Genomic DNA, 56499 nt, shown 5'->3' with positions numbered 1-56499 from the left:
GCCGGTCCAGTTGTTGGTGCCGGCGAGCGTCAGCTCTCCGGTGCCGGTCTTCACGAAGTTACCGGTGCCGGTGATGTCCTGCCAGACCGTGCCATTGGTCGACTGGTTGTAGGTGAGCAGGCCGTTGTTGACGATATCGCCGCCCGAGATCGTGTCGGACGTGCCGGTGAGCGATGCGCCCGCCGAGATGGTGGTGGTGCCGGTCCAGTCGTTCGCGGCGTTGGTGAGGATGAAGCCCGAGCCCATGCTGCCCTGGAAGACCAGGTTCTGGCCAGCCAGGCTCTCGGTGATCGCGCCGGTCAGCGTCGCGGTGACGCCGGAGTCCGCGCGCAGCACGGCGGGGTCGTTGACCGTGTCCACCGCCGCCAGGTCGATATTGTTGGCATAGGTGCCGGTCATGCCGAACACCGCGGTCGGATCGACCATGTGGATCGTGCCGGTGCCGAAGGCGCCTGCGGTGGCGGCGCGGATCGTGCCGCCATTGACCCAGATGTCGCCGGTCAGGTCGCTGGTGCCGTCGAAGGTGATCGTGCCCGAGGGCATGCCGCGGATGCCGGCGCTGATCGACTGGCCCGGATTGGCGCTCGGGCCGGTCAGGGTCATGTCGCCCGAGACGAGGCCGAGATTCTCGAAGCCGATGAAGTTGGCCAGGCTGACCGAGACGCTCTCCCCGGCGTCGCTGAAGTCGGCGTAGAGCCAGTCATTGCCCGCGCCGCCATCGACCATGCCACTGATGGTGCCGCCGAAATAGGTGAAGCTGTCGTCGCCGTCGCCGAGGTTGACGTTGGTGATCCTGCCGCCGCTGCGGAAGATGACATTATCGACGCCCGCGCCCGACGAGGCGTCATAGTCGCCATAGACCACGCCCGACAGGTCGATCTTGCGGGTGCCGTTGCCGGTCGAGACGATGCTGCCGTACATGTACGAGCCGTTCTCGTTGGTCATCTCGACCGTGCCGTCGCCCGAAAGCAGGGCCGCGCCGGTGCCGCCGACGAGCGCGCCGCCATTACGGTTGGTGATCGTCGAGGTCACGCCGCCGGCGGTGTCGATCGAGATACCGTAGCCGCTATTGCCCTGGAGCGTGCCCGAGTTCTCGATCGTGGCTACGCCGCCCGAGATGGTCACGCCATTGGCGCCGCCGACGATGATGCCGGTGGTGTTGTCGTTGACATAGCCACCGACGTTGGTGACCGAGCCGCCCGCGGTGAAGCGGACGCCGTCGCCGGTGCTGAGGTTGGCATTGGTCTGCCAATATGCGGTGGCGTTGTCGCTGGCGGTGCCCGCGACGATGACGCCCGTGTTGGTCAGCGTCTGATAGTCGTCGCTGCCCATCACGCCATTGGCCTGGCCGGCGATGACGCCCGCGTTGGTAAGCGTGGTGCCCGCGGCCTGCAGCGTGACGCCGTTGCCCGCCGCTATGATCCGGCCGCCGGCCTGGTTGTCGACGGTGCCGCCATTGGTGATCACGCCGTCAAAGCCGCTGCCGGTCGACTTGATGAGGCCGGCATTGGTTACGCTGCCGCCGGTGTACGAGGCGACGGCATAGGCGTCATGGGCGATCAGCTGGCCGCTGGCGTTGACGGCCAGGCTTGCGTCGGCGTTGACGAGCGTCACGCCGGTGCCGGTCATCTCGAGCTTCGCGGTGCCGCCGAGCACGAGATTGCTGCCGCTCACGCTCCAGCCGCCTTCGGTCGGTGCCTGGGTGCCGGTCAGCGTGAGCGTGTCGCCGCCGTTCAGGCTGTGCTGTTCGAAGCCGGTGAGGGTGGAGAGGTCGAGCGTTGCCGGGGCGGAGACGGTTGCGGCGAACCGGTCGTTGCCGTTCCCGCCATTGATGCTGGTGAAGCTGCCGCCATACCAGTTGAGCGTGTCGTCGCCGTCGCCGAGCGCAATCGCGCCGTTGGTGGTCGAGCCAGCGTAGAGGCTGACCGTGTCGGCGTTGTTGCCGGTCAGGTAGATCGCATAGGTGCCGCCGGTGATCGTGCCGGCGTTGGCGATGTTCGCCGCGGTGGTGCCGCCCGAGGCGACGCCGTAATTGCCGCCGGTGACGGTGCCGGTGACGTTGTTGCTGAAATAGCCGCCGTTGAAGACGACGCCGTTGCCGGTGGCGTTCACCGTGAACGTGCCGGTGGTGCCGCCCGAGAGCGTGCCCGAGCCGATGAAGCCGCTATTGTTGATGTTTGCAGTGGTGGCGACCGAGATGCCCCAGCCCTGGCCGACGATCACGCCGTCCGCCTGGTTGGTGATGATGGCGCTGCCGGCCGAGAAGTAGATGCCGCGGCTGCCGCTGTCGAGGCCGACGATGGTGCCGCCATTGTCGATGCCTACGCCGGAGGCAGCGCCGACCAGGACGCCGCCAGTGCCGCCGCTGAGCAGACCGTTGGTCTGGTTGTTGAGGCTGCCGGTCGAGGTGCTGGTGAAGCGGACGCCATAGCCCTGGGTGGCGTTGCTGCCGCCGGTGAGCGTGCCGGAGTTGAAGAGCTGGTTGCTGGTGCCCGCGACGTTCAGGCCGGCATTGGTCGACGCGATGATCGTGCCGCCGCTGTTGTTGAAGTTCAGCGTGCCGGTAGCGCTGACGCCGGTCGCGCCGGTGATCGTGCCGGTATACTGGTTGATCACCGTGCCCGAGGTGAGCGACACGCCGATGCCGGTGCTCGCGGTGTAGGTGTTGGCCAGGGAGTCATAGGTTGCGGCGGCGATCAGGCCGCTGTTGTTCACCGTGCCGCCTGCGGCCAGCTTCACGCCCACGCCGCCGCCGAAGATACGGCCACCGGCATTGTTGGTGACGGTGCCGGCGCCTTCGATGCCGTTGACGCTGTAGCCGGAGATCGTGCCCGTGTTGGTCACCGAGCCGCCGCTGGCGAGATAGACGCCGTCCCAGCTGCCGGTGATCAGGCCGGTGGCATTGTTGGTCACCGTGCCGAGGCCGCTAGCGATATAGATGCCATTGGCGCGTGCGGTCGAGGTCGAGCCGAGCGACGCGCCGAGGATCTGGCCGGAATTGTTGACGGTGGTCGCCGCGAACGAGGAGATCGCGTTGGTGTCGGTGCCGCTGCCGTTCAGGAACGAGCCCTGGATCACGCCGCCGGCCTGGTTGGTGATCGTGCCGCCCATGGCCTGGATGCCGGTACCGCCGCCGGCGGTGAGCGTGCCGGTGGTGCCGCCCGAGAGCGTGCCGGTGGCGATCGTGCCGCGGTTGGTGATCGCGACCGAGCCGCCGGTCGCGATGCCGTTCGAGCGGCCGACGATCAGGCCGGCATTGTCCAGGCCGAGCGTGCCCACGCCGCCCATGCCGATGCCGTTGCCGCCGCCGGCATTGCCCTGGCCGACGATGCGGCCGGTGGCATAGTTGTTGATCGAGAGGTTGCCCGATCCGCCCTGGTTCTCGATCGCGTTGTAGAGATTGCCGGCGATCAGGCCGTAATTGTTCACGTTCAGCGCGCCGGTGGCGACGATGCCGCCCGAGCCGACATGGTTGATGCCGGCATTCTGGCCGCTGATCGACGCGGTCGAGTTGCTCGCCGAGCCGTTGTTGATCGTGCTGGTGCCGGTGGTGGCGACGACGGCGATCGCGGCGCCATAGCCGTTGTCGCCGCCGGTGCCGGTGTTGGTGATCGCGCCGAAATTGTCGACGCCGTCATTGGTGCCGCCGAGGCGCACGCCGACATACTGGCCGCCCGCGACCGAGCCGGAGAGGCCGACGCGCAGGACGTTGCCCACGCCCGCCAGCGTCACGGCGGAGACAGCCGCGCCGCTGCGCGCGCCGGTCAGCGTGACCTGGCCGCCCGTGGCCGAATCCACGGTGAGGTTGCCGGTGGTGGTGATCGCGCCGCTCAGCGAGACGGTGCCGAGCGCCTGGACGTTGCCCGCGCCGCTGATCGCGCTGGTGAAGTCGTAGTTGTCGGTGCGGTTGAACACCAGGGTGCCGCCCGCATCGACGGTGATCGCGCCGGCGATGCGGCCGCTGGCGGCGCCATCGCCGATCTGGAGGGTGCCGCCGGCGACCGTGGTGCCGCCGGTATAGGTGTTGAATCCGGTCAGCGTGACCTGGCCGCTCTCAACGCGCAGCGCGCCGTTGCCCGAGATCACCTTGCTGCTCGAGCTGGCGCCCGACTGGGCATAGGTGAGCGTGCCGTTGTTGGTGATGTTGCTGCCCGAGATCGCGCTGGTCGAGCCGCGCACGGTCACGCCCGAGTTGATCGTCGTGATGCCGGTCCAGCTGTTGCCGGTGCCGGTGAGGTTGAACAGGCTGCCGCCGATGCCGGCGAAGGTCACTGCCTGCGAGGTGCCGATCGCCTGGCCGGCGGCGTTGGTGCCGCTGCCCGAGGTGATGCTGCCGCTCAGGATGGCGTTGCCGCCGAACAGGTTCTCGAACACGGCCGGCTGGCCGTTCAGCACCGCCGGTACGTCGAGCACGAAGTTGTTCGCATAGACGCCCGAGGCGCCGAACTGGACGTTCGACGTGAGCAGGTGGACGACCGCGCTGCCGAACGCGCCGGAGCCGTCGGCGAGGACGATTCCGCCGTTCGCATTGATCGTGCCGATGCCGCTGGTGCCTTGGAACAGCAGGGTGCCGCCATTGGAATTGACGGTGATCCCGGGCACGGCCGCCGCACCGGAGAGCACCCAGGTGCCGCTGTCGAGCTTGGTGATCGTCTCGGCGCCGGTCGAGGTGGCGAGCGAGAAGCTGCCCTGCGACGCGCCGGTGCCGGTGCCGCGCAGCTGCAGCGTGTCGCTGCCGCCGCCAAGATCGACCGTGCCGAAGGTCGCCGCCGCCAGCGCGCCGCTGTTCTGCAGCGTCACGGTGCCGGCCGAGCCGGTCACCGCGTTGGTATAGCCCTGCGTGACCGCGCTCGCGTTGGTCTGGCCGGTGTAGATCGCCAGCGTATCGTTCCCGCTGCCGCCGGTGATCCGGCCGCTGGCCGAGCCGGCGAACAGATTGATCGTGCCGCCGGTGCTGCCGGTCAGCACGGTGCCGCCGGTGCCGCTGCCCGCCTGGCCGTAATTGTTGAAGGTCGTGCCGCCGTTCAGGAACACCGCATAGCCATTGGTCGCGTCGCTGCCGCCGCCGAGCGAGGCGCCCACCGCATTGGTGACGGTGCCGCCGCCGGTGGCGCTGATCGCGAAGTTCGTCCCTTCGCTGATCGTGCCGGCATTGAGGATGCTCGCGACACCGCCGACATCGACGGCATTGAGGGCCAGCGTGCCGGTGCCGACGCCGTTGACCATGCCGATGTTGACGAGTGTCAGCGCGCCGGTGGCAGCGATGCCGCCCGATGCGCCCCGGATCGAGCCCATATTGGTGATGTTGGCGGTGCCGGTGCGGATCGCCGTGGTGGTGCCGCCCTGGACATAGTTGTTCGAGCCGTCGAGCGTGCCGGTGCCGATCGTGCCCGAATTGCTGAGGCTGAGCAGGCCGCTGCCGGCATTATAGATGCCGGCGGTGCCCGCGCCGACGATCTGGCCGGCATTGGTGACCTGCACCGCGCCGCTGTTGATCAGCAGGCCCGAGCCTTCGCCGGTCGCGCCATAGATGCGGCCGGTGGCGTTGTTCTGCACGACGCTGGTGCCGCTGATCTCGACGCCGGCGAAGCGGTCGCCCTGGATCAGGCCGTCATTGACGATATAGGCGCCGTTGTTGGCGCGGGCGCCGTCCCAGCGGCCATAGAGGCTCGCGCCGGTGTGGTTGCCGAGCGAGAGCTGGTTGGTGCTGGCAAGGACGCCGTTGCCCTGCGTCGTGATCGAGCCGCCGGCGGCATAGGTGATCGTGCCATAGTTATCGACCGTGCCGCTGCCGATCGCGATAGCCGAGGAGGCGCCGGTGCCCGAGGTGATCGTGCCGCTGTTCTGGATGTTGTTGCCGGTGCCGCTCGAATAGATGACGTCGCCGGTCGCGCTCAGCTGCGCGCCCGACTGGACGAACATCAGGTCGGGGGTGGTCAGCGTGACGCCGACGCCCGCGATGTTGGTCAGCGAACCGTTGAGGATTAAGGTCGTCGCGTTGCCGCCCGCCACGGTCCAGCCCGCGCCGCCGTTGCGGCTGCCGGTCAGGGTCAGGTTGCCGCTGAGCAGGCTGTAGGCGTCGAAATTGGTGATGTTGGCGAAGTCGGTGGTGAGATCGAGCGTCTTGTTGGTCGACGAGCCCACATCCACCACGAAGGTGTCCGTGCCGGTGCCGCCGTCGATCGTGCCGCTAAAGGCGCCGCCGGCCCAGGTGAAGGTGTCGTTGCCCGAGCCGAATTCCGCGCTCTGCATCGATCCGTTCGCGCCTAGCCGGAAGTTCTGGGCGCCGGTGGAGCCGCTGCCGTCATAGTCGCCGACAAGCGCGCCGGCGAGGTTGACGGTGGTCGCGCCGCTGCCGAAGACGCCGATCAGGCCGGTCGTCTGCGAGGTGGCGTTGAGGTTGAGCGTCGAGGCGGTGGTCGCGTCGATCCTGATCGCGCCAGCGCCGCCGCCGGTGATCTGGCCGTCGCTGTTGACCGTCTGGCCCGGCGAGAAGGCGCTGCTGTCGAAGCGGATCGCCCAGCCATTGGCGGCCGAGCCACCGGTGATGTGGCCGCTGGCGTTGTTGGTGATCGTGCCGCCGCGGCCCGAGATGATCGCCGAATTGTTCGTCGCGGTGAGCGTGCCGGAATTGGTGATGTTGGTCGTCGCCGCGCCCCAGACCACGACGCTGCCGGCGGTCATCGTGCCGTTGTTGGTCACGGTGACCGTCGAGGGCCCCTGCGAATTGCGCACGCCAACGCCGCCGGCGGCGGTCGCGCTGATCGTGCCGTTGTTGACGATGGTGACATCATGGCCGGCGCCGATCGCGCTGCTGCCCTGGCTCGATACGGTGACGCCGGGTGCCACGTTCACCACCAGGTCGGTGTTGGTCCAGCCCGATCCGATCGCGTAGCTGCCATTGCCCGCCAGGATGTCGGCGTTGGCGTAGACAGTGTTGAGCCCACCGATCGCGCCGGCGGTGTTGAACAGGACGCCCGCGCTCGGGCGGGTCGAATTGCCGATCGCGGCGCCGACCGTCACCGTGTTCGTCTGCCCGGACTGCGCCGACTTCATCTGGATGCCGACGCTGCCGCCGTCGATCGTGCCGCCAGCCGTGGTCGTGACGCTGTTGGTCGTGTTGCTCGACGTGACGTTGATGCCGATGCCGGTGCCGCTGGTGGTGATCGCGGAGCCGGAGGTGACGTTAACGGCGGCGATGGCGTTGCTGGCCGAAGCGGCGATGCCGGTGCCGTTGGCAAGCGTGGTGATCGTGCCGCCCGTGGTGGTGACATTGGCGCCCGTGGCGGACAGCGCGTTGATGCCGGTGGCGAAGCCCGAGATCGTCGGAGCCTTGAGCGACAGGTCCACCGTCGCGGTGGTGGATGTCGCATAGATGCCGGTGTCGCCGCTGATGCCGGTGACGTTGCGCAGGCTGCTGACCGTGCCGAAATCGACGACGTTGATGAAGCCGGTGGCGACCAGATAGGCGCCGAAGGTCGCGGTCAGGTCGGTGGTCGAGCTGTTGTCGGTCTGGCCGAGCGCCCAGGTCAGGTTGCCGCCGCCGGCCTGCATGAACAGCGCCGCGCCGTTCTGGTCGCTGCGCAGCGAGTTGGCGCCCGTGGTGTAGAGGACCGCGCTCCGGCCGCTGGCGGCATTCTGCCGGTAGGCGCTGCCATTGGGGTTGCCGGTGGTGTTGTCGATCGTGACACCGGCCATGGCGATGCCGGTGTTCTGGGTGTTGTCCACCATCACGCCGCCATTGGTCGCGGTATCGTCGGTATAGGTGCCCGAGCCCGAGATCGTGCCGCCGCCGGCGGGGCTGGTCGACTGGGCCAGCGCCGGCGTGGCCAGCGTGATGCCGATCAGCGCGGTCGAGCCGAGCAGCGCCTTGCGCAGCAGTGCCTCACGACCCACGCGCACAGAAACCGCCTTGGACGCACGCGCGCCATTGCCACGATCGATCATTCGAAAAAGCCCCCGAAATCAAATGACCGTGCGCCTCGACTCAACGCAACGCACGGCAGACATAGGGAAATCCCTTAGTCCCAGATGGGGGTTTTGCTGTTGAACAGCCGTCTCACCGATTTGGACCATTGTCGCACGGGAGGACGACTCCCGCTTTGGGACATCAACGGGTTAGCGCGGCCCTTGCCCGGCAATCGCTGGGCGTTTCGCCGAAGCGCGCCTTGAACAGCCGGCTCAGATGCGCGGCGTCGCTGAAGCCGAGCCGCTCGGCGAGATCACCGATCCGCTCGGGGTTCTCGGGGTTGAGCAGCGCCTGGCGCGCGGCCTCCAGCCGCATGTCGCGGATATAGGCCTGCACGCCACCGCCGGCTTCGAACAGGCGGTGCAGGGTGCTGCGCGACACGCCCAGCTTGCGGCAGAGATTGTTGACGGTGAGGCTGGGCGAGCCGAGATGCGCCTGGACCTCGCTCCGGGCGCGCAGCAGCAGCGTCGCGGGATCCTCGCGGAAGCCCGGCGCCTCGGTACGGCTGGCTCCCTTCAGTGCCAGCACCAGCACGTCGAGCATCGACTTGCCCAGCCTGGGCGCGTCTTCCTCGCTGAAGCGGGGAAGGGCTTCGCGTATCTGCATCGCGTGCGAGGTGAACATCGCGATCTCGGCGGGATTGAGCACCGTGCCGTGCAGGCCGGCGACATCGAGCCCCGCCTCGATCGCCAGATGGCGCGGCACGCTGAGCGAGATGCTGCGCCCGCCGGCGGAATCATGGATCGAGGTCTGCTGGCGATCGACGATGACCGCCGAGCCGGGCATCTGCACCCAGTCCTGTGCCTGCTTGCCGACCACGCCCGCCGCCTTGCCGTCGAGGTTGACGGTCAGCGCCATCGAGTCGTTGCCCATGTCGACCAGCCGCTTGTCGCGGCGCCAGCGCTGGGCGGAGATATCGGTGAACACCAGCGCGATCTCGCCGAGCTGCGCGATGCTGCTGGAGATGCGGAACTGCTCGAGCGGCTCGGTATGATAGAGCGGCGTCATGCCCGGCCAATGGCTCAGCCACACCTCGTGGCGATCCTTGGCGTCGATCTGGGCGGTCGTGTATCGGTGCACGCGAACAGGTTGCGACGCCAAATTACACCCCCCAGTTTCTTTGTTTCCGTGGTTTCTATTCGATTCCGGACGGTTAGCGCCGCTTCCAATATAGACGGAAACATTCACGCGCACGCAGATTCTGAGGAAAGAGTCCCGATATTACGCAAATTTCATGTTGGGATTGATCTAGGTTATGAAATCGGGCCTGCGGTCGGCGTCGAGCCGTAGCGTAAGGTCCGCCCATGCGCTGCCGTGGCGCAGCATGTGGCGGGTCAGCCGCTCATAATATTGGACGAAGCGGCGGACTTCGGCGTCGGTCATCGGGCCGCCGGCCTTGCGCTCCTGCTCGATCCGCCAGTCGGCGACGATGTCGAAATCCGGCGCCTGCAGGAACACCAGCTGGTCGATCCGCGCCCATAGCGCCTGATAGGGGCCGGCGAGCCGGGCGTTGACCCAGCGGCGCCAGCGTCCGTCGGTGTCTTGGGTGCGCTCGAGATCGTTGACCGGCTCTTCAAGTTCCGCCTCGCCCTGCGGGCGGGCGCCGAGGCACCAGCCTTCGAGGATCAGCATCCCGGCCGGGCCGGGGATCTGCTCCGGCGCACCGGGCTCGTCGCGGGCCTTGTCGAAGCGGGGAAGCAGGGCGGGGCCGTGCGCCAGCGCCTCGATCGCGGCCAGGCCGGCGGCGACGTCGTGCGTGCCGGGCACGCCGCGGGTGCGCAGCAGCGGGTGGATCGTCTCGGCGAGGCGCCGGCGCGCGGCGCCGTCCAGATAGAGGTCGTCGAGCGACAGCACCGGGCAGGCGAAGCGCTGGGCCAGCGCGCGGGCGATCGTGCTCTTGCCGCTGCCCTGCGCGCCGGCGATGCCCAGCACGAAGGGGCGGCGCGTGCCGGAGCGGAGCCGTTCGGCGATCCACTCGGCGGCGGGAAGGGGCGGGGGCGCGGCCATCGGCTGCATCTGTGCTTGCGCTCTGCCAGCGCTGTCAAATAAGGCTGGTGCGGGCCGGGGCCCTTCCCGGCGGGGAAAACGATGTCCAGTCGTCCGACGATTAAGGAAGTCTCGAAGATCGCAGGCGTGTCGTTCAAGACCGTCAGCCGGGTGCTCAACAACGAGAAGCATGTCAGCGAAGAGACGCGCCGCCGCGTCGAGGAAGTCGTGGCACGGCTGAACTTCCGGCCAAGCCATGCGGCGCGCACGCTGGCCGGACGCAAGTCGTTCCAGGTCGGGCTGCTCTACGACAACCCCAGCCCCTATTACATCTATCACGTCCAGACCGGCGCGCAGCAGCGCTGCACCGAGCTGGGCTACCGGCTGCTGCTCCAGCCGATCGACAGCCAGTCGCCGGACCTGGTCTCCAACGTGCTGGCGCTGATCGACGAGACCCATCTCGACGGGCTGATCCTCTCGCCGCCGGTGACCGAGGCGACGGCGCTGCTCGACGAGCTCGACCGGCGCGGGCTGCCCTATGCGCGGATCGCGCCGGGCATCCGCCAGGACGCGGGCATGTCGACCGCGATGGACGACGTCGCCGCGGCGCGCGAGATGACCGCGCACCTGATCGGCCTCGGCCATCGCCGCATCGCGATGATCCGCGGCCTCGAGAGCCACGCTTCGTCGGCGGATCGCCTGGCGGGGTACAAGGCCGAGCTCGAGGCGCATGGCATCGCCTTCGATCCGGCGCTGGTGGTGGCGGCGGAGAACGACTTCGCCTCGGGCGCGGCTGCCGCGCGCGAGCTGCTGGCGCTCAAGGACCGGCCGACCGCGATCTTCGCCGGCAATGACGACATGGCGGCGGGCGCGCTCGCGGTGGCGCATGAGAGCGACATCGACGTGCCGGGCCAGCTGTCGATCGCCGGCTTCGACGATTCGGACCTGGCGCGCGCGGTGTGGCCGCCGCTCACCACGATCCGCCAGCCGGTGCACGAGCTCGCCGCCGCCGCCGCCGAGCTGATCCTTTCCGGGACGGCGCCGCAGCCGCGGGTGACGCTGGAGCACAAGCTGATGATACGGGCGAGCACGGGGCCGGTGTCCCGGTAACCAATTGCTGTCCCGCAGCCGGACAGGGGTTAACCAAACACGGCGCTGGCGGCAAAAGTTAAGAAGTCGTTAACTGCTGGCCATGCAACGCCAGCTCGTCCTTGAGGGCTATGCCCCCCGCCGCCATCCGTTCCGCCGCTATGTCCGCCGCGCGGTGGCCCAGCAACGCCAGCTGCGCGACGACAGCGACGTGAAGCTGTTCGCGTTGAGCTTCACCGCGTTCTTCGTCTGCTTCTTCACCTTTATTGCCTGACGGCGGCGGCACCGGCCCGGTGCCGTCCAGGTTCAGCGTCAGCCGAACCGCATCAAGGAAGCACGTCCGGCGCATGGGGCGCGTCTTCGGCCTTGTAGAGGCGGTTGGCGCACCAGGCCGAGGCGAGGCAGAGCAGCACCACGACCAGGACGCATTCGGCCACGCCGACCCCGGGGATCTTGCTCACCCCGAAGATGCTCACCGATCCGAATACCATGAAGCCCGAATTGACGATGTTGTTCGCTGCGACGGTGCGCGCGGTCTGCGACTTCTCGACGGTGGTGGTCAGGAACGCGTAGAGCGGCACCACGAACATGCCGCCCGTGGTCGCGATCGCCAGCAGCGTGCCCAGCACCGCCCAGCCGATCGGCATCGACAGGAACTCGGCGGTCTTGAGCAGCGGGCCTTCATGCACCGGCCAGAAGCGCGCGGTGACATAGAAGCAGATCACGAAGAGCATCATCGAGAGGACCGAGCGCACGGCATATTTCGCCGAGACATGGCCCTTGAGCAGCCGGTTGATGATCACCGACCCGATCGCGATGCCGACCGAGAAGATGCCCAGGAACACGCTCGCCACGTCCTTCTGGGCGTGGAACACGTTCTTGACGAGCGGCGGGAACAGTACCCCGAGCACCGCCGCGATCGTCCAGAACACGCTGATCGCGATGATCGCCAGATAGAGCCGGCGGATGTGCATCGTCGCCGAGATCAGCCGCCACGAGGCGCGGAAGATGTTGTAGTCGATCTTGAGCTTGGTCAGCGGCGGCGCGGAGGGGATGCGCAGCGAGGCGAACCAGCCGATCACCGCGACGCAGATCACCGCGATCGCCGCCGCATAGGCGCTGATCACGCCGCCGGCGATCGTGCCGCACAGGATCGCGATATAGGTGCCGGCCTCGACCATGCCGGTGCCGCCCAGCACTTCGTCTTCCTGCAGATGCTGCGGCAGGATCGCGTATTTGATCGGGCCGAAGAACGCCGAGTGCACGCCCATGCCGACGAGCGCGGCGAGCATCAGCTCGAGATGCTCGAGGAAGATCCCGGCGGCGCCGACCAGCATGATCCCGATCTCGGCGGCCTTGATGATCCGCATGATCTTCGCCTTGTCGTAGCTGTCGGCGAGCTGGCCGGCGAGCGCGGAAAAGAGGAAGAAGGGCAGGATGAAGATGCCCGTGGCGATCGCGCTGAACCGGGTCTCTTCCTCGACCGAGTTGAAGATCTGGTAGGTCGCGAAGAAGATCATCGCGTTCTTGAACAGATTGTCGTTGAACGCGCCGAGGAACTGGGTGACGAAGAGCGGCAGGAACCGGCGCTCCCGCATCAAACCGAGCGCCGCACCATGCATAAGCTAACTTTCACCTCTGGTTGCGGATTTTCCGCTGTATCTGGGGCGGGCATAGCCGAGCGGCATGCATGGCGGCAATCGGTTAATCGGTTTCCCCTCTGCTCCCCTCCCTGCAAGGGAGGGGAATTCACAGGATTACGCCCCGCACGACTCCCGCACGATCAGGTCCGTCGGCAGCCGCTCGGCGCTGGGATCGGGGGAGGGGTCGAGGATGCGGGATACCAGCTGGCGGCCGGCCTCGAACGTGTCCTGGCGGATCGTGCTGAGCGCCGGGGTGGAGAGCCGGGCGAGCAGCATGTCGTCATAGCCCATTACCGATACGTCGCCCGGCACCGACACGCCGGCGCGGCGCAGCGCGCGGATCGCGCCCAGGGCGATTAGGTCGGACGACGCGACGATGCCGTCGAAATGGACGTGCCGGCGCAGCAGCCGGCTCACCGCCGCGTCGGCCGATTCGAGCTCGAAATCGACCGGCACCACCAGCTTGGGATCGGCCGCGATCCCGGCTTCGCGCAGCGCCTCGTCATAGCCGCGCTTGCGCTGCATCGATTCCGGATCGGTGCCGCCCAGGAACAGGATCGCCTTGCGGCCAAGCCGGGCGAGGTGCGCCGTCGCGCGCCTGCCGCCGAGCTGGTTGTCCGATCCGATCGAGCAATAGAGCTGCCCGGACATCTGCGCGCCCCACACCACGAAATTGGCATTGGTCTGGGTGAGCTGGTTGAACGCGTCGTGCAGCATCGACTGGCCGAGGAAGATTACCCCGCTCGCCCGGCTGGTCGTGGTGGTGGCGACCAGGTCGTCATAATTGGCAGGCGTGGTGTGGCTCACCGTGAAGTCGCAGTCGCGGGCGCGCGCCGCCTCACCGATGCTGGCGAGCAGCTCGAGGAAGAACGGGTGTGATAGCGGCAGCGGCCGGCCGCGCATGAACGGCGTGACGATCACGATCGTCCCCTCGGCCCCCACCGGCGCGGCCGGCATATAGGGGCGGAAGGGATAATCATGGTCGCGCGCCAGCGCCCAGATCTTCTGCTTGGTACGCGCGCTGATCAGCGGATGATCGTTGAGCGCCCGCGAGACGGTCGAGATCGACACGCCGGCCAGCTTCGCCAGATCCTCCAGCGTCGTATTGTTGTTGCTACTGCTGCCCATTGTGCCCAAGCTTGAGGAAAGCCGAATACGGCCAGATTAGAACGGTGAGGGGGGAGCATTGCAAGCTGGCGACGCGGGCGCCGCGCCGCGTGTCACGCGGCTCAGCCTGTTGCAGATCTGGAACATGTGCTTCGGCCTGCTTGGCATCCAGATTGTCTGGGGCCTGCAGAACGTAAACACCAGCCGCATCTTCCAGACGCTCGGCGCCGAGCTCGACGACCTTGCGATATTGTGGATCGCGGGCCCGGCGACCGGGCTGCTCGTCCAGCCGATCATCGGCCATCTGAGCGATCGCACCCGCGGGCCGCTTGGCCGGAGGCGCCCCTATATCCTGGCCGGCGCGGTCTGCACCGCGCTGGCGCTGTTCCTGATGCCCAATGCCACCAGCCTGTGGGCGGCGAGCCTGATGCTCTGGGTGCTCACTGCATCGATCAACATCGCGATGGAGCCGTTCCGCGCGCTGGTGGCGGACCGGGTGCCCGAGAGCCAGCGCACCGCCGGCTTCGCGATGCAGGTGTTCTTCATCGGCATCGGCGCGGTATTCGCTTCCGCACTGCCCTGGATGCTGGTCCATTGGGCGGGGCTGAGCGGCCAGCCGGAGCCGCATCTGCTCCCGCAATCGGTGCGCAGCGCCTTCTATATCGGCGGGGTCTGCCTGCTGGTGGCGGTGAGCTGGACGATCGTCACCACCCCCGAATGCCCGGCGCCCGAGCGGCTGCCCGAGGAAGCGATGCCGCCGGTGACGCTGTCGCCCGAGCGCGCGGCTTCGCTGGTGCGTCACGGCATCGGCTGGATGCTGGCCGGGGCGGGGATCGCCGGGGCCGCCGCGCTCGCCGGCTGGAAGCGCGAGATCTACGTCATTGCCGGCATCTGCTTCCTGTTCGGGCTGCTCCAGGCAGTGGTGGTGCGGCTGCGGCGCCTGGGCCGCAGCTCGATCGGGATGCTCGAGATCGTCGAGGACATCCGCTCGATGCCGCCGGTGCTCAAGCGGCTGGCGGTGGTCCAGTTCTTCACCTGGTACGGCCTGTTCGCGATGTGGATCTACACCGTGCCCGCGCTGGCGCTCCGGCACTACGGCACCGCCGACCCTGCGTCCGCCGGGTACAATGAGGCAGCCGACTGGGTCGGCGTGCTCTTCGCCGGCTATAACGGCGTCGCGGCGCTGGGCGCGCTGCTGCTGCCCGGCATCGGCGAGCGGCTCGGCCGACGGCTGACGCATGCGCTGTGCCTTTGCTTCGGCGCAGCCGGACTGGTCGGCTTCCTGCTGGTCGGCGATCCGGTAGCCTTGTGGTTGCCGACGATCGGGGTGGGGCTCGCCTGGGCGGCGATCATGTCGATGCCCTATGCCATGCTCGCCGGCAGCGTGCCGCCGGGCAAGGCCGGCGTGTACATGGGCATCCACAACATGTTCCTGGTGATCCCCCAGCTTGTCGCCTCGACGATGCTCGGGCCGCTGGTCGGTCGCGTCTTCCACGGCCAGGCCGAATATGCGCTCCTCCTCGCCGCGGCAGCGCTGCTGGTCGCGGCAGGCTTCGCGCTCACGCTTCCACGCAGCGCCGATACCGGCTCCAGGTGACAGCCCTTTGCGGGCGCAAGGCGTGGCATGGCTTTGCATTGCCGTGCGAGGTTGTGCAAAATTTGCATTGATTGCAAGGCAAAATTGCACCGCGCGACTCGTTCGCGGTTGCGGAAATTCATGCGATCAGAGCCAAAATCTGATATAAAACTGTTATTTAATAACAAGATAGATGCAGAAATATTCTGCAAAATTTCTCTCTTGCGACTTTGCTCAATTTACGCAAAGTTACGCAAAGAGCTTCCCGGGCTGGGTGGCTTGCAAGTGGATGGTCCCGCCGGAGAGCGGGGTCGGCACAATGGAGGGTGTCTTGGGGGAAGCGCGGCATAGCCGGCTTGCGATCATGCGCGACAGCGCCGGGCCTTGCCCTGCGCGCGTTTCGCGCATCCGCGCCTTGAAGCACCGATTGGGAATCTGAAGCGACGCTGCGGGGCGGGGGCCCCGCGGTGCCGCGCGTGCAACAGCGCCGCAAAGGCGCGACGGAGGGAGGAAAGATGAAGCAGATCACTTTGTTGCGGGGCGGCGCCTCGCTGGCGGCCGTGGCCCTGATGGGCCTGGCCGGCATTGCCCAGGCGCAGACCGCCTCGGCACCCGAAGCTACCCAGGAAGAGGATAGCGGCGCGATCGTCGTCGTCGGCGTCCGCAAGGCGCTGGAAAGCGCGCAGACGATCAAGCGCGATTCCGACACGGTGGTCGACTCGATCACCGCGACCGATATCGGCGCCTTCCCCGACACCTCGGTGGCGGGCGCGCTCCAGCGCGTGCCGGGCATCACCACCTCGCGCCTGCAGGCGGCCGGGGACTCGACGCACCCCTCGGGCGAGCCGACCGCGGTGCTGATCCGCGGCCTCACTTTCGTCCGCACCGAGTTCAACGGGCGCGACAGCTTCTCGGCCGATGCCAATCGCGGGCTCAACTTCAACGACATCTCGCCCGAGCTGATGGCCGGCGTCGATGCCTACAAGAACCAGACGGCGGAGATGATCGAGGGCGGCCTGGCCGGCACGGTCAATCTGCGCACCCGCCTGCCGTTCGACCAGAAGGGGCTGGTCGTCGCCGGCAACGCCAAGGCGAGCTATGGCACCCGTTCGAAGGAGTGGACCGGCGAGTTCTCGGGCCTGATCTCGAACACCTGGGACACCGCGATCGGCCGCTTCGGCCTGATGGCCAATTTCGCCCGCAGCCACGTCGTGACGCGCACCGAAAACGTGATCATGGACAAGATCGACACCTATTGCTCGGCCGGCGCGACCAATGCGCAGGGCAATGGCGTGCTGACCAACGGCACCGTGAACTGCTCCGCCAACCCGTTCGGCGGCACCGGTTGGGCCTATATCCCCGATGGCATCCGCTATTCGCAGGTCGATTACGACCGCACCCGGCGCGGCATCTCGGCGGCGGCGCAGTACGAGAACAATGCGGGCAATTTCCGCATGACCGCCCAGTATAACGACAGCGAGTATCACAATGCCTGGCTCGAGCGGGCCAGCCATGTGATCCTGGACGGCAATTACTTCGGCACCCCGGCGTTCAACCCGCGCGCCACCACGGCGCTCGGCCGGGCGCCGGGCACCTCCGCCTTCGTCTTCGGGCCGGATGGCATGCTCCAGTCGGGCACGCTGACCCAGGCGCATGGCAGCTGGCGCGGCAGCTGGGACAGCACCCAGGAAGCGATCAACACCGGCTCGGCCGTTCCGGGCCAGCCCTTCGTCAACAATTGCGCGGCGCCTTCGGTCTGCTCGACGCTGCAGGACGGCCTCTATTTCCAGAACGAGGCGCGCAACTTCGATCACCGCGAGCGGACCCAGGACCTGTCGGGCAACATCCGCTGGGACGTGACCGAGAAGCTCCACGTCAATCTCGACGTGCAGCATATCTGGGCCAACACCACCAATGACGACATCCTCGTCGCGGTCGGCTCGATGGCCAATGTGCAGTACAGCACGAACAAGGACGGCACGCCCAATGTGAAGCTGCTGCCGGGCTCTAACGTGAACTATGCCGCCGGCGGCCTCTCCAACCCGCACAATTACTGGATGCCGTTCGTCCAGGCGCACATGGAGGACAATGACGCCAAGGAGACCGCGTTCCGCGGCGATATCGGCTATGACTTCGACGAGGGCGGCTGGCTGGACTCGCTGAAGGTCGGCGTCCGCTATGCCGATCGCGCCCAGACGGTGCGCTACTCGACCTTCAACTGGTCGCCGGTCGCGGCATCGTGGAACTGCAACGGTCCGGGCTTCAACATCGACAACACCACGGGCGGTGCCTATCCGAGCTGCAATGCCGGCCATCCCGCGTTCAAGGGCTATGGCCCGGGCATGTGGGAGTCGGTCACGCTCGGCGACGGCTTCTACGACGGCAGCGTCTATGACAATCCGGCGCTGGTCTACATGAACCGCGCCACGCTGATGGACCGCGCGCGGCTGGTGCAGGGCGTCAGCGGCTCGACCACCGGTTCGCCGATGGGCTGGGAGCCGATCTGCGACCGGGCCGACGCCACGGTCGAGGGCTGCTACCTCCCGTCCGAGGTGATGCACGTCAAGGAGAAGACCACCGCGGCCTATGCGATGCTGCGCTTCGGCGGCGACAATGCGAATATCGGCGGGATCAATATCCGCGGCAATATCGGCCTGCGCTATGTCCGCACCAGCATCGATTCCGACGGTAGCGTCGGCTATCCGCTGACCACCACCTTCACCAACTACCAGCCCTGCGGCTCGGCGCTGCCGGCCACCTGGATCGTCAACCCGATGTGCTTCGTCACGCCGGCGGTGGCGGCCTTCGCCAGCGGTGGCGGCACGGCGAACACCTATGAGGCCAGCTATGACAACTGGCTGCCGAGCTTCAACCTGCGGCTGGGCCTCGACGACAAGAGCTTCATCCGCTTCGGCTATTCGCGGGGCATGTCGCGGCCGGACTTCGGCCTGCTGCGCAACTTCGTCTCGATCCAGGGACCGATCCTCGACGGTTCGGCGACGTCGCCCTACCTGGTCCGCAACGGCGCGGGCACGGTCACCGGCTACAACTTCGTGTTCCGCGCGGAATCGGGCTTCCCGGCACTCAAGCCGATCACGGCCGACCAGTTCGACCTGACCTTCGAGCATTATTTCGGCCGCAGCAGCTCGTTCACGATCGACGGCTTCTACAAGAAGCTCAATTCGAGCATCTCGTACGGTGAGTTCTACCGCAGCTTCACCAACAACAACTCGACCCAGACCGTGCTGATGCGCGGCCCGCGCAATGGTGAGGATGGGGGGACGCTGAAGGGATTCGAAGTTGCCTTCCAGACCTTCTTCGATTTCCTGCCGGGCGCGCTTAGCGGGCTTGGTACCCAGCTGAACTACACGTTCGTCGACCAGTCGGGCATCAACAACTCGAACCTGGTGACGGCGGGCGCGCTGGACTCGGGCGGCACCGGCGGCTTCGGCGCGGGCCTCGACACCTCGGGCGGGCGCGGCGTGGTGATGGACTCGCACCAGCTGGCGGGCATCTCCAAGCACACGTTCAACGCGGTGATGCTCTACGAAAAGGGCCCGGTGGCGATGCGTGTCGCCTATAACTGGCGCTCGCGCTTCCTCACCGACAATCTGGACTGCTGCATCGGCCTGCCGGTGTTCCAGAAGGCAGCCGGGTTCCTCGACGGTTCGCTGCGCTTCTCGCTGGCGAAATGGGTCGAGCTGTCGGTCGAAGGATCGAACCTGCTCGGCACCACCAGCGTGTTCCAGCAGCAGATCTTCGGCGACACGAGCAAGACGCCCGGCGCCAAGCCCGTTTACCGCGACGCAAACTGGAGCCGGGTCGATCGCCGCTTCCAGTTCGGCGCCCGGTTCAAGTTCTAACTCCCCTCGGCGCCGCCGTTCCTTCATTCGGCGGCGCCATTTCTTTCGGGAGCGAATTGCATGCAGCCCAGCTCGAGCACATCCGCGGCGCCCCTGCGCGTCGTCATCGTCGGCGGCGGGACCGCGGGCTGGATGTGCGCGGCCGGGCTCGCCCGCCTGCTGCCCGACAAGGATTATGCGCTGACCCTGATCGAGTCCGACGAGATCGGCACGGTGGGTGTCGGCGAAGCGACGCTGCCGCATATCCGCGAATTCAACGCGATGCTCGGGCTCGACGAGGCCGAGTTCATGGCCGCCACCCAGGGCAGCTTCAAGCTGGGCATCGAGTTCGTCGGCTGGGACAAACCCGGCGGCCGCTATGTCCACCCCTTCGGCACCTTCGGCGAGCGCTGGGGCGGGCTCGACTTCCAGCACCACTGGCTCCGCGCCAGGGCATCGGGCAAGCCGGTCGGCGAATGGCCCGAATACAGCTTCGCCGCCGCGATGTGCCGCGAAGGCGTGTTCGACATGCCGGACCCCGACCCGCGCTCGATCCGCTCGACCTTCTCCTACGCCTATCATTTCGACGCCGGGCTCTACGCCCGGTATCTGCGCGGCTGGGCGACGCAGCGCGGCGTCCGGCGGATCGAGGGCAAGATCGTCGAGGTCTCGCGCAGTACCGAGACAGGGCTCGTCGAGAGCGTCTCGCTCGAATCCGGTGCGCGGATCGAAGGCGATCTGTTCATCGACTGCTCCGGCTTCCGCTCGCTGCTGCTCGGGCAGAATATGGGCGTGGCGTGGCAGGACTGGAGCGAATGGCTGCCCTGCGACCGCGCCATGGCGGTGCCGTGCGCCAGCGTGGCAGGCATCACGCCTTTCACGCGCTCGACGGCCCAGACCGGCGGCTGGACCTGGCGCATCCCGCTCCAGCACCGGATCGGCAATGGCTATGTCTTCGCCAGCGCCTTCTGCTCGGAAGACCGCGCGCGGGAAACCTTGCTCGGCGCGATCGACGGCACCCCGCTTGCCGAGCCCCGCGTGCTGCGCTTCCAGGCTGGGCGGCGGGAGCGTGGCTGGGAAGGCAATGTCGTCGCGGTCGGGCTGTCCTCGGGCTTCCTCGAGCCGCTGGAATCGACCAGCATCTTCCTGATCCAGGCGGCGGTGATCGACCTGGCGAAGCTGATGCCCCGGCCCGGCGGCGCGATCGATCCGCGCCTGACCGCCGAGTTCAACCGGCTGTTCGCGATCCATTACGACCGCACCCGCGACTTCCTTGTGCTCCACTACACCGCCAATGCCCGGCACGGCGAACCGCTCTGGGACCATGTGCGGAACATGGCGCTGCCGGACAGCCTGGCGCACAAGATCGATCTGTTCCGCTCCAGCGGTCGCGCGCCGGACTACAAGCTCGGCCTGTTCTCGCGCGATTCCTGGCTGGCGGTGCTGATGGGGCAGGGGATCATGCCCCAGGCCTGGGATCGTCAGGCCGACCGCGCGCCGCTCGATCAGGTGGTGGGGCGGCTTGCCGATCTGCGCGAACGCATCGCTTCCAACGCGGCGGCACTGCCGGCGCATGCTGATTTCCTCGCCGGCTATTGCCCGGCGGGTGACGTGGCGGTGGTCGCATGAGCGCTGCCTTCACCGTGATCGTCGCCGGCCGCGATGCGCCGCTGTGGCTGGCGGCGGCTGCCCTGGCGCGGGCGCTCGGGGCTTCGGGCGTTCGGGTGGAGGCGGTGGAGCTGCCGAGTGCGCTGGCGCCGGTGGATGTCTATGCGACGTTTCCGGCGCTGGAGGCGCTGCATGCCCAGCTTCGCATCGATGAGGCTGGTTTGTTGCGGGCGACGGGCGGAAGCCTGACGCTTGGGCAGAATTTTGTGGAGCTGGAGGCGGGCCAATCTCCCGAACTGCACCCCGGCGTTCGCCGGGGAACGGTTCGGGTGTCGCCGCAGCCCCAACCACCCTTCCTCCACGCCTATGGCTCCGCCGGTGCCCGGATCGGCGAGGACGAGTTCTTTCCCCATTGGGTCAAGGCGCGTGCGCATGGCCTGAACGTCCCGCTCGATGATTTCTCGCTCACCGCCGCCGCCGCGCGGCACGGGCGGCTGATGCTGCCGGATGACCAGAGCGCGGGCTATGGCCGGTGCGACTATGGCTATCACCTGCCGGCGATCCCCTATTCCCGGCTGCTGCGCGAGGCGGCGATCCACAACGGCGTCACCGTCCACACCGCCGACCGGGTAATCGCCGAGCGCCAGGGCGAGACGATCGCCGCGCTCGACCTGGGCGAGGGGCAGCGGCTGGCCGGCGACCTGTTCGTCGATACGGGCGGCGCGCTCGACGCGGACTTCCTGAGCTGGCGCGGGCATTTTCCCGCTGACCGCGTGCTGACCGCTGCCGGCCCGGCCTTTGCCAGCCTCCCGGTCTATGCCGAGAACCGCGCTGGCCCCACGGGCTGGACCGCGCTCCAACCGAGCCGCCCGGCGACCTGCGTCACCCATGCCTGGTCGAGTGCGCACGCCAGCGACGAGGAAGCGCTGGCCGCCGCGACTACAGCCTCGGGCCTGCCGCTAACCGGCGCCGTGATCCGCACGCTCGATCCCGGCCGCCCCGCGCAACCCTGGACGGGCAACCAGGTCATGCTCGGCGCGCGGTTCGATCCGGTCCACGGCCTCGACCTGCTCGGGCTGCAGGTCAGCCTGGTCCAGTTGCTTGCCGACTTCCCGGCCGGTGCCGGTTTCGCCGCCGAGCGCGACGCCTATAACCACGCCACTACCGAAGCGCTCGACCGGCTCCGCGACTTCCAGTCCGCCCATTATGCGCTGGCCCGCTATGCCGGCCCCTTCTGGGAGGGCGCGCGCGAGGTATCGCCCGATCTCGCCCATGCCATCGCGCTGTTCCGCGCCCGTGGCGAACTGGCGCCGTTCGAGGAGGAAAACCTTCCGCCGGACAGCTGGCGCGCGCTGTTCCTCGGCCACGGCGTCGAGCCCGAAAGCTGGCCGCCGGCGATCGATCGCGCCTCGCCCGAGGAAGTGAAGGCCCAGTTCCGCCGCATGCTCGGCTTCGTTCGCGAGCAGGTGCTGCGCCAGCCCATGCAGGATGCCTGGCTGGCCCGGCTCGCCGCTCCCCAATCATGACTTCCCCACAGGAAAGATTTCGGATGACCTCTCGTACCCTCGTGACCCTGCTTGCCCTTGCGCTTCCCGGCACTGCCTTCGCGGCGGACCGCGAATGCGCCCAGTCGCCGGGCAAGACGCTCGAAGTCTGCGTCTCGGTCGAAGGCGGGCAGGCGCTCTACGAAGTGAAGCGCGGCGATACGGTGGTGATCGCCCCCTCGGCGCTGGGCCTCAGCTTCGCCGGCGAGCCGCAGGCGCGCTACAGCGCGATCACCGATGCGCGCCGCTCGGCGTCGGACACCAGCTGGGAGCAGCCCTGGGGCGAGCAGCGGCTGGTGCGCGACAATCACAGCGAACTGGCGGTGACGATCGCGGGCGATACCGCGCTCAACAAGGCTATGCAGGTCACCTTCCGCATCTTCGATGACGGGGTGGGCTTCCGCTATAACTATGCCGGCATTCCGGCGGGCGAGCAGGTCGGCGTCACCGCCGATCGCACCCAGTTCAGGACCAAGGGGGCGTATCAGGCCTGGTGGTATGAGGGGCTCGGCCAGGAGCGCGACGAATATCTCTACACCCAGACCGATGCGCGCCGCATCACCCTGGCCGAGACGCCGCTGACGCTGAAGGGCGACAACGGCTTGTACCTGTCCTTCCACGAAGCGGCGCTGGTCGATTTCCCGAGCATGCTGCTCCAGGGCAATGGCGCCGGCACGCTCACCGCCTGGCTGATGCCCTGGCCCGACGGCGTCGGCGCGAAGAAGGCCGGGCCCTTCTCCACGCCCTGGCGCACGATCCTGATCGGCACCACGCCTGGCGCGCTGGCGGACAGCCGGATCGAATTGAACCTCAACGAGCCGAGCAAGCTTCCGGACATCCAGAAGTGGTTCAAGCCGGGCAAATATGTCGGCGTCTGGTGGGAGATGCATCTCAACCGCACCACCTGGGGCAGCGGCCCGACCCACGGCGCGAACAATGACAATGTGAAGCGCTACGTGGATTTCGCCGCGAAATACGGGTTCGACGGCGTGCTCGTCGAAGGCTGGAACCAGGGCTGGGACGGCGAGTGGATCGCCAATGGCGACAAGTTCAGCTTCACCAAATCCTACCCCGATTTCGACCTGCCGATGCTCTCGGCCTATGCCAGGTCGAAGGGCGTCCACCTGATCGGCCATCACGAGACCGCCGGCGCGGTGGTGAATTACGAGAACCAGCTCGAGGACGCGCTCGACCTCTATGCCAAGGTCGGCGTACCGTCGGTGAAGACCGGCTATGTCCGGCATTCGGGCGACATCCTCGATCGTGAGGGTGGCAAGGAGTGGTTCGCCGGCCAGTTCATGGTCCGGCATCACCTCAAGGTGATCGAGGCTGCGGCGAAGCGCCACATCACCATGGACACGCATGAGCCGGTCAAGGACACCGGCCTGCGCCGCACCTGGCCGAACTGGGTGAGCCGCGAAGGCGCGCGCGGGCAGGAGTTCAACGCCTGGGGCCGCCCGACCAATCCGCCCGAGCATCTGACGATCCTGCCCTTCACCCGCATGCTCGCCGGGCCGATGGACTTCACTCCGGGGATCTTCGACCTGGAACATGGCAAGACGCTGCTGACCGAGCGCAACCAGTCGACGCTCGCCGCGCAGCTGGCCGAATATGTCGTGCTCTATTCGCCGATCCACATGGCGGCCGACCTGCCCGAGAATTACGAGAAGCATCTCGATGCCTTCCAGTTCATCCGCGACGTGCCGACCGACTGGGAGACAACGAAGACGCTGGCTTCGGAGATCGGCGATTATGTCGTCGTCGCCCGCCAGCCGCGCGGGGGCGGGGACTGGTATCTCGGCGCGATCACCGACGAGACCGCGCGCACGCTGCCGGTGAAGCTCGACTTCCTGGCGCCGGGCAAGCGCTACGAGGCGCAGATCTACCGCGATGCTTCGGATGCGGACTATGTGAAGAAGCCGGTCGCCTATGCGATCGAGAAGCGCCTGGTGACGAGCGCCGACACGCTCGATCTCGCGCTGGCGCCGGGCGGCGGCCAGGCGATCCGCTTCAAGCTGGTGAAGTAGGGTAGACTTCCGTCATCCCCATATACTCCGTCATCCCCGCGCAGGCGGGGATCCAGAGCCAAGCAGGGCGTCGCTTCGTAACTCTGGATCCCCGCCTGCGCGGGGATGACGAAATGGGGGGAGCGGGGATGACGGCGGCGCGGTTCCGGTGGTAAGCGTCTGCGAATGCTGACGCTGCCCAATATCCTTACGCTCTCGCGTATCATCACGGTGCCGCTGCTCGCGGCGTTTCTCTGGTGGCCGGAATGGCGGCTGGGTTACGGCATCGCCTTCGCGATCTACTGCCTGATGGGCGTCACCGATTATTTCGACGGTTATCTCGCCCGAGCCCAGGGCACGGTGTCGAAGCTCGGCGTGTTCCTCGATCCGATCGCCGACAAGATCATGGTCGCCGCGGTGCTGCTGATCCTCGCCGGCCGCGGGGTGATCACCGACCTGCACCTGATCCCGGCGCTGGTGATCCTGGTGCGCGAGATCGCGGTGTCGGGCCTGCGCGAATTCCTGGGCGGCATCCAGGTCTCGCTTCCCGTCTCGCGGCTCGCCAAGTGGAAGACCACCCTCCAGCTGGTCTCGCTCGGCGGGCTGATCCTGGTCGGCGCGCTGCCCTATGCCTGGCTGTGGCAGGCGGCGCTGGCGGCCTTCTGGGTCTCGGCCGCGCTCACCCTGATCACCGGCTGGGATTATCTGCGCGTCGGCCTGCGGCACATGGACACGTGATGGAGCTGCTCTACTTCGCCTGGGTCCGCGAGGCCGTGGGGGTGGGGCAGGAGCAGGTCGACCCGCCCGAGGCGGTGGAGACGGTTGCCGATCTGGTCGGCTGGCTGGCCACGCGCAGCCCCGGCCACGCCGCTGCCTTTGCCGATCCGGCGAAGCTGCGCGCCGCGATCGACCAGCGCTTCGTGCCGCTGGCCACGCCGCTGAACGGCGCGAAGGAAGTCGCGCTCTTCCCCCCGGTGACCGGCGGATGATCCGCGTCTCGATCGATCCCGCGCCGATCGAGCTGGCACTGGAGCTGGCGGCGCTCGAGGAGCGCGGCGCGGGCGGCGTGGCGAGCTTCACCGGCGTGGTCCGCGGCGGCGACGGCATCACCGCGCTCGAGCTCGAACATTATCCCGGCATGACCGAGGATGCGCTCTGCACGCTGGCGGAGGCGGCGATGGACCGCTGGAACCTGCTCGGGGTGACGGTGCTGCACCGGGTCGGCCGCATGGCGGTGGGCGAGCGCATCGTCTTCATCGGCACCGCCGCCGCGCATCGCCGCGAGGCGCTGGAGGCGTGTGCATACCTGATCGACCGGCTCAAGACCGATGCGCCCTTCTGGAAGCGCGAGTGGCGGGGGGACGCGGCGAGCTGGGTCGAAGCGCGGGCGAGTGACGAGGCGGCGGCGGCCAAGTGGTAGGCGCTCGAAACTAACCGCTCCCCGGCGAAAGCCGGGGAACAGCAGGGCAGAACTAAGGTCTAGCCTCCGCCAGCACGTCCGCCAGCAGCCGGAAGTCGCGCTCGCGCGGGCTCGCCTTGCGCCACACCAGCGCGATCCGCCGCGAGGCGTTGTCCGCCTCCAGCGGCCGCGCCGCCACCTGGGTGTGGTCGAGGATGCCCGAATCCACCGCCATCTCGGGCAGCATCGTCACGCCCAGGCCATTGTCGACCATCTGCACCATGGTGTGCAACGAGGTGCCCATCATCGTCGCCTCGGCGCGCATCTCCGGCCGGTTGCAGGCCGCGAGCGCATGTTCCTTCAGGCAATGCCCGTCCTCGAGCATCAGCAGCCGCGTCTCGTCGATCTCGGCCGGGCGGATCGAGGCGCTCGGGTCCATCTCGCCCTCGCGGTACGCCACGAACAGCCGGTCGTCGAACAAGGGCGCCGTCTCCACATCGCCGCATGCATAGGGCAGGGCGAGCAGCACGCAGTCGGTGCGGCCATGGTGCAGCCCTTCACAGGCCTGGCCGCTGGTCTCCTCGCGCAGATAGAGCTTCAGGTCGGGATAGTCCCTGCGCAGCTTGGGCAGGATGCGCGGCAGCAGGAAGGGGGCGATCGTCGGGATCACGCTCATCCGCATCTCGCCCGAAAGCGGCCGTCCGGCGGCACGGGCCAAGTCGCCCAGCTCGTCCGCCTCGCGCAGCACGCGCCGCGCCTTGTCGACGATGCGCTCGCCCAGCGGCGTGAAGCGCACCACCCGCCGCGTCCGCTCGACCAGCACCACCCCGATCAGCGTTTCCAGCTCGCGAATGCCCGCCGACAGCGTCGACTGGGTAACGTAGCAGCTCTCCGCCGCCCGGCCGAAATGGCCATGGTCCTTCAATGCGACGAGATATTGGAGCTGCTTGAGCGTGGGAAGGTAGGTGGTCTGCGCCATTGATCGCCTGTGTCGATGATTGGCGTCTTATATAGTGGCATTAGCGATTATGCCAAGCAAACTCCCCTTCCTGGAAGGGAGGAGCTGGGGGTGGGTGGGTGCTCGCGATACGAAAAGGCCTGGCAATACGGCTCCGTATCGCCAGGCCCTTACCCACCGCTCGATCTCCTCCCTTCCAGGGAGGGGAGGTAGGTTACGCCGCTTCGCTCAGCTCGTCCGGCAGGCGGATCATGTAATCGAACGCCGAGAGCGCCGCGGTCGAGCCCGCGCCCATCGCGATCACGATCTGCTTGTAGGGCACGGTGGTGCAGTCGCCCGCCGCGAAGATGCCCGGCTGGCTCGTCTCGCCGCGCGCGTCGATCTCGATCTCGCCGCGGTTCGACAGCGCGATCGCGTCCTTCAGCCACTCGGTATTCGGCACCAGGCCGATCTGCACGAAGATGCCTTCCAGCTCGACCTGATGCACGGTGCCGTGGTTGCGGTCCTTGTAGGTCAGGCTGGTCAGCTTCTCGCCGTCGCCGTCCACCTGGGTGGTCAGCGCCGAGGTGATGACCTTGACGTTGGGCAGGCTGCCCAGCTTGCGCTGGAGCACCGCATCGGCACGCAGCTGGCTGTCATATTCGATCAGCGTGACGTGCGCGACGAGACCCGCCAGGTCGATCGCGGCCTCGACGCCGGAATTGCCGCCGCCGATCACCGCCACGCGCTTGCCCTTGAACAGCGGGCCGTCGCAGTGCGGGCAATAGGTCACGCCCTTGTTGCGATACTCTTCCTCGCCGGGCACGCCCATCGTCCGCCAGCGGGCACCGGTGGAAAGGATCACGGTGCGCGCCTTCAGGCTCGCGCCATTTTCCAGCACGACCTCATGCAGCCCGCCCTCATGCCGGGCCGGCACGAGCTTCGCGGCGCGCTGGTGGTTCATGATGTCGACGTCATATTCCTTGACGTGCTGCTCCAGATGCGCGGCGAGCTTCGGGCCCTCGGTGTGGCTCACCGAGATGAAGTTCTCGATGCTCATCGTGTCGAGCACCTGGCCGCCGAAACGCTCCGCCGCGATGCCGGTACGGATGCCCTTGCGCGCCGAATATATCGCAGCTGCAGCACCGGCCGGGCCGCCGCCGACCACCAGCACTTCGAAGGGCTCCTTGCCGGCGATCTTCGCGGCAGTGCGCTTCGCCGCGCCGCTGTCGATCTTGGCGACGATCTGTTCCAGCTCCATCCGGCCGCTGGCAAAGGGCTCGCCGTTCAGGAACACGGTCGGCACCGCCATCACCTTGCGGGTCTCGACTTCGGCCGGGAACAGCCCGCCGTCGATCGAGGTGTGGCGGATGCGCGGGTTGAGCACCGCCATCAGGTTCAGCGCCTGCACCACGTCCGGGCAGTTCTGGCAGGTCAGCGAGAAATAGGTCTCGAAAACATAGTCGCCGTCCAGGTTCTTCACCTGCTCGATCAGCTCCTGCGCCGCCTTGCTCGGATGGCCGCCGACCTGGAGCAGCGCGAGCACCAGCGAGGTGAACTCATGCCCCATCGGCAGGCCCGCGAAGCGCACGCCGATATCGGTGCCGGTGCGGTGGATCAGGAAGCTGGGCTTGCGGCTATCGTCATCGGTGCGGACGACCGAGACCTTGTCCGAAAGCGCGGCGATTTCGTTCAGCAGCTCCTCCAGCTCGCGCGACTTGGCATCGTCACCGAGGCTGGCGACCAGCTCGATCGGCTCCCGGATGTTCGCGAGATAGCCCTTGAGCTGCTGGGTCAGGTTTGCGTCGAGCATGGCAGAAACTCCACAGAATTCAGATACAAAACGGCCCGGGACAGAAGTTGATTGCCGTCCCGGGCCGCATGGGCGCCCGCAAGGGGGCTAACGGGCGCCTGGGGGATCAGATCTTGCCGACCAGGTCGAGCGACGGCGCGAGGGTCTCGGCGCCTTCTTCCCACTTGGCGGGGCAGACTTCGCCCGGGTGCGCGGCGATGTACTGCGCAGCCTTGATCTTGCGGAGCAGCTCGGCCGCGTTGCGGCCCACGCCCTCGCTGGTGATCTCGACCAGCTGGATCACGCCTTCCGGATCGACGACGAAGGTGCCGCGATCGGCCAGGCCCTGGCCCTCACGGAGCACGTCGAAATTGGTCGACAGGACGTGGTTCTGGTCGCCGAGCATGTAATAGTTGATCTTGCCGATCGCCGGCGAGGTGTCGTGCCAGGCCTTGTGGCTGAAGTGCGTGTCGGTCGAGACCGAGTACACCTCGACGCCCATCTTCTGGAGCTGCGGATAGATGTCCGCCAGGTCCTCGAGCTCGGTCGGGCACACGAAGGTGAAGTCCGCCGGGTAGAAGAAGAACACCGCCCACTTGCCCTTCGTATCCGCGTCGGTGACCTGGACGAACTTGCCTTCCTTATAGGCCTGCGCGGTGAACGGCTTGATGGTGCTGCCGATGAGAGCCATTGCTTGGTATTCCTCCAGAACGGGGGTTGTTGTTGCAATGGCGAGATAGGGCCGCTGCACTGCAATGTGAAATTGGAAAGCCCGTTCGGGGTGATCGGTTTAATCGATCAAAACTTATCGATTGATCGACTGGTTGCGGGTTTTGAGTTGGGAAAGCCCGATCACGGCAGCTGCGCCGATCGCAATGCCGGCGAGCATCCGCAGGGCTGTCGGCGCATCCTCGCCCAGAAGCAGCTGGGGCAGGAGGCCGCCCAGCGTGGCGCCCACTATCCCGGTGGTCACATAGTTGAAGCGGGCAAGCTGGGTGCCGGCTCGGGGCGCAAGCCCGATCACCGCGCCGAGCGCGAAGAGCAAGGTCACCAGCATGGCCTAGACCGCGCGGGCGATCGTCGAGATCAGCGTGATCACGATCATGCAACCCAGGATCAGGTCGAGCGGTCGCCGCGCGCCGAGCCAGTTGACGATCCGGCCCCAGCGCCGCTGCCATCCGGTCTCGGGAGCGCCGATGCGCCGTATCCGCCCGTGGCGGCTGTTCCTGCTGCTGTCCCACATGCGCGGGGATGTGGGGCGGAACGGCGTTAAGCTTCGAGAGGGAAGATGGGGCAGGGCGTAAGGAAGGCGTAAAGCCCAGTGTCCGTCATCCCGGCGAAAGCCGGGATCTCAGGCAGAAGCGCGGGACAGGAGCCGCACGAGATCCCGGCTTTCGCCGGGATGACGATGAGGGCCGCCGGAGTGACGGAATGAGGTTACCGCCCCACCGCCAGGTACAGATTGTACAGGCTGGTCAGCGTCAGCACGATGCCGACCATCAGCATCAGCGTCTTGGGCTCCACCCGCTTGGCGAGCAGCGCGCCGAACGGTGCCGCGATCACGCCGCCGATCAGCAGGCCCACCGTCGCCAGGGTGAAGGCGCCCCAGCCGAGCTGGGTGATGAAGGTCGCCGAGATTGTCGTGGTGACGAAGAACTCGGCGGTGTTGACCGTGCCGATCGTGGTGCGCGGGCTCGCGCCCTGGACGAGCAGGTTGCTGGTCACCACCGGCCCCCAGCCGCCGCCGCCCGCCGCATCGAGGAAGCCGCCGGCAAGGCCGAGCGGCTCGACGATCTTGGGCGACTTCTCCTTGGGCGGATAGTGCCGGCTGCGCCACAGCAGGTAGAAGCCGATGCCGGTCAGATAGGCGAGGATGAACGGCTTGGCGGTGCCGGCGTCGATGTTCGACAGCACATAGGCGCCCAGGCCGCCGCCGATCACGCCGGGCACGGCGATGCGCAGGAACAGCTTCCAGTTCACATTCTTGTGCACCGCATGGCTGATGCCCGAAACAGCAGTGGTGAAGGTCTCCACCGTGTGCACGCCGGCGGAGGCTGCCGCGGGCGGCACCCCCAGGCTCAGCAACAGGGTGTTGGAGATCACGCCAAAGGCCATGCCCAGCGCGCCGTCCACCATCTGGGCGGCAAATCCTACCGCGATGAACGGCAGCAGGAGGCTCAGGTCGATTCCAAAGATCATTCGCACCTTGAAGGTTGGGCCGGGATGGAATGGATGACGGCACCGGAACGTTCCAACAAGATACATCGGCTTTAGTGCGGCCAAGCGCAGAATGGGCCATTCTGGAATTCCGCGGGTTTAGCTATTATGTGGACACCCGATAAAAGGGGACCGGCCATGTTTCAGCGCCTGTTGGCGTATCTGGATTCGATCAAGGCGCGCGATCCCGCGCCGCGATCGCGCGCGGAAATCCTGCTCTATCCGGGCGTGTGGGCGCTCGGCTATCATCGCATCGCGCACGCATTGTTCCGCAATCGCCTCTATTTCCTCGCCCGCGTGGTCAATCACTGGTCGCGTTTCGTGACCGCGATCGACATCCATCCGGGTGCGAAGATCGGCCGCAACTTCTTCATCGACCATGGCTTTGTCGTGATCGGCGAGACGGCGGAGATCGGCGACGACGTCACCATCTACCAGTGCGTGACGCTGGGCGGCACCAGCCCGGACAATGGCGTGGCCGGCAAGCGCCACCCGACCTTGCTCGACGGCGCGATCCTGGGTTCGGGTGCGCAGGTGCTCGGGCCGATCACCGTGGGCGAGCGCGCCCGGATCGGCGCCAATGCCGTGGTCACCAAGGACGTCGCGCCCGGCGCGGTGATGGTCGGCATCCCGGCCAAGCCGACTTTGGTCGAGGCGGAGAAGTGGCAGAAGGGCTTCGTGCCCTATGGCACGCCGTGCAGCGAGCTGTTCGATCCGCAGACCCAGAAGCTGGAGATCATGCGCTGCGAGCTCGAGGCGATGCGCAAGCGGCTCGACGCCGTGCTTGCGGAGCGCCGGACCGAAGGGGAGCAGCGCGACAGCGCGTAGATGGGAACCGTAACCCCGCTCCCCCTCGGACGCCCTGGCCAGGTCGGCTTCGAGCGCCCCGAGCTCACCCGCATCCTCGATCTCTATGGCCGCATGGTCGCCGCCGGCCATTGGCGCGACTATGCGATGTCGTTCGATCTCGACGCCGCGATCTTCGCTGCCTTCCGCCGCGCCGCCGAACGTCCCGAATTCCGCATCGAGAAGCGCCCGAGCCTGCGCAACCGCCAGGGTATGTGGGCGCTGGTCAACGAAAGCGGCATGATCCTCAAGCGCGGGCATGAACTGGGCCCGGTACTGGCGCCGGTGGAACGCCGGCTGATGAAGCTGGTGGAGGAATAGGGGCCTCCGGACCATCTACCCAGCCGCCGCATATCTACCTGTTCCCCGGCGCAAGCCGGGGCCCAGGGTCTCTCTTCTGTGTCGCTTGCGACCCTGGGCCCCGGCGTTCGCCGGGGAACATTGGAGGTGGCAAGGGAGGAGGCGTGCCCTACCGCCCCACTCCCACCGGCACCGGGCTCATCCCTCCAGTCTCGCGGATCACCACCAGGGTCTCGAACGTCCGCACCCGCTCGTCGGCGGAGAAGAGCCGGCGGACCAGATCGTCATAGCTCTCCATGTCGCGCGCGATGATCCGCACCGCGAAGTCATGGTCGCCGGTGACGTTCCAGGCTTCCATCACCTCGGGCTCGCGGCGGAAGATCTCGAACATCTCGCTCACCGTGTCGGCGGTTTCGCGTTCCAGCGTCACCAGCACGATCATCGACAGCGGCCAGCCGAGCGTCTTGGGATGCACCACCGCGATCTCGCGCTCGATCACCCCGGTCTCGCGCAGCCGCCGGATGCGCCGGTAGCAGGCTGGCGCGGACAGGCCGACCTTCTCGGCCAGCGCCGCCACCGGCTGCTGCACGTCGCGCTGGAGCAGCTCGAGCAGCTTGCGGTCGAACGAATCGAGCGGTTCAATCTTCGTCATTTCTCGAGCCTAACGCGATAAACTTTATCGCATAAGCGCCAAAATAAACCGCCCTTATCGCGGCAAATCCCTATCCTGAAGCCAACATCCCCGCATATCCGAGTGTCCTGATGTCCGCTTTCGCTGCCCCGCGGCCCGCTTCGCCGCGCATCGATCTTGTCGCGCTGTCCGCGTTGTTCGTGTCGCTGCTGTCGGTGACGATGGGCGCGACTTTCGCCAAGAAGCTGTTCCCGCTGGTCGGCCCCGAAGGCGCCACCGCACTGCGCCTGATCGTCGCGGCGGTGATCCTCTCGGCGATCTTTCGTCCCTGGCGGATCCGGCTCGACGCCGGCTGGCGCTCGCTGCTCGGCTACGGTCTCGTGCTCGGGGTGATGAACCTCAGCTTCTACAAGGCGCTGTCCTACATCCCGCTCGGCATCGCCATCGCCGTCGAGTTCACCGGCCCGCTCGCGGTCGCGGTGCTCACCTCGCGTCGTCGGATCGACTTCCTGTGGATCGGCCTCGCGGTGTTCGGCCTCGCGCTGCTGCTGCCGATCTGGAAGGGCGCCGCGCATCTCGACTGGCGCGGCGTTGCCCTGGCGCTCGTCGCCGGTGCCTGCTGGGCGGCGTACATCCTCACCGGCCGTCATGCCGGCGCCGCGCACGGCCCCGCCGCCGCGGCCGGAGGCATGCTGATCGCCGCCTGCCTCGCCGCGCCCGTTGGCATTCTCCACGCAGGACCCGCGCTGCTCCGGCCGGAGGTGCTGATGCTCGGCCTGCTCGTCGGCATAGTCTCCAGCGCGATCCCCTATGCGCTCGAGATGATCGCGCTGCCCCGGCTCCCCGCCAACACCTTCGGCACGCTGCTCAGCGCCGAGCCCGCGGTCGGCGCGCTGATGGGCCTGATGCTGCTCGGCGAAGTGCTCAGCGGCGTGCAGTGGCTGGCGGTGTGCCTGATCGTCTTCTCCTCGGTCGGCACCGCGATGAGTGCGCGTCCCGGCACCGCGATCGAGCAGCCCTAGAGCATTTTCTAGTCAGATGGAATCATCTGACGACTCGGAAAATGCGGAAAACCAAAAGCTTAGAGCGGTCGAGCCGACCAAGTCGGATCGAAATCCGCTCTAACGAAAAACCCCTCCCGCACCGGGGGGCACGGGAGGGGAGTGGTGTCGGAAGCAGGGCTGGGGACCGTGCTTCCTCCCAAGTAGGGTCAGGGCGTCGGCGGCTGCGGCGGGGCAGGTGGCGCCGGCGGACGGATCGGCGTGTAGTGCGCCGATGCGATCTTCCAGGTGCCGCCCGCGCGCACCGCCAGGAAGCTCGCCCGCATCGATACCGTGCGCGGCGGCTGGGCCGGCGCTCCGGGCAGGTCGAACGACAGCCGCACGATGATCGAGGCCGCGTCGCGATATTCGCGCACCAGCGGATCGCTCAGCCTGGTCACCGGCACCGGCCGCTTCTTGTCCGCGGCATAGAAGCCCAGGAATTCGTCATGCGTGTCGACATCGCCCAGCGGCGAGACCTCGGCATAATCCTGGGTCACCAGGTCGGCGATCTTCTCCTGGTCATAGGCGCGCTCGGCCTCGACGAACTTGCTGACCAGCTCGACCAGCGGCGCATCCGCCTGCGGGGCGGGAGTGGCGAGCAACAGGGCCAGCGTCAGACTGGGCATCATGCAATATCCTGATCGAGAGTATCGGCCCGGGGCGCGAACCCCGGGCCTCCAGGGAACTCAGGCAGTCACCAGCTGGGTCGGCGGCAACCTCTCCTCCAGCCCGCCGAGCAGGCCGACGACGATGCGGCGCACCGGCTGCCAGAAGGCCGAGAGCAGCAGCAGCGCCGAGCCGATCACGAGTGCAGTCAGGGCAGCCGCCAGCTCGACCGCGCCGGTCGCCTGGAACAGCGCGTACATCGCCCACAGCACATAGATCAGGCTGGAGACGAGCAGCGCGCGGCGGTCCACCGCCAGCGCGACGAAGGCGAAGGCGATGTAGAGGGCGATCACCACAGCCGCGACCGGGCCGGTAACCTCGCCGTCGAACACGCCGAGCATGTGGAACACCGGGTGCGCGATCAGCGGCGCCGCGGCGAGGTGGAGCCAGAAGGCCACATCCGAGCGGCGGGTGCGGCGCTCGCGGTCGGTCATGTCCCAGCGCATCGCGAAGAAGAACATCGCGACGCCGGCGACGAGCAGCATCTCGTTCACCCAGTCCTTCGCATTGGGTACCAGCGCGAGCACGATCGCCACGCCCATGCCGGCGATCACCAGCCCGCCGGCGGCGACCGTGATCGGCACCATGAAGCGCTTCCAGTGGATCCAGGTGGCAAGCGCGGTCAGCAGGCCGACGATCGCGGCGATGCCCGCGCCCAGCTGCTGGCGCTGCAGGTCGCTGGCGAGGTGCATCTGCTCCTCGATCCAGGGGATGTTCGCGGCGAAGATGCCCGACAGCGCCGCGCCCACACCGCCGACAAAGCCGAACAGCAGCAGGATCGACGGCAGCGCCATCCGGCGCTTGGCGGTGAAATATTCGGCGAGCATCCAGCTCGATGCGGCAACGGCAAGGCCCCCGCCGATCATGTTGCCGCCGATGATCCGCGGCTCCGGCCCCGGGCCGATCAACAACTCGCCGAAATAGGCGCCGATGCGCGCCGCGGCGACCAGGATCAGCGCGGCGGCGATCGCCACGAAGATGTCGTTGAACCCGGTGAGCAGCTTGAAATGCTCTTCGTCCACCGCGGGCGCCGACCGGCGCTCGGCGACATAGTTGCGCAGCGCATTGGCAGCGGCGGGCGAAAGCGCCCCCGCTTCCACGGCACTGGCCAGATCGCTTTCGCTGTACATGGCAGTCTCCTCCTGTGGGGGAGGATATACCGTATGTGTATTAGTGAGGCAATACGGTAAGGCGGGTGGCCCGTATCTCTATTCCGTCATCCCCGCGCAGGCGGGGATCCAGGGTTACTCTGCCCGGCCAGTTCTGCTTGGCTCTGGATCCCCGCCTGCGCGGGGATGACGAGGAAATGGCGGGGGAGGGTAGGACTCACCCCCTCTGCAGCTTCCCCAGGATCAGCATCGTCTGCTCGCTGCCCGACCCCGGCACGATCTCCCCCGTCCGGTCGGTGATCTGCGCCCATTGCGCCTGCACCGCCTCGGGCGTCAGCGCCTCGAGCTTCGCGCCCTGGGTCAGCGTCACATAGGCGGCCTGGACCACGCCGCCGCCGGCGCCGACGATCTGGTTGGTCGGCGCGTCCTCGCTCACCAGGAACAGCGCGGCCGGCGCGACATTCTCCGGCGCGAATGCCTTGAACGCTTCCTCGGGGAACAGGTCCTCGGTCATCCGCGTGCCCGCCACCGGGGCGATGGTGTTGACCTTGATCCCGTATTTCGCGCCCTCCAGGTAGAGCGTCTTGGTCAGCCCGGCGAGGCCGAGCTTGGCGGCGCCGTAATTCGCCTGGCCGAAATTGCCGAACAGCCCGGTCGAGCTCGCAGTCATCAGGATGCGGCCGTAGTTCGCCTCGCGCATCGTCTCCCACACCGCCTTGGTGCAGTTGGCCGAGCCGATCAGGTGGACGTCGACGACGAACTTGAAGTCCTCCGGCTCCATCTTGGCGAAGCTCTTGTCGCGCAGCACGCCGGCATTGTTGATCAGGATGTCGATCCGGCCCCATTTCGCCTTGGCCGCCTCGACCATCGCGACCATGTGGCCATAGTCGGTGACGCTGCCGCCGTTCGACATCGCCTCGCCGCCCAGCGCCTCGATCTCCTCGACCACCTTCAATGCCGCGTCCGAATGGCCGGTGCCGTCGCGCGATCCACCCAGGTCGTTCACGACCACCTTGGCCCCGCGCTTCGCCAGCTCGAGCGCATAGGCGCGGCCGAGACCGCCGCCCGCACCGGTGACGATGGCGACGCGGTCCTTGAAGTCGATGGTCATGCAGCTCTCTCCCGATTTTGGAAGTTACCTAGAACGGGATCGTGCGTGGAGGAAACCAAATCCTCCCCCGGAGGGGGAGGGGGACCGCCGCGAAGCGGTGGTGGAGGGGTAGCGCGCCTCAGGCAAAGTAGCCCGTGGAGAATACCCCTCCACCAGCCTGCGGCTGGTCCCCCTCCCCCTCCGGGGGAGGATTGAAATCAAATCACCGCGACTGGCGGCAGTGATCCTTGATGGTCTTCGAGCAGCGCGGATAGCTCTTCGGATCCGAGGGCGCCGGCGCCGCAGCCGTAGCCGCATCGGCTGCCGGGGGAGGCGGAGGAGCAGGGGGCGCAGGCGGAGCCGGAGTGGCCTCCGGAGCCGCGGGCGCGGCCGGAGCGGCAGGCGGCGGGTTGGTCGCCGGCGGCGGCGGCGCGGCCGGGTCGGCAGGGGCTGCGGGCGCGTCGGGGGGCGGCGGCGGCGCGTCGGCCGGCGGGGCGGGCGGAGCCGGCGGAGTCGGGGCCGGCGTCGTCTGCGGGGCGGTCTGCGGCATGTCCTGCGCGATGGCGGTGCCACCAAGCGCCAGGGCGGCCGAGGCCAAAAGCATGAACTTCATTGTGAGCATTCCTCTCTGTCACCCCACCCGCTTCCCTCCGGAAACGCATGTGCCGGGCGCGACGTTGCGCACCCGGCACATTCCATCCCGCAAAAAGGGGATTTGGCCGCGCTCAGCCGCCGCGCTGGCGGCAGCCGTCGAACTGGCCGCGCTTGCAGATCGGATAGCTTTCCTTCGGCGCCGGCGGCGGGAAGGCCTGGGTCGGCGTCTGGGTGCTCGGCACGAACACCACCTGGGTGCCCGGCGGCGGTGTGGTGCCGGTGCTGAACAGCGGCGCCGACGGGGCATAGCCGCCCAGCTTGCTCGCGTCGTTGTTGCTCGGGGATTCGGCCTTCTGCGCCGAGGTCTGGGCCTGCGCGGCGCCGGCGACCAGCGTCAGCGCGGCGGCCATGACAAGGAGCTTCATGGGGTGCGTCTCCTGAAACCGGGCGAGATCGTTACGCCCGGTTTCAGCAACGCGAGGGGGTGGGGATGGTTTCGTGAAAAGGGGTTCATGTGGGAGAGCTGCCCTCCCTTATACTCCGTCGTCATCCCCGCGCAGGCGGGGATCCAGAGCCAAGCAGGACATCGCTTTGTTACCCTGGATCCCCGCCTGCGCGGGGATGACGGAGTATTTTTGGGAAGGGCTATGTACCCTCAATTCCCCGCGTCGAGCGCATATCCCGCCGAGCGCACCGTCCGGATGATATCCGGCCGGTTGCCGTGGTTGATCGCCTTGCGCAGGCGCCGGATATGCACGTCCACCGTACGGCTCTCGATGTCGCTGTCGTGCCCCCATACCGCGTCGAGCAGCCGCTCGCGCGAGAACACCCAGCCCGGATGCTCGAGGAAATGCTTGAGCAGGCGGAACTCGGTCGGCCCCAGCTGCACCACTTCGCCACCGCGGCGGACCTTGTGGCCCACCGTGTCCATCTCGATGTCCGAATAGGTCAGCGCTTCGCCGGCCAGTGCCGGGCGCACGCGGCGCAGCACCGCGCCGACCCGGGCGACCAGCTCGCGCGGGGAGAAGGGCTTGGTGACGTAGTCGTCCGCCCCGGTCTCGAGCCCGCGCACGCGATCCTCTTCCTCGCCGCGCGCGGTGAGCATGATGATCGGCACGTTCGCCGTCTCGGGCATGCGGCGCAGGCGGCGGCACACTTCGATCCCGCTCAGCCCCTCGACCATCCAGTCGAGCAGCACGATGTCGGGCGTCGCTTCCTTGGCGAGGAGCAGGGCTTCCTCGCCGTCGGGCGTGTGCTTCACCTCATAATCTTCGCGCTTGAAATGATAGGCGACCAGTTCCGCAATCGCGGCGTCGTCCTCGACGAGAAGCATCTTCACTCGGGCCATATCTTCCCCAATCCGCTCAGTTCGTCCCGGCCGCGCCGGTCTCGCGCTCGGCCATGTATTCGCCTGTCGCCGCGAAATAGACCATCTCGGCCACATTGGTTGCGTGGTCGCCGATCCTCTCCAGGTTCTTCGCCACGAACAGCAGGTGCGCCACCTGGCTGATCGTCTTCGAATTCTCGACCATGAACGTCACCAGCGTCCGGAAGATCGAGTCGTAGAAATCGTCGAGCGCGTTGTCGCGCGCGCAGATCCGCACCGCGGCCTCGGCATCGCGCGCCGAAAAGGCGTCGAGCACATCGTGCACCATGTCCGCAGCCAGCTGGCCCATCGACGGCAGGATCGAGACCACTTCGATCCGCTCCTCGCCCTCGGCATGGATCAGCGGCACGCGCTTGGCGATGTTCTTGGCATAGTCGCCGATCCGCTCGATCACCGCAGCGATCTTCAAGGCGGCGATCACTTCGCGCAGATCGTCGGCCATCGGGGCGCGAAGGGCAATGACGCGGACGACGAGCTTTTCCAGCTCGGCCTCGATCGCGTCGATCTGCTTGTCCTTCTTGCGCACCTCGTCGGCCAGCTCGGCATCGCCGCGCGACAGCGCCAGCATCGCGTCCTCGATCGCCTGCTCGGCCAGCCCGCCCATCTGCGAGATCAGCGCGCGCAGCTGCCCGATGTCCTGATCGAACGCCTTGACGGTATGTTCCTGGCCGGTCGACATGTTCCTCGCTCCTAGCCGTACCGGCCGGTGATATAGTCCTTCGTCCGCTCCTGCCTGGGTGCGGTGAAGATATTGTCGGTATCCCCATATTCGACCAGCTGGCCGAGATGGAAGAAGGCGGTCTTCTGGCTGACGCGCGCCGCCTGCTGCATGTTGTGCGTCACGATCACGATGGCATAGCGGCCCTTGAGCTCGTGGATCAGCTCCTCGATCTTCGCGGTTGCGATCGGGTCGAGCGCCGAGCAGGGCTCGTCCATCAGGATCACTTCGGGGTCCACGGCAATGGCGCGGGCGATGCAGAGCCGCTGCTGCTGGCCGCCCGAAAGCGCGGTGCCGCTGTCGTTCAGCCGGTCCTTCACTTCGTCCCACAGGCCGGCGCGGCGCAGCGACTGCTCGACGATCCCGTCCAGCGCGCCCTTCGAAGCCGCCAGCCCGTGGATGCGCGGGCCATAGGCGACATTCTCGTAGATCGACTTGGGGAAGGGGTTGGGCTTCTGGAACACCATGCCCACCCGGGCGCGCAGCTGCACCACGTCCATGTCCGACGAATAGATGTCCTCGCCGTCCAGCGTGATCTCACCGGTCACCCGCGCGCTCGGGATGGTGTCGTTCATCCGGTTGAGCGTGCGCAGGAAGGTCGACTTGCCGCAGCCCGACGGGCCGATGAACGCCGTCACATGATCCATGTCGACATCGATCGAGACGTCGCGGATCGCCTGCTTGTCGCCATAGGACACGCTGACGCCGCGCGCGGACATCTTGTGCGGGGCAGGGTGGGCGTCGGTCATCACCAGCGGGTCTCGAATTTGTTGCGAAGATAGATGGCGAGCCCGTTCATGGCGAGCAGGAACACCAGCAGGACAAGGATGGCGGCGCTGGTCTTCTCGACGAACCCGCGGCTGACTTCGTCCGACCACAGGAAGATCTGGACCGGCAGCACGGTCGCCGGGTCGGTGAAGCCGCCCGGCGGGGTGACGATGAAGGCGCGCATGCCGATCAGCAGCAGCGGCGCGGTCTCGCCCAGCGCACGCGCCATGCCGATGATCGTGCCGGTCAGGATGCCGGGCATGGCGAGCGGCAGCACATGGTGGAACACCACCTGGATCCGGCTCGCCCCGATGCCGAGCGCGGCGTCGCGGATCGACGGTGGCACGCCCTTGATCGCGTTGCGGCTGGCGATGACGATGACGGGCATGATCATCAGCGCGAGCGTCACGCCGCCGACCAGCGCGGCCGAGCGCGGCAGCAGCGGCCCCACCCGCATCCCGAACAGGCTCCAGCTGCCCAGGAACACCGCTAGCCCGAGCAGGCCGAAGATGATCGAGGGCACCGCCGCCAGGTTGTTGATCGAAACCTCGATCAGGTCGGTCCAGCGGTTCTTCGGCGCATATTCCTCGAGATAGATCGCCGAGAGCACGCCGATCGGGAAGGCGATCAGGAAGGTCACCGCCATGGTCAGCAGCGATCCCTTGAACGCGCCCCAGATGCCCACGGCCACCGGATCGGTCGAATCCGATTCGCTGAAGAAGCCGGCGTTGAACCCGGTGTGCAGCTTGCCCGCGTCGTACAGCTTCTTCGCCAGCGGCGCCGCGGCGGCGTCATTGCCGCGCAATCCCTGCTCGACCTGGGTCGAGGCCGGCACCCACAGCAGCTTCTTCTGGTGAAGCAGCGACGGATCGGCCTTGAGCGCCTCGCGCACCTTGAGCCAGGCGGCGTCGGACAGCAGAGGCACGCTCTGCGCGCCATAGGCGGCGAGCGCGGCGTTGGAGACCTTGTCCTCCAGTTCCGCCCCGGCCAGCGCCAGATTGGCGCCCGGCGTCGAGAGCTGGGCGGGATCGATCTTCATCGCCATCGCCGGGAAGTCGAGCGGCAGCGCGATCTCGGTGCGGGTGAAGCCGCGCCAGCCATTGGTCACCATGGTGAACAGCAGGAAGGCGAGGAACGCGGCCGACAGGATCACCGCCAGCATCCCGAACAGCTTGAAGCGCCGCTCGCGCGCATAGCGCCGGCGGATGCGCTTCTGCATCGCCTCGGTCTTCCAGTCGGTGGGCGCGCGCGCCGGCGCGGCCTCGGGAGCGGGCTTATTCATAGGCCTCCCGGTATTTCTTCACGACGCGCAGCGCGACGATGTTGAGCAGCAGCGTGATGACAAAGAGCGTCAGGCCCAGCGCGAACGCCGCCAGCGTCTTCGGGCTGTCGAACTCGGCCTCGCCGGTCAGCAGGTCGACGATCTGCTTGGTCACCGTCGTTGCGCTCTCGAACGGGTTGAGCGTGATATTCGCCGCGCCGCTGGCGGCCATCACCACGATCATCGTCTCGCCGATCGCGCGGGATACGGCGAGCAGCACGCCGGCCACCACGCCCGGCAGCGCGGCGGGCAGCAGCACCCGCGAGATCGTCTCGCTATGCGTCGCGCCCATCGCCAGGCTGCCGTCGCGCATCGCGGTCGGCACCGCGGCGATCGAGTCATCGGCCATCGAGGAGACGAACGGGATGATCATCACCCCCATCACCAGACCCGCTGCCAGCGCGCTCTCGGACGAAGCGAAGGGCATGCCGAGATGCACCGCCAGGTCGCGCACCGCCGGCGCCACGGTCAGCGCGGCGAAGTATCCGTAGACCACGGTCGGCACGCCCGCGAGCATCTCCAGCGTCGGCTTCATCCAGGCGCGCACCCGCGGCGCGGCGTACTGGGTCAGGTAGATCGCGCTCATCAGCCCGAACGGGATGGCGACCAGCATCGCGATCACCGCGCCGATGAAGAAGGTCCCCCAGAACAAAGGCACCGCGCCCAGCGACTTGCCGGGGTTCGACGCCTCGATCACCTGCGGGCTCCAGTGCGTGCCGAACAGGAAGTCGGTGATCGGCACCTGCTCGAAGAAGCGTAGCGATTCCCACAGCAGCGACAGGAAGATGCCCAGCGTGGTCAGGATCGCGATCAGCGAAGCGACCAGCAGGAGCAGCATGACGATCCGCTCGACCTGGCTGCGCGCCTTCAGCTGCGCGCGGATCCGCGACCAGGCGAACAGCCCGCCGGCAAAGGCGAGCAGGATCGCCACCGCGCTCCCCATCCAGTTGTAGCGATTCTCCGCCGCCCGGGTCGCCGGGGCGAGCTCGGCGGCCAGCGGGTCGAACGCCTTGGCGTCGGGGTCCTCGGCCACGCGCTTGGCCTCGGCGAGCAGCGCGTCGCGCTCGAACTCGAACTGGGGCAGCTGCTTCGCCGCCGGATGCTCCAGCACCGCGTCGCGCACCAGGCTCGGCGAGAGCGAGGCCCAGACCGCGACGAACAGCAGGGCCGGCAGCACTGCCCAGGTCGCGACATACCAGCCATGCTGCGAGGGCAGCGAATGGAGCCGCTTGGCACCGCCGCGGTCGATCCGCTGGGCGCGGGCGCGGCCGGTCAGCCAGCCGATCAGACCAAGCCCGGCGATCAGGAAGAGGAGGGCGAGCGGGTTCATCAGTGCAGCCCCGCCGGATCGAGCGGCGTGCGCTGCTCGAGGATCGCCAGCGCGTGCGCGCGCACCGCGTCCGGCGCCGGGATCAGCCCGCGCCGCGAGAGCTTGCCGCCCGGCGCCCACATCGTGCCGTACAGCTTCAGGAAATCGGCCAGCCCGGGCACCGCGCGCAGATGCCGCTTCTTCACATAGAGGAACAGCGGCCGCGCGCCCGGATAGCTGCCATCGGCGATCGTCGCATAGCTCGGCGCCACGCCGTCGATCGGCACGCCGTGCAGCCGGTCGGCATTCTCCTCGAGATAGGAATAGCCGAACACGCCGATCGCATTGGGGTTCTGCGCCAGCCCCTGGACGATCAGGTTATCGTTCTCGCCCTTGTCGATATAGGGGCCGTCGTCGCGGATGCGCTTGCAGCGATTGTCGTACGGGCTGGTGTCCTTCGCCGTCTTCATCGCGTGGACGGCGGGATCGGCCTCGGCGCAGCCCGGCTCCATCACCAGCTCGACCAGCGCGTCGCGGGTGCCGCTGGTCGAGGGCGGGCCCATCACCTGGATCGGGATCGCGGGCAGCGACGGGTTGACGTCGCGCCAGGTCCGCGCCGGATTGCTGTCCTTGCCGAAGGGGTGGGCCGCCAGCGCCAGGTACACGTCCTTCTTGCTCAGCGTCAGCTTGGGGCCGTTGTTCGCCTCGGCCAGCGCCACCCCGTCGATGCCGATCTGCACCTCGATGATCTCGCCCACGCCGTTGCGCTGGCAATCGGCATATTCGGTCTTCTTGATCCGCCGCGAGGCATTGGCGATGTCCGGGAACTGCCAGCCCACGCCTTCGCAGAAGCGCTTCAGCCCGGCGCCCGTGCCGATCGATTCGACCACCGGGGCGCGATGCCCGCTGCCCTGGTTGACGAACGCCTCGGCCACCGCCGTGGTGAAGGGATAGACCGTCGACGAGCCGACCACGCGGATCTCCCGCGCGCTGTTGCCGTTGCAGGCAGTCAGCGTCAGCGCGGTCGCCACGAGTGCAAGCCTGCCGAAAATGTCTCGTCTCCCGGGAACGGCAAGAAGGGGGCGAGAATCGCCCTGCGGTTCGCCCTGCCTCTGTTGCAGTACGGTTACGGCTTTATGACAGCGGCCAAGGGAAGCAGCACGCTCACCGTGGTTCCCTTGCCGACCACGCTGGCGATGTCGAAGCGCCCGCGGTGCCGCTCGACGATATGCTTGACGATCGAGAGGCCCAGGCCCGTGCCGCCGATCGTCCGGCTGCGCCCGGCATCGACGCGGTAGAAGCGCTCGGTGAGGCGGGGCAGGTGCTCGGGCGGGATGCCGTCGCCCTGGTCGGTCACGCTGAGGCGCACCATCGAATCGCCCTCGGGCAACAGGCTGACCAGGATCGGCGTGCCCTCGCGGCCATACTTCATCGCATTGCCGATGACGTTGTGGAGCAGCTGGCTGAGCTGCGAGGCATCGCCGCGCACCGGCGCCACCTCGGCGATCTCGGTCACCACATCGCCCGCGCGCGGCACGCCGGAGAGCTCGAGGCAAACCTCGTCGATCAGCTCGCCCAGCGCGACGGGATCGTCGGGCGCGCGATATTTCTCCGCCTCGATCCGGCTCAGCGAGATCAGGTCGTCGATCAGCCGCTGCATCCGGCGCGCCTCGCCGTGCATGATCTTGAGGAACCGCTCGCGCAGCCCCGGATCCTCGCCCGCGCCATCCTCCAGCGTCTCGACATAGCCGAGCAGCGAGGCAAGCGGGGTGCGCAGCTCGTGGCTGGCATTGGCGACGAAGTCGACGCGGATCCGCTCGGTCGCATAGCTGCCGGTGCGGTCGACCAGATGGACGATCCGGCGGCCATCGGCGAGCGTCGTCACCCGCATCTCCCAGCGCTGGTCGCGCGTGCCCAGGCCGACCAGGTGGATCGGCGCGGCGCTGCCGGGGTCGCTCGGGTTCATCAGCCGCTCGGCGGCGGCGGGGTGACGAATGGCCACGCGCACATCCTCGCCCAGGATATGCTGGCCGAGCAGGGTGCGGGCAGGCGGATTGGCCGCGACCACGCGGCGCTCGGCGATCAGCAGCACCGGCTCGGCGATCGCATCGAGCACTTCGGCGATGCCCGGATCCTCGCTCGCCGCCGGGGCGGCATCGGGCGGACCGTCCTGGTCGCCACCGGCCGTCGCCACCAGCACGGCGGCCACGCCGCACACCAGCATGATCAGGCTGGTCTGCACGTCGCCGTTGAGCAACAGCCCCGCCAGCGCGCCCGCGGCAGCGATGCCGAGCGCCACAAGCGCCTTGATACCGGAGGAATAGGGCATTGGCCGCCTTACTAGGGGCGGCCAGTGCTTTCGTCACCCCACTATACCGCGTTGCCCTCCGCCTTTCCGTCGTCATCCCCACCTTCCCGTCGTCACCCCCGCGAAAGCGGGGGCCCATCTCCAGGACGTGCGGCAAGCACGGCGGTCGTGTTCGTGGATGGCGCAGGAGATGGGTCCCCGCTTTCGCGGGGATGACGGTGTAGGGAGTGGGAACGGCCTGTCCCACAATTTACGATTGCGAAACGCCACCGGGCGCAGGACAATGCATCATGGCAGATGAAGACCAGACCCCGAAGGCAAGCCGCCGTGCATTGATGCTCGGCGCGGCGAGTGCCTCCGCGATCGTCTCGATCCGCCCGGCGCTGGCGCAGACCAATGCCTCGGTGATGAACTGCGAGATTCCCGTCCCCGATCCGGGCCGCGCCGGCCAATATGTCGCGGCGGACGGCAAGCTGGTGCCCGCCGGCACCCAGGGCGCCTTCCCGGCGGCGGGCCGGCCGTTCAAGGCGGCGGAGGTCAAGAACGCGCTCAATGGCGGCACCTTGCCCGGCACCACCTATGAGCAGAGCCGCGCCTACACCAATTACATCCGCCGCCTGCAATCGGGCACCAGCGGCTTCACCTGCTTCGCCTCGCTGCAAATGCCGCGCGGCTGAGGCCGTGGCATTCCCGGTTCCCGTCATCCCGGCGAAAGCCGGGATCTCAGGCGAAGGCGCGGGGAAGGAGCCGCACGAGATCCCGGCTTTCGCCGGGATGACGAATGGGGCGTGAGATGACGGTCCTCTACCGCGCCGCCGCGCCCGAGACGCTCCGCATTGTCCCGCTCGACGCGCTCACCCTGATCTATCACCGCGCCTCCGGCATCACCCATGTCGTCGACGCGCCGGTCCCCGAGCTGCTCGAAGCGCTGACGCCCGCACCGCAGACCCTCGACCAGCTCCTGGCGGCCCTCACCGAGCGCTACGACCTGCTCGACGCCGATCCCGCCGCGCTGGCGATCCGGCTCGACGAGCTCGTCCAGGCCGGGCTGGTCGAGCGACTGTGAGGCACATCGCCCATCTCCGGATCGGCCCCGCCGCCTTCCGCATCGGCAGCCACTGGCGCGCGCCGATCGCCGCGCTGGAAGACCTGTACCGCGATTACCCGAAGCCCGAGATCCCGGACTTCAACGTCCACCTCTTCGCCGCCCGTCCGTGGCGCAGATATCTCCGCCCCGCGGTCCATATCGGCGGGGACTTCACCATTCCCGATGCCGCGCCGCTGCCGCTTGCCCAGGGCCTGCTCGCCGCCGAGATGGGGATGAACCTGCAGATGGCGCTCGCCCAGCGCCGCTACCTGTTGCTGCACGCTTCCGCGGTTGAAAGGGACGGGAAGGCGGTGCTGATGACCGGCATCTCGGGCGCCGGCAAGTCCACCCTGGCTGCGCTGCTGATGGCGCGCGGCTGGCGGCTGATGGGCGACGAGTTCGTACTGATCGATCCGCGAACTGGTGCAGCCCACGCCTTTCCGCGCCTGATCAGCCTCAAGAACCAGGCGATCGCGGTCGCCCAGGCCGCGCATCCGCAGGGCCGGTTCGGCCCGCTGCTCGCCGGCACGCCCAAGGGTGATATCCGCCACCTCGTCCCCGATGCCCGCGCCATCGCCGCGATGGCCGAGCCCGCCAGCCCCTCGCTGATCCTCTTCCCGCGCTTCGGCTTCGACACCGCCGAGCGCCCGGTGCTGCCCAGCGAAGCGTTCGTCCGGCTGACCCAGGCCTCGACCAACTATGTCCACCTCGCCGAGCCCGGTTTCGATGCGCTCACCCGGCTCGTCCAATCGGTCCCGGCGCGCGCAATAGACTATCCGGACACCGAAGTTGGCATTGCCCTAGTCGAGGCCCTCGCATGAACCCCGGCTGGCGTCTTGCGACCATACTCCGCGACCCCTCCGCTTCGCTCGCCTTCTCGCCAGAAGAATGGACCGAGCTCCTCGCGGTGGCCCGTGCCGAGCAGATGGCCGGGACACTCGCGCACCGTTTGCATGGGCTGGCGCTACCCGACCGGATAAAGCGTCTGGTCGAGGATGCGATCGCCTCGACCGAGCAGGTCCGCCTGGCCGCGCTCTGGGAAGCCGAGATGGCGCGTCGCGCGCTGGCGCCGCTGGGCGTGCCGGTGGTGCTGCTCAAGGGCACCGCCTTCGCCGCCGCCGGCCTGTCGCCGAGCGCCGGCCGCAATATCGGCGATCTCGATATTCTCGTGCCCTTGGAAAGTCTTGGCGAAGTCGAGGCCGCGCTGATCGCCGCCGGCTGGGAATGGGTGAAGCCCGATCCCTATGACGATGCCTATTATCGCCGCTGGATGCATGAGCTGCCCCCGCTGATCCACCGCGAGCGCGATCGCATGATCGACGTCCACCACACGATCCTGCCCTTGACCGCCCGGATCACCCCCGACGCGGCGGGCCTGATCGCGGCCAGCGAACCGCTCGAAAACGGCCTGTGCATACTTTCGCGTCCAGACATTCTGGTCCACGCGGTCGCCCACCTCCTGGCGGACGGCGATCTGGCGGGCGGAATGCGCAACCTTTGGGACTTTCACTGTCTGGTACGGGATGGAGGTACCGAAGGCCTGCTGGAGCGCGCCCGCCACCACGGCCTGGCCCGTGAAATGGCCCGCGCCCTGCGTCTCAGTCATGCCCTTTACGGCACCGAAGTTCCCCTGGAGTACCAGCGGCTTGGCTTGGCCGATCGCCTCTATCTCCGCCGTCTCACCGCCCGTGACGGCTGGGGGCGCCAGACCCGCAGGCCGCTGCGCATGGCCTTCTATGTCCGCAGCCACTGGCTCCGCATGCCGCCGGCGATGCTCGCCCGCCATCTTTGGACCAAATACCGCAAGGGCTATCGCCCGGTCGGCTGAAGGCGTTGAAACGAAACAGGAACAAATCCTTGTGATGTAGGAGATCGCGGCCTATCCTCCGCGGCATTCAGCAGGAGGGGTTTCGATGTTCCGCAAGGTCGCTTTCACCATGTACCCGGTCATCGATCTCGACCGCGCCCGCAATTTCTACGAGAACATTCTCGGCCTGCCGGCGAGCAATGCCGCCTATGGCATTCCCTGGGTCGAATATGACCTGCCGGGCGGCGGCTGCCTCGGCATCACCACGGTCACCGGCAACAAGCCCTCGGCCGATTCCGGCGGCACCATCGCCTTCGAGGTCGAGGATCTCGACGCGCTCTGCGCCGATCTCGAAGCCAAGGGCGTCACCTTCAAGACCGACCTGATCCACTCGCCCGTCTGCCGGATGCGCGTGATAGAGGACAGCGAAGGCAATGGCGTGCTGCTCCACCAGCTGAAGAATCGTACCTGATTCCTTCTTGCTCCCCTCCCTGCAAGGGAGGGGTCGGGGGTGGGTTGCGCGCCCGGCCTTCCGGGCGCGCCCAGCGAGACGGCATCGGTAAACAGAAAAGGCCGGGCATCGAGCCCGACCTTATTCTAACCCACCCCTTGCCCCTCCCTTGCAGGGAGGGGAATTGTGCACGCCTAATTCTGTTGTCCCAGCCGCTCCAGCGCCGGCACCAGCTCGGCGAAGCTGTCGACCACCGCGTCGGCGCCCAGCTCCTCGATCGGCTGGGTCAGGAAGCCGAAGCTCACCGCCACGCTCGGCACCCCGGCATTCTTCGCCGCCAGCGTGTCGAAGATCGTGTCGCCGACGAACGCCGCGCGCCCGCCGCCGCAGCGCCGGATCATCTCCTCGATCGGCAGGGCGGAGGGCTTGGCATTGCCCTTGCCCATCGTGTCGCCGCCGATGATCGTCTCGAAGCGGGCGCTGAGCCCCAGCTCGTCGATCAGCTTCACCGCCAGATATTCGAACTTGTTGGTGACGATCGCCACCTTCACGCCGCGTGCCGCCAGTTCGTCCAGCGCCTCGATCATGCCCGGGAAGGGCCGCGAATGCTCGGAGACATGGTCGCGGTACCATTCGAGCAGCGCCGGATAGAGCCGCGCCATCAGCGCCTCGTCATAGCCGCCCGAAGCCTCCAGCGCCTGCTCGAGCATGTGCTTGGCGCCGCGCCCGACCATGGTCATCACCGCCGCCTTGTCGAGCAGCGGCCGCCCGGCCAGCTCGAGGGCGTGGTTGGTCGCGCCCACCAGGTCGGTGCTGCTGTCGATCAGGGTGCCGTCCAGGTCGAAACCGACGATGTCGAAGGGGAAATCAGCCATGGCGGTGCTGCCTGCCAGCAGCCCTATGGAATTGGCAAGGCTAACGTGGCAGGGGACGGGCAAATGGAGGGAAAATGACCGCACCGATCGCAGCAATCATCCTGGCGGCCGGCAAGGGCACGCGGATGAAGTCCGATACCCACAAGGTCCTCCATCCCATCGCCGGCCGGCCGATGCTGCTCCACCTGATCGACGCGGTGAAGGCGCTGGGTGCCGAGCGCGAGGTCGTGGTGGTCGGTGCCGGCAAGGAGCAGGTCGAGGCTGCGGTGCACCCCCTCGGCGTCGAGACCGCCGAGCAGGCCGAGCAGCTCGGCACCGGCCATGCCGTGCGCATGGCCGAGAGCGCGCTGGCCGGTTTCCAGGGCGATGTCCTGATCCTCTATGGCGATGTGCCTTTGGTCACGACCGGGACGATGCGGCGGATGATCGATGCGCTGCACGGCGAGGGTGGCCCCAGCGTGGTGGTGCTCGGCTTCCGCCCGGCCGATCCCGGCGCCTATGGCCGGGTGATCGTCGGCCCCGACGGCCGGCTCGACAAGATCGTCGAGTTCAAGGACGCGACGCCCGAGGAGCGCGCGGTAACCCTTTGCAATTCCGGCCTGATGGCGGTCCGCTCGTCGGACCTGTTCCGCCTGCTTGGCCAGTTGAAGAACGACAATGCTGCCGGCGAATATTACCTGACCGACCTGGTCGAGCTCGCCCGCGCGGAGGGCCGCTTCTCGGTCGGCATCGAGACCGATGCGATCGAGGTGGCCGGGGTCAACAGCCGCGGCGAGCTCGCCGGGCTCGAGCAGGAATGGCAGCAGCGCCGCCGCACCCGTGCGATGGTCGAGGGGGCGACGCTGGTCGCGCCCGAGACGGTGTGGTTCGCCTATGACACGCAGATCGGCCGCGACGTAACGATCGAGCCCAATGTCGTGTTCGGCCCGGGCGTGAGCGTGGCGGACCGGGTGGTCATCCACGCCTTCAGCCATATCGAGGGCGCCGAGATCCTGTCCGGTGCCGATATCGGCCCCTATGCCCGGCTGCGCCCCGGCGCCCGGATCGAGCAGGGGGCCAAGGTCGGCAATTTCGTCGAGATCAAGAAGGCCGTGATCGGCCCCGGCGCCAAGGCCAACCATCTGAGTTATATCGGGGATGCCACCGTCGGGGCGGGCGCGAATATCGGCGCGGGCACGATCACCTGCAATTATGACGGATTTTTAAAGTACCGGACAGTCATAGGAAACGGCGCTTTTGTAGGAAGCAACAGCGCGCTCGTGGCGCCCGTCACCATCGGTGATGGCGCGATCGTCGCCGCCGGATCGGTGGTGACCCGCGATGTCGAGAGCGACGCCTTGGGGATCGTGCGGGCCGAGCAGAAGGTGAAGCCGGGCTGGGCGCGCACGTTCCGCGAGAGGATGAAGGCACTGAAGGAAGCGGGGAAGAAATGATGCGCATGCGCAGCCAGGTCGCGATGCTCTCCATGGTTCTCGCCACGCCGGCGATCGCCCAGACCGCCGCGCCGCTCACGCCGGCCCAGACGATCGAGGCGGTCGCCGCTTCGAAGACCGGTGAGGTCGAGGGCGTGTTCGAGTTCGTGGTCGCTTCGTCCGGCGCGGGCGGGTTCAGCGCCTATCTCAACTCCGCCGCCAATTACCGCGACCCCGGCAACCTCACCATCGAGCTGCATACCGGGGCACGCAACGGGCTCAAGGACAAGCTCGGCGGGCATGCCGAAGACATGCTTGTGGGCAAGCGCGTGCGCGTGAAGGGCACCGCCCGCCGCGTGCCGGTCGGCTCGCATTTCCAGACCCGCATCTCCGTCGAGACGGCGGACCAGATCGAAATCCTGGGCTGATTTTCGGCCGCCATTTGCCTGACGAGGAAGCCCGCAACGCCATGACCGACCGCTACGCCGGCAAACCCTTTCTTCGGCTGCTCGACAGCTATGTGCTCGATGCGATCGGCCATCTCGACGCCGAGCAGGATACCAAGCTGACGGCGATGGAGCCCCGGTTCCGCGAGGTCTTCGGCGAGGAGGGCGATTGGCGGGCGATCGTGGTTGCCCGGATGCGGTTCCCCGACGGCATTGCGGGCGCGATCCGCCAGGTCTGGGACAAGGGGCGGGACCGGTTCGTCGCGGCCAATGGCCGGGAGCCCGATCCGGTCGAGTTCACCCAAGTCTTTGTCGACACAAAATTCCCGCATTGATGCGGTCTGAAGGATGAATTGAGATGTGCGGAATCGTTGGAATCGTCGGCAGGGAAGATGTCGCGGAGCGGTTGTACGACGGGCTCAAGCGGCTGGAATATCGCGGCTATGACTCGGCCGGCATCGCCACCGATGTCGATGGCCGGATCGAGCGCCGTCGCGCCTCGGGCAAGCTGGTAAATCTCGGCAAGGAGCTGGCGCAGAACCCGCTGTCCGGCACCACCGGTATCGCCCATACCCGCTGGGCGACCCATGGCGGCCCGACCACCAACAATGCCCATCCGCACGCCACCGGCGAAGTCGCTTTGGTCCACAACGGCATCATCGAGAACTTCAAGGCGCTGCGCGACGAGCTGATCGGCCGCGGCCGCAAGTTCGAGAGCGAGACCGACTCCGAAGTCGTCGCGCATCTGGTCAGCGAGAAGGTCGAGGCCGGCATGGCCCCGGCCGAGGCCGTCGCCGAGGTGCTGCCGCGCCTGCACGGCGCCTTCGCGCTCGCCATCCTGTTCCGCCAGCATCCGGACCTGCTCGTCGGCGCCCGCCTCGGCTCGCCGCTCGTCGTCGGCTATGGCGAGGGCGAGACCTATCTCGGCTCGGACGCGCTGGCCCTGGCCCCGCTCACCCAGCGCATCGCCTATCTCGAGGAAGGCGACTGGGTCGTCATCACCCGCGATGGTGCCCAGATCTTCGACAAGGACAATACGCCGGTCGAGCGCCCGGTCACCATTTCGGGCGTGACGGGCGATCTCGTCTCCAAGGGCAATCACCGGCATTACATGCTGAAGGAGATCTACGAGCAGCCGATCGTCGTCGCCCAGACGCTGCGCGCCTATCTGCAGCGCATGGACGATCAGGTCACGCTGCCGATCCCGGACTTCGATCTGTCGGCGATCAAGCGCGTCACCATCGTTGCCTGCGGCACCAGCTTCTATGCCGGCATGGTCGCGAAATACTGGTTCGAGCAGTTTGCCCGCGTGCCGGTCGATCTCGATGTCGCTTCCGAGTTCCGCTACCGCGCGCCGGTGATGGAAGAGGGCGGGCTGATGATCGTCATCAGCCAGTCGGGCGAGACGGCGGACACGCTCGCCGCGCTCCGCCATGCCCGCAGCGAAGGCCAGAAGATCGCTGCGGTGGTCAATGTCCCCACCAGCTCGATGGCGCGCGAGGCGGATCTGCTGCTGCCGACGCATGCCGGGCCGGAGATCGGCGTCGCCTCGACCAAGGCGTTCACCTGCCAGCTTGCGGTGCTCGCCGCGCTCGCCGCCAATCTCGCCAAGGCCAAGGGCAAGCTGTCCGACGCCGAGGAGAAGGCGATCGTCAAGCATCTCGCCGAGGCGCCGGCGGCGCTCAACGGCGCGCTGGCCTATGACGAGGCGATCCAGGCGATGGCCGGTGTCGTCGCCGCTGCCCGCGACGTGCTCTATCTCGGCCGCGGCACCGATTATCCGCTGGCGCTCGAAGGCGCGCTCAAGCTCAAGGAAATCAGCTATATCCATGCCGAGGGCTATGCCGCCGGCGAGATGAAGCACGGCCCGATCGCGCTGATCGACGATGCCGTGCCGGTGATCGTTATCGCGCCCTCGGGTCCGCTGTTCGAGAAGACCGTCAGCAACATGCAGGAAGTGCAGGCGCGCGGCGGCAAGGTGATCCTGATCTCGGACTATGACGGCATCGAAGCGGCGGGCGAGGGCACCGTGGCGACGATCACCATGCCCAAGGTCCACCCGCTGATCGCGCCGCTCGTCTATGCGGTACCGGTGCAGCTGCTCGCCTATCATGTCGCGGTGGCCAAGGGCACCGATGTCGATCAGCCACGCAACCTGGCGAAGTCGGTCACGGTCGAATAGGCCGCCAGGCCATCGAGAGATGGGTGCCGGCGACGTCGCCGGCATCCTCGAATCCCAGCCGTCGGTAGAGCGCCTGCGCGCGCGGATTGTTATGGGCGACGCTCAGCCGCAACCGGTCCGCGTTCGCGTCTGCGGCCGCCCGCTGCAGCCAGCTGACCAGCGCGGTGCCGAGGCCTGCCGCCTGCGCTTCCAGTGCGAGCAGGATGTCGATCAGCACCCATTCCGGGCCGCTCCGGTTGAAATAGAAGCGGCCGATCGGCGCATCGCCGCGCGTCACCAGCCGGAAGTCGCCCTTGCGATGGACCTTCACGAAATGCGCGTGCTGGAGCGCGAACTGCTCGTCGAGGAATGCGCGCTTCTGGTCGGGCGTCCAGGGCGCGAGCAGCAGGTCCGCCATCCGCGAGCGCGCGTGGAGATCGGCGAGCCGCGGCAGGTCCTCGATGCCGGCGGCGGGCAGCGCGATCCCCTGGGTGAGCAACTCCCCGGACAAGGGCGGAAGTGCCCGTGCGGCGGGGAAGGGAGATAGTTTATTCCGTGTCATTCTGCCCCGAAACGGTGTGGACCGGCTTCCCGCGCCGCATTCCGCCCGGCAGGATAGCAGCGATTCCGCAGGAGGGGGAAAGCGACGACATGGAACTTAAGCCGGAAGATTTCGAACCCTGGGTTGGGCGCAAGGTCCGCGTTTCGACCCTGCCCGAGCCGGTGGAGATCACGCTTGCCCAGGTTTTCCGGCGAAGCCCCCTGCGCGGCATCGATGTGCGCACGCCTTTCTCGCTGTTCTTCGAATCGCCGCTGGATGTCTATCTGATCGACGCCGCCTATGACCTTGATTGCGGCCGGGGTGGCCCGCACTCGATCCTGATTACCCAGATCCAGCCGCTGCAGGACCGGCGGATCTACGAGGCGGTCTTCTCCTGATCCTGGGTGCCCGAAACAAAGCCGGCTCCGTCGCGGGGTGCGACGGAGCCGGTTCTGTCTGGTCGTCGCGTCGATCAGTTGCGCGACGGGAAGACGCCTGCCAGCGCGATGTTGGTCTGCACCGCGACATAGGGGTTCATGATCGAGAACGGGATGTTGCTGCCGGTGATGCCGACCTGCACCGAACCCTGCGGTGTGAAGTTGCCGCCGGTGATGTTGACGCCGCCCAGGTTCACCGAAGTGCCGGTGGTGCCGCTGGGGACATAGATCTTCACCTGGTTGGTGCCGGCATTGGCGCAGTTCGAGAACATCGAGCCGGCGGCAGGCGTGTTGCTCTGGCCGGTCGTCACGTCGCTGATCGCCTGGATCGAGCCGGTGGCAGTGGTCTGGCCGGGGATGCCGGTGAAGGTGGCGACGTGGTTGTGCGCCGGCATGTTGGCGATCGTCAGCGTCTCGGTCTCGGTACCGGCCGCCTGGCCCCAGACATAGGTCTGGCCGCCCGCGGTGCTCTGCCCGAGGCCGACAAAACCGCGGCCCGCGGCGTTCGGCAGGGCGAAGGTGCTCACGCCATTGCCACCGAAGGTCGTGCCGAGCAGCGCGAACAGCGCGTTGTTCTGCGCGATCCCGAGGATCTGGCCATTGCATGAGGCCCAGCCGCGCGGCGCGAAGTTGAAGCCGACCTGCATGATCTGGCCCATAAACGGTTCAGACATTGTCCTACCCCCCAAATTAGCGATGGCTGGCGTGCGCGGAATGCGGCGCCGGTTCCGAAGGCGGGGGTTTTAGATACGCGATCGCAAGGGCAGACAAGCGGCTATTACTTCAATTCCGTTCTATCTCGTTGCCTTGGAGAAGAGCGCATTCATGAAAAGTCGTAATTTGCAAAATTCAGGCTGCCATATGGGAGCTGTTGCCAAGAGTAATTGCCGTGATGCACTTCGCGCCATTTCGGTGCCAAACAGTCAAATTCCTGAAACAGGAACTAATTCCTAGTTTTAGTGACTTTTGCTCGACGTTGGCTCGATATATAAAGCGCGCTCGTCCGTCATGGGCGTTGGGGGTAGGTTGCACATGTTTTGGGGCTTGGGGGAGGCGCGTTCCGCCTGTGCGCGGACCGTTGCGGGGATCTCTGGTAAGCAGCGAATCGGGGCGCGCAAGACGCAGACTCGGGGCAACCAGCCTTCGGCCTTCGGGCGACTGCGGCGGCGCATCGGTGGTGCGCTGGCGGCGGGCCTTCTGGTCGTGGCACCCAATGCGGCCTGGGCGGCATCGGCGGCCTGTAACGCGATCAACGCGGGCACGGTCTACGCCACCAACACCGGCAACCCCGCCACGCTTTCGGGCACCTACCGCGTTGATGCGGTCGGCAATACCGACTCCAACTACAGCGATCCGGGCCAGACCTTCGCGATCGGCGAAGTCGTCAGCTACACTTGGAGCACCACGTCCGGCACCGCCTATGCGCAGATCCTGCACATGGCGGCGGGTGACGCCGTCCAGGCTGATTCCGCGCGCAACCTCACCGGTTCGGGCAGCGGCAGCTTCACGATCAATGCGGGCTCGACCAACTGGTACTTCAACATCGCGGCGACCGACTTCACCATCGCGTCGGACGGCAGTGGCGGTGCTTCGGAGCCTGCCCGCCGCAACTCGCAGATCGCGATCACGATCAGCTGTGCCGCGCCCTCGCCGATCCTGGGCGCCTCGCTGACCCATGGCGGCACCCCGAAGCAGGGCAGCAACTTCACGCTGCTGCCGACCGTGAGCAACACCGGCACCGCGACCACCTCGGGCAACATCACGCTCACCTCGACGCTGCCGACCGGCCTGACCCTGGTTGGCGGCTCGGGCACGAACTGGAGCTGCACGGGCAACGGCACCGTCAATGTCAGCTGTACCTTCAGCGGCACGATCGCCACGGGTGCGTCCAACACGGCGCTATCGCTGACGGTGGCGGCGTCCGCCACGTCCGCTACGCCCCGAAACGTGACGATAGGCGTGAGCGGGGGCGGGGCGTCGAACACGCCGACCGCCTCCGACAACATCGCCATCGCGCTGCAACCTGCCATCACCTCGATCTCGCCGACAAATGGCCCGACCGGTGGCGGGAACACGGTGGCCATCACCGGTAACAGCTTCACGGGGACCACCGGCGCGGGTGGTGTGAAGTTCGGCGCGGCCAACGCGACGGGCTATACCGTCATAAGCGATACCCAGATCAACGCGACGGCGCCGGCTGGCGCGGCGGGGACGGTGGACATCACCGTGACGAACGGCGGCAACACCAGCGCGACCAGTTCGGCGGATCAGTATACCTATGTCTCGGCGCCGACGGTGACGGCGGTCTCGCCGACGGCGGGTCCGACGGCTGGCGGCACGACGGTGGTGATCACGGGCACGGGTTTCTCGGCGGCGCCGGGGACGGGTGCGGTGAAGTTCGGCGCGAGCAACGCGACCTACACGATCAACAGCAACACGCAGATCACCGCGACCTCTCCGGCCAATTCGGCGGGGAC

At 67.4% G+C, this 56499-nt stretch carries 51 protein-coding genes (1 of these 51 only partly in view); 24 read left to right on the top strand and 27 right to left on the bottom strand.

Going from position 1 to position 56499, the window contains the following annotated elements; all coding sequences use genetic code 11:
• The 3 genes from HNP52_RS23330 to HNP52_RS19265 form a co-directional block, all read right to left on the bottom strand.
• Positions 1 to 7947: the 5' portion of an autotransporter-associated beta strand repeat-containing protein gene (locus tag HNP52_RS23330; RefSeq protein ID WP_184169420.1), read on the bottom strand. 4950 nt of this gene lie to the left of the window's left edge; only the first 7947 of its 12897 coding nucleotides appear in the window; the start codon lies at positions 7945 to 7947; its stop codon lies off the left edge, out of view.
• A gap of 163 nt (positions 7948 to 8110) precedes the next feature.
• Positions 8111 to 9049 carry a helix-turn-helix transcriptional regulator gene (locus HNP52_RS23325; protein WP_184169418.1) on the bottom strand — a complete coding sequence of 313 codons (939 nt, stop codon included), beginning with the start codon at positions 9047 to 9049 and terminating at the stop codon, positions 8111 to 8113.
• Positions 9050 to 9217: 168 nt separating this feature from the next.
• Entirely contained in the window at positions 9218 to 9976 is a 759-nt protein-coding gene (locus HNP52_RS19265; protein WP_221416568.1) for a kinase, read from the bottom strand.
• An 81-nt stretch (positions 9977 to 10057) separates the two neighbouring features.
• On the opposite strand from HNP52_RS19265, the gene HNP52_RS19260 reads away from it, so the two are divergent.
• Positions 10058 to 11065 (top strand): LacI family DNA-binding transcriptional regulator, encoded by a 1008-nt coding sequence (locus HNP52_RS19260; protein ID WP_184169416.1) that lies wholly within the window; start codon positions 10058 to 10060, stop codon positions 11063 to 11065.
• A gap of 82 nt (positions 11066 to 11147) precedes the next feature.
• Positions 11148 to 11318, top strand: a complete 171-nt coding sequence (locus tag HNP52_RS19255; RefSeq protein ID WP_184169414.1) for a hypothetical protein — start codon at positions 11148 to 11150, stop codon at positions 11316 to 11318.
• Positions 11319 to 11370: 52 nt separating this feature from the next.
• Here HNP52_RS19255 and HNP52_RS19250 read toward each other — a convergent pair whose 3' ends face one another.
• Positions 11371 to 12642 carry an MFS transporter gene (locus tag HNP52_RS19250; RefSeq protein ID WP_409372655.1) on the bottom strand — a complete coding sequence of 424 codons (1272 nt, stop codon included), beginning with the start codon at positions 12640 to 12642 and terminating at the stop codon, positions 11371 to 11373.
• 159 nt (positions 12643 to 12801) lie between these two features.
• Positions 12802 to 13815 carry a LacI family DNA-binding transcriptional regulator gene (locus tag HNP52_RS19245; protein WP_184169410.1) on the bottom strand — a complete coding sequence of 338 codons (1014 nt, stop codon included), beginning with the start codon at positions 13813 to 13815 and terminating at the stop codon, positions 12802 to 12804.
• Positions 13816 to 13873: 58 nt separating this feature from the next.
• Here HNP52_RS19245 and HNP52_RS19240 point away from each other — a divergent pair, with 58 nt between their 5' ends.
• The 8 genes from HNP52_RS19240 (at position 13874) to HNP52_RS19205 (ending at position 25790) form a co-directional block, all read left to right on the top strand.
• On the top strand, positions 13874 to 15391 hold the full coding sequence (locus tag HNP52_RS19240) for an MFS transporter (protein WP_260396271.1): 1518 nt from the start codon (positions 13874 to 13876) through the stop codon (positions 15389 to 15391).
• Between the two features lie 494 nt (positions 15392 to 15885).
• Positions 15886 to 19233 (top strand): TonB-dependent receptor, encoded by a 3348-nt coding sequence (locus tag HNP52_RS19235; RefSeq protein ID WP_184169408.1) that lies wholly within the window; start codon positions 15886 to 15888, stop codon positions 19231 to 19233.
• A gap of 60 nt (positions 19234 to 19293) precedes the next feature.
• Entirely contained in the window at positions 19294 to 20841 is a 1548-nt protein-coding gene (locus HNP52_RS19230) for a tryptophan halogenase family protein (RefSeq protein WP_184169406.1), read from the top strand.
• On the top strand, positions 20838 to 22346 hold the full coding sequence (locus tag HNP52_RS19225; protein WP_184169404.1) for a tryptophan 7-halogenase: 1509 nt from the start codon (positions 20838 to 20840) through the stop codon (positions 22344 to 22346). The genes HNP52_RS19230 and HNP52_RS19225 overlap by 4 nt, the downstream gene beginning before the upstream one ends.
• 23 nt (positions 22347 to 22369) lie before the next feature.
• A complete protein-coding gene (locus tag HNP52_RS19220; protein ID WP_184169402.1) occupies positions 22370 to 24391 on the top strand; it encodes a glycoside hydrolase family 97 protein in 2022 nt (673 codons plus the stop codon).
• A gap of 165 nt (positions 24392 to 24556) precedes the next feature.
• A complete protein-coding gene (gene pgsA / locus HNP52_RS19215; protein WP_184169400.1) occupies positions 24557 to 25108 on the top strand; it encodes a CDP-diacylglycerol--glycerol-3-phosphate 3-phosphatidyltransferase in 552 nt (183 codons plus the stop codon).
• Complete coding sequence (moaD, locus tag HNP52_RS19210) at positions 25108 to 25359, top strand: molybdopterin converting factor subunit 1 (protein WP_184169399.1); 252 nt, start codon at positions 25108 to 25110, stop codon at positions 25357 to 25359. The genes pgsA and moaD overlap by 1 nt, the downstream gene beginning before the upstream one ends.
• Complete coding sequence (locus HNP52_RS19205) at positions 25356 to 25790, top strand: molybdenum cofactor biosynthesis protein MoaE (protein ID WP_184169397.1); 435 nt, start codon at positions 25356 to 25358, stop codon at positions 25788 to 25790. Before moaD ends, HNP52_RS19205 begins: the two co-directional genes overlap by 4 nt.
• A 52-nt stretch (positions 25791 to 25842) precedes the next feature.
• On the opposite strand, the gene HNP52_RS19200 is transcribed toward HNP52_RS19205, so the two are convergent.
• The 6 genes from HNP52_RS19200 to HNP52_RS19175 form a co-directional block, all read right to left on the bottom strand.
• Positions 25843 to 26748, bottom strand: coding sequence for a hydrogen peroxide-inducible genes activator (locus tag HNP52_RS19200; RefSeq protein ID WP_184169395.1), 906 nt, complete (start codon positions 26746 to 26748; stop codon positions 25843 to 25845).
• Between the two features lie 193 nt (positions 26749 to 26941).
• Complete coding sequence (gene ahpF, locus HNP52_RS19195) at positions 26942 to 28519, bottom strand: alkyl hydroperoxide reductase subunit F (RefSeq protein ID WP_184169393.1); 1578 nt, start codon at positions 28517 to 28519, stop codon at positions 26942 to 26944.
• A 106-nt stretch (positions 28520 to 28625) separates the two neighbouring features.
• Positions 28626 to 29189 (bottom strand): alkyl hydroperoxide reductase subunit C, encoded by a 564-nt coding sequence (gene ahpC, locus HNP52_RS19190; protein WP_184169391.1) that lies wholly within the window; start codon positions 29187 to 29189, stop codon positions 28626 to 28628.
• Positions 29190 to 29303: 114 nt separating this feature from the next.
• Positions 29304 to 29549, bottom strand: a complete 246-nt coding sequence (locus tag HNP52_RS19185) for a hypothetical protein (protein ID WP_184169389.1) — start codon at positions 29547 to 29549, stop codon at positions 29304 to 29306.
• A gap of 9 nt (positions 29550 to 29558) precedes the next feature.
• Positions 29559 to 29741, bottom strand: coding sequence for a hypothetical protein (locus HNP52_RS19180; protein ID WP_184169387.1), 183 nt, complete (start codon positions 29739 to 29741; stop codon positions 29559 to 29561).
• A 194-nt stretch (positions 29742 to 29935) separates the two neighbouring features.
• Entirely contained in the window at positions 29936 to 30697 is a 762-nt protein-coding gene (locus HNP52_RS19175; RefSeq protein ID WP_184169385.1) for a sulfite exporter TauE/SafE family protein, read from the bottom strand.
• A 156-nt stretch (positions 30698 to 30853) separates the two neighbouring features.
• Between HNP52_RS19175 and epsC the strand changes: the two genes are divergently transcribed.
• Both epsC and HNP52_RS19165 read left to right on the top strand, forming a co-directional pair.
• The gene (gene epsC / locus HNP52_RS19170; protein WP_184169383.1) at positions 30854 to 31543 is read left to right on the top strand and encodes a serine O-acetyltransferase EpsC; all 690 of its coding nucleotides are present in this window, start codon (positions 30854 to 30856) and stop codon (positions 31541 to 31543) included.
• Entirely contained in the window at positions 31544 to 31882 is a 339-nt protein-coding gene (locus tag HNP52_RS19165; protein ID WP_184169381.1) for a DUF2794 domain-containing protein, read from the top strand.
• A gap of 148 nt (positions 31883 to 32030) precedes the next feature.
• On the opposite strand, the gene HNP52_RS19160 is transcribed toward HNP52_RS19165, so the two are convergent.
• A complete protein-coding gene (locus HNP52_RS19160) occupies positions 32031 to 32513 on the bottom strand; it encodes an Lrp/AsnC family transcriptional regulator (protein ID WP_184169379.1) in 483 nt (160 codons plus the stop codon).
• Between the two features lie 110 nt (positions 32514 to 32623).
• Between HNP52_RS19160 and HNP52_RS19155 the strand changes: the two genes are divergently transcribed.
• On the top strand, positions 32624 to 33514 hold the full coding sequence (locus tag HNP52_RS19155; RefSeq protein ID WP_184169377.1) for an EamA family transporter: 891 nt from the start codon (positions 32624 to 32626) through the stop codon (positions 33512 to 33514).
• 188 nt (positions 33515 to 33702) lie between these two features.
• Here HNP52_RS19155 and HNP52_RS19150 read toward each other — a convergent pair whose 3' ends face one another.
• The 12 genes from HNP52_RS19150 to HNP52_RS19095 all read right to left on the bottom strand — a co-directional run bounded on the left by HNP52_RS19150 (position 33703) and on the right by HNP52_RS19095 (position 44826).
• Positions 33703 to 34164 (bottom strand): nuclear transport factor 2 family protein, encoded by a 462-nt coding sequence (locus HNP52_RS19150; RefSeq protein WP_184169375.1) that lies wholly within the window; start codon positions 34162 to 34164, stop codon positions 33703 to 33705.
• 57 nt (positions 34165 to 34221) lie between these two features.
• Positions 34222 to 35331, bottom strand: a complete 1110-nt coding sequence (locus HNP52_RS19145) for a hypothetical protein (RefSeq protein WP_184169373.1) — start codon at positions 35329 to 35331, stop codon at positions 34222 to 34224.
• Positions 35332 to 35527: 196 nt separating this feature from the next.
• Positions 35528 to 36421, bottom strand: coding sequence for an SDR family NAD(P)-dependent oxidoreductase (locus tag HNP52_RS19140; RefSeq protein ID WP_184169371.1), 894 nt, complete (start codon positions 36419 to 36421; stop codon positions 35528 to 35530).
• A gap of 202 nt (positions 36422 to 36623) precedes the next feature.
• Positions 36624 to 37013 (bottom strand): Fe-S oxidoreductase, encoded by a 390-nt coding sequence (locus HNP52_RS19135; protein WP_184169369.1) that lies wholly within the window; start codon positions 37011 to 37013, stop codon positions 36624 to 36626.
• Positions 37014 to 37125: 112 nt separating this feature from the next.
• Positions 37126 to 37419, bottom strand: a complete 294-nt coding sequence (locus HNP52_RS19130; RefSeq protein ID WP_184169367.1) for a hypothetical protein — start codon at positions 37417 to 37419, stop codon at positions 37126 to 37128.
• Between the two features lie 230 nt (positions 37420 to 37649).
• The gene (phoB, locus tag HNP52_RS19125; protein ID WP_184169365.1) at positions 37650 to 38342 is read right to left on the bottom strand and encodes a phosphate regulon transcriptional regulator PhoB; all 693 of its coding nucleotides are present in this window, start codon (positions 38340 to 38342) and stop codon (positions 37650 to 37652) included.
• Between the two features lie 16 nt (positions 38343 to 38358).
• A complete protein-coding gene (phoU, locus tag HNP52_RS19120) occupies positions 38359 to 39060 on the bottom strand; it encodes a phosphate signaling complex protein PhoU (protein WP_184169363.1) in 702 nt (233 codons plus the stop codon).
• A gap of 11 nt (positions 39061 to 39071) precedes the next feature.
• Positions 39072 to 39848: a phosphate ABC transporter ATP-binding protein PstB gene (pstB, locus tag HNP52_RS19115; protein ID WP_184169361.1), complete on the bottom strand. Its 777-nt coding sequence runs from the start codon at positions 39846 to 39848 to the stop codon at positions 39072 to 39074.
• Positions 39848 to 41149 (bottom strand): phosphate ABC transporter permease PstA, encoded by a 1302-nt coding sequence (gene pstA, locus HNP52_RS19110; RefSeq protein ID WP_260396270.1) that lies wholly within the window; start codon positions 41147 to 41149, stop codon positions 39848 to 39850. Before pstA ends, pstB begins: the two co-directional genes overlap by 1 nt.
• Positions 41142 to 42518, bottom strand: coding sequence for a phosphate ABC transporter permease subunit PstC (gene pstC, locus HNP52_RS19105; RefSeq protein ID WP_184169359.1), 1377 nt, complete (start codon positions 42516 to 42518; stop codon positions 41142 to 41144). Before pstC ends, pstA begins: the two co-directional genes overlap by 8 nt.
• Complete coding sequence (locus tag HNP52_RS19100) at positions 42518 to 43528, bottom strand: PstS family phosphate ABC transporter substrate-binding protein (RefSeq protein WP_269574536.1); 1011 nt, start codon at positions 43526 to 43528, stop codon at positions 42518 to 42520. Before HNP52_RS19100 ends, pstC begins: the two co-directional genes overlap by 1 nt.
• 95 nt (positions 43529 to 43623) lie before the next feature.
• A complete protein-coding gene (locus HNP52_RS19095) occupies positions 43624 to 44826 on the bottom strand; it encodes an ATP-binding protein (RefSeq protein ID WP_184169357.1) in 1203 nt (400 codons plus the stop codon).
• Between the two features lie 269 nt (positions 44827 to 45095).
• Here HNP52_RS19095 and HNP52_RS19090 point away from each other — a divergent pair, with 269 nt between their 5' ends.
• The 5 genes from HNP52_RS19090 (at position 45096) to HNP52_RS19070 (ending at position 48171) form a co-directional block, all read left to right on the top strand.
• The gene (locus HNP52_RS19090) at positions 45096 to 45482 is read left to right on the top strand and encodes a hypothetical protein (RefSeq protein ID WP_184169355.1); all 387 of its coding nucleotides are present in this window, start codon (positions 45096 to 45098) and stop codon (positions 45480 to 45482) included.
• Positions 45483 to 45598: 116 nt separating this feature from the next.
• A complete protein-coding gene (locus tag HNP52_RS19085; protein WP_260396269.1) occupies positions 45599 to 45871 on the top strand; it encodes an HPr-rel-A system PqqD family peptide chaperone in 273 nt (90 codons plus the stop codon).
• Positions 45868 to 46713: an HprK-related kinase A gene (locus HNP52_RS19080; protein ID WP_184169351.1), complete on the top strand. Its 846-nt coding sequence runs from the start codon at positions 45868 to 45870 to the stop codon at positions 46711 to 46713. The genes HNP52_RS19085 and HNP52_RS19080 overlap by 4 nt, the downstream gene beginning before the upstream one ends.
• Positions 46710 to 47720, top strand: coding sequence for a nucleotidyltransferase family protein (locus tag HNP52_RS19075; protein WP_184169349.1), 1011 nt, complete (start codon positions 46710 to 46712; stop codon positions 47718 to 47720). The genes HNP52_RS19080 and HNP52_RS19075 overlap by 4 nt, the downstream gene beginning before the upstream one ends.
• A gap of 85 nt (positions 47721 to 47805) precedes the next feature.
• Entirely contained in the window at positions 47806 to 48171 is a 366-nt protein-coding gene (locus HNP52_RS19070; RefSeq protein ID WP_184169347.1) for a VOC family protein, read from the top strand.
• 173 nt (positions 48172 to 48344) lie between these two features.
• Here HNP52_RS19070 and HNP52_RS19065 read toward each other — a convergent pair whose 3' ends face one another.
• Positions 48345 to 49025 carry an HAD hydrolase-like protein gene (locus HNP52_RS19065; RefSeq protein WP_184169345.1) on the bottom strand — a complete coding sequence of 227 codons (681 nt, stop codon included), beginning with the start codon at positions 49023 to 49025 and terminating at the stop codon, positions 48345 to 48347.
• Positions 49026 to 49099: 74 nt separating this feature from the next.
• Here HNP52_RS19065 and glmU point away from each other — a divergent pair, with 74 nt between their 5' ends.
• From glmU to glmS, 4 genes are read left to right on the top strand one after another with little or no spacing between them, the layout of a single operon-like run.
• On the top strand, positions 49100 to 50458 hold the full coding sequence (glmU, locus tag HNP52_RS19060) for a bifunctional UDP-N-acetylglucosamine diphosphorylase/glucosamine-1-phosphate N-acetyltransferase GlmU (protein ID WP_184169343.1): 1359 nt from the start codon (positions 49100 to 49102) through the stop codon (positions 50456 to 50458).
• Positions 50455 to 50865, top strand: coding sequence for a hypothetical protein (locus tag HNP52_RS19055; protein ID WP_184169341.1), 411 nt, complete (start codon positions 50455 to 50457; stop codon positions 50863 to 50865). The genes glmU and HNP52_RS19055 overlap by 4 nt, the downstream gene beginning before the upstream one ends.
• A 41-nt stretch (positions 50866 to 50906) precedes the next feature.
• Entirely contained in the window at positions 50907 to 51218 is a 312-nt protein-coding gene (locus HNP52_RS19050) for a hypothetical protein (protein WP_184169339.1), read from the top strand.
• 23 nt (positions 51219 to 51241) lie between these two features.
• Positions 51242 to 53065 (top strand): glutamine--fructose-6-phosphate transaminase (isomerizing), encoded by a 1824-nt coding sequence (gene glmS / locus HNP52_RS19045; RefSeq protein WP_184169337.1) that lies wholly within the window; start codon positions 51242 to 51244, stop codon positions 53063 to 53065.
• Here glmS and HNP52_RS19040 read toward each other — a convergent pair.
• On the bottom strand, positions 53052 to 53555 hold the full coding sequence (locus tag HNP52_RS19040) for a GNAT family N-acetyltransferase (protein ID WP_184169335.1): 504 nt from the start codon (positions 53553 to 53555) through the stop codon (positions 53052 to 53054). The genes glmS and HNP52_RS19040 overlap by 14 nt on opposite strands.
• Before the next feature lie 140 nt (positions 53556 to 53695).
• On the opposite strand from HNP52_RS19040, the gene HNP52_RS19035 reads away from it, so the two are divergent.
• Positions 53696 to 53983 carry a DUF6916 family protein gene (locus tag HNP52_RS19035; RefSeq protein WP_184169333.1) on the top strand — a complete coding sequence of 96 codons (288 nt, stop codon included), beginning with the start codon at positions 53696 to 53698 and terminating at the stop codon, positions 53981 to 53983.
• 74 nt (positions 53984 to 54057) lie between these two features.
• Here HNP52_RS19035 and HNP52_RS19030 read toward each other — a convergent pair whose 3' ends face one another.
• Positions 54058 to 54696, bottom strand: a complete 639-nt coding sequence (locus HNP52_RS19030) for a phage tail protein (RefSeq protein ID WP_184169331.1) — start codon at positions 54694 to 54696, stop codon at positions 54058 to 54060.
• Between the two features lie 529 nt (positions 54697 to 55225).
• Between HNP52_RS19030 and HNP52_RS19025 the strand changes: the two genes are divergently transcribed.
• A partial coding sequence (locus tag HNP52_RS19025) for an IPT/TIG domain-containing protein (RefSeq protein WP_221416567.1) occupies positions 55226 to 56499 on the top strand: 1274 nt, incomplete at its 3' end.

It is taken from the genome of Sphingomonas kyeonggiensis, assembly GCF_014204495.1.
Taxonomy (GTDB): Bacteria; Pseudomonadota; Alphaproteobacteria; order Sphingomonadales; family Sphingomonadaceae; genus Sphingomonas; species Sphingomonas kyeonggiensis_A.
This window is presented reverse-complemented; position numbering and strand designations above follow the sequence as displayed.

Excerpts from the sequence above, each read along its gene's own strand:
- HNP52_RS19265 (WP_221416568.1), bottom strand. The coding sequence starts at position 9,976 with ATGGCCGCGCCCCCGCCCCTTCCCGCCGCCGAGTGGATCGCCGAACGG.
- HNP52_RS19260 (WP_184169416.1), top strand. The coding sequence starts at position 10,058 with ATGTCCAGTCGTCCGACGATTAAGGAAGTCTCGAAGATCGCAGGCGTG.
- HNP52_RS19255 (WP_184169414.1), top strand. The coding sequence starts at position 11,148 with ATGCAACGCCAGCTCGTCCTTGAGGGCTATGCCCCCCGCCGCCATCCG.
- HNP52_RS19250 (WP_409372655.1), bottom strand. The coding sequence starts at position 12,642 with ATGCGGGAGCGCCGGTTCCTGCCGCTCTTCGTCACCCAGTTCCTCGGC.
- HNP52_RS19245 (WP_184169410.1), bottom strand. The coding sequence starts at position 13,815 with ATGGGCAGCAGTAGCAACAACAATACGACGCTGGAGGATCTGGCGAAG.
- HNP52_RS19235 (WP_184169408.1), top strand. The coding sequence starts at position 15,886 with ATGAAGCAGATCACTTTGTTGCGGGGCGGCGCCTCGCTGGCGGCCGTG.
- HNP52_RS19230 (WP_184169406.1), top strand. The coding sequence starts at position 19,294 with ATGCAGCCCAGCTCGAGCACATCCGCGGCGCCCCTGCGCGTCGTCATC.
- HNP52_RS19225 (WP_184169404.1), top strand. The coding sequence starts at position 20,838 with ATGAGCGCTGCCTTCACCGTGATCGTCGCCGGCCGCGATGCGCCGCTG.
- HNP52_RS19220 (WP_184169402.1), top strand. The coding sequence starts at position 22,370 with ATGACCTCTCGTACCCTCGTGACCCTGCTTGCCCTTGCGCTTCCCGGC.
- pgsA (WP_184169400.1), top strand. The coding sequence starts at position 24,557 with ATGCTGACGCTGCCCAATATCCTTACGCTCTCGCGTATCATCACGGTG.
- moaD (WP_184169399.1), top strand. The coding sequence starts at position 25,108 with ATGGAGCTGCTCTACTTCGCCTGGGTCCGCGAGGCCGTGGGGGTGGGG.
- HNP52_RS19205 (WP_184169397.1), top strand. The coding sequence starts at position 25,356 with ATGATCCGCGTCTCGATCGATCCCGCGCCGATCGAGCTGGCACTGGAG.
- HNP52_RS19200 (WP_184169395.1), bottom strand. The coding sequence starts at position 26,748 with ATGGCGCAGACCACCTACCTTCCCACGCTCAAGCAGCTCCAATATCTC.
- ahpF (WP_184169393.1), bottom strand. The coding sequence starts at position 28,519 with ATGCTCGACGCAAACCTGACCCAGCAGCTCAAGGGCTATCTCGCGAAC.
- ahpC (WP_184169391.1), bottom strand. The coding sequence starts at position 29,189 with ATGGCTCTCATCGGCAGCACCATCAAGCCGTTCACCGCGCAGGCCTAT.
- HNP52_RS19180 (WP_184169387.1), bottom strand. The coding sequence starts at position 29,741 with ATGTGGGACAGCAGCAGGAACAGCCGCCACGGGCGGATACGGCGCATC.
- HNP52_RS19175 (WP_184169385.1), bottom strand. The coding sequence starts at position 30,697 with ATGATCTTTGGAATCGACCTGAGCCTCCTGCTGCCGTTCATCGCGGTA.
- epsC (WP_184169383.1), top strand. The coding sequence starts at position 30,854 with ATGTTTCAGCGCCTGTTGGCGTATCTGGATTCGATCAAGGCGCGCGAT.
- HNP52_RS19165 (WP_184169381.1), top strand. The coding sequence starts at position 31,544 with ATGGGAACCGTAACCCCGCTCCCCCTCGGACGCCCTGGCCAGGTCGGC.
- HNP52_RS19160 (WP_184169379.1), bottom strand. The coding sequence starts at position 32,513 with ATGACGAAGATTGAACCGCTCGATTCGTTCGACCGCAAGCTGCTCGAG.
- HNP52_RS19155 (WP_184169377.1), top strand. The coding sequence starts at position 32,624 with ATGTCCGCTTTCGCTGCCCCGCGGCCCGCTTCGCCGCGCATCGATCTT.
- HNP52_RS19150 (WP_184169375.1), bottom strand. The coding sequence starts at position 34,164 with ATGATGCCCAGTCTGACGCTGGCCCTGTTGCTCGCCACTCCCGCCCCG.
- HNP52_RS19145 (WP_184169373.1), bottom strand. The coding sequence starts at position 35,331 with ATGTACAGCGAAAGCGATCTGGCCAGTGCCGTGGAAGCGGGGGCGCTT.
- HNP52_RS19140 (WP_184169371.1), bottom strand. The coding sequence starts at position 36,421 with ATGACCATCGACTTCAAGGACCGCGTCGCCATCGTCACCGGTGCGGGC.
- HNP52_RS19135 (WP_184169369.1), bottom strand. The coding sequence starts at position 37,013 with ATGAAGTTCATGCTTTTGGCCTCGGCCGCCCTGGCGCTTGGTGGCACC.
- HNP52_RS19130 (WP_184169367.1), bottom strand. The coding sequence starts at position 37,419 with ATGAAGCTCCTTGTCATGGCCGCCGCGCTGACGCTGGTCGCCGGCGCC.
- phoB (WP_184169365.1), bottom strand. The coding sequence starts at position 38,342 with ATGGCCCGAGTGAAGATGCTTCTCGTCGAGGACGACGCCGCGATTGCG.
- phoU (WP_184169363.1), bottom strand. The coding sequence starts at position 39,060 with ATGTCGACCGGCCAGGAACATACCGTCAAGGCGTTCGATCAGGACATC.
- pstB (WP_184169361.1), bottom strand. The coding sequence starts at position 39,848 with ATGACCGACGCCCACCCTGCCCCGCACAAGATGTCCGCGCGCGGCGTC.
- pstA (WP_260396270.1), bottom strand. The coding sequence starts at position 41,149 with ATGAATAAGCCCGCTCCCGAGGCCGCGCCGGCGCGCGCGCCCACCGAC.
- pstC (WP_184169359.1), bottom strand. The coding sequence starts at position 42,518 with ATGAACCCGCTCGCCCTCCTCTTCCTGATCGCCGGGCTTGGTCTGATC.
- HNP52_RS19095 (WP_184169357.1), bottom strand. The coding sequence starts at position 44,826 with ATGCCCTATTCCTCCGGTATCAAGGCGCTTGTGGCGCTCGGCATCGCT.
- HNP52_RS19090 (WP_184169355.1), top strand. The coding sequence starts at position 45,096 with ATGGCAGATGAAGACCAGACCCCGAAGGCAAGCCGCCGTGCATTGATG.
- HNP52_RS19085 (WP_260396269.1), top strand. The coding sequence starts at position 45,599 with ATGACGGTCCTCTACCGCGCCGCCGCGCCCGAGACGCTCCGCATTGTC.
- HNP52_RS19075 (WP_184169349.1), top strand. The coding sequence starts at position 46,710 with ATGAACCCCGGCTGGCGTCTTGCGACCATACTCCGCGACCCCTCCGCT.
- HNP52_RS19070 (WP_184169347.1), top strand. The coding sequence starts at position 47,806 with ATGTTCCGCAAGGTCGCTTTCACCATGTACCCGGTCATCGATCTCGAC.
- HNP52_RS19065 (WP_184169345.1), bottom strand. The coding sequence starts at position 49,025 with ATGGCTGATTTCCCCTTCGACATCGTCGGTTTCGACCTGGACGGCACC.
- glmU (WP_184169343.1), top strand. The coding sequence starts at position 49,100 with ATGACCGCACCGATCGCAGCAATCATCCTGGCGGCCGGCAAGGGCACG.
- HNP52_RS19055 (WP_184169341.1), top strand. The coding sequence starts at position 50,455 with ATGATGCGCATGCGCAGCCAGGTCGCGATGCTCTCCATGGTTCTCGCC.
- HNP52_RS19050 (WP_184169339.1), top strand. The coding sequence starts at position 50,907 with ATGACCGACCGCTACGCCGGCAAACCCTTTCTTCGGCTGCTCGACAGC.
- glmS (WP_184169337.1), top strand. The coding sequence starts at position 51,242 with ATGTGCGGAATCGTTGGAATCGTCGGCAGGGAAGATGTCGCGGAGCGG.
- HNP52_RS19035 (WP_184169333.1), top strand. The coding sequence starts at position 53,696 with ATGGAACTTAAGCCGGAAGATTTCGAACCCTGGGTTGGGCGCAAGGTC.
- HNP52_RS19030 (WP_184169331.1), bottom strand. The coding sequence starts at position 54,696 with ATGTCTGAACCGTTTATGGGCCAGATCATGCAGGTCGGCTTCAACTTC.